The 57,671-nt window shown below is 41.8% G+C and carries 56 protein-coding genes and 2 pseudogenes (1 of these 58 cut by a window edge); 50 read left to right on the forward strand and 8 right to left on the reverse strand.

Going from position 1 to position 57,671, the window contains the following annotated elements:
- Positions 1 to 1,143 carry the 3' portion of an AraC family transcriptional regulator gene (locus tag MH117_RS03645; protein ID WP_239327273.1) on the forward strand. Its footprint begins 846 nt before the window's first position, so 1,143 of the gene's 1,989 nt are visible here — the last part of the coding sequence; the start codon falls outside the window, past its left edge; the stop codon is at positions 1,141 to 1,143.
- A 217-nt stretch (positions 1,144 to 1,360) separates the two neighbouring features.
- Here MH117_RS03645 and MH117_RS03650 read toward each other — a convergent pair whose 3' ends face one another.
- Positions 1,361 to 2,377: a PocR ligand-binding domain-containing protein gene (locus tag MH117_RS03650; RefSeq protein WP_239327274.1), complete on the reverse strand. Its 1,017-nt coding sequence runs from the start codon at positions 2,375 to 2,377 to the stop codon at positions 1,361 to 1,363.
- 196 nt (positions 2,378 to 2,573) lie between these two features.
- On the opposite strand from MH117_RS03650, the gene MH117_RS03655 reads away from it, so the two are divergent.
- Complete coding sequence (locus tag MH117_RS03655) at positions 2,574 to 3,701, forward strand: glycerol dehydrogenase (protein WP_239327275.1); 1,128 nt, start codon at positions 2,574 to 2,576, stop codon at positions 3,699 to 3,701.
- Positions 3,702 to 3,706: 5 nt separating this feature from the next.
- A complete protein-coding gene (gene dhaK / locus MH117_RS03660; protein ID WP_239327276.1) occupies positions 3,707 to 5,461 on the forward strand; it encodes a dihydroxyacetone kinase subunit DhaK in 1,755 nt (584 codons plus the stop codon).
- Between the two features lie 676 nt (positions 5,462 to 6,137).
- Here the strand turns inward: dhaK and MH117_RS03665 are convergent.
- From MH117_RS03665 to MH117_RS03680, 4 genes and pseudogenes are all read right to left on the reverse strand, one after another.
- Positions 6,138 to 6,680 carry a hypothetical protein gene (locus MH117_RS03665; protein WP_239327277.1) on the reverse strand — a complete coding sequence of 181 codons (543 nt, stop codon included), beginning with the start codon at positions 6,678 to 6,680 and terminating at the stop codon, positions 6,138 to 6,140.
- Between the two features lie 260 nt (positions 6,681 to 6,940).
- Positions 6,941 to 7,189, reverse strand: a pseudogene (locus tag MH117_RS03670) (transposase); the annotation flags it as partial.
- A 91-nt stretch (positions 7,190 to 7,280) separates the two neighbouring features.
- Positions 7,281 to 8,102 carry a GNAT family N-acetyltransferase gene (locus tag MH117_RS03675; protein ID WP_239327278.1) on the reverse strand — a complete coding sequence of 274 codons (822 nt, stop codon included), beginning with the start codon at positions 8,100 to 8,102 and terminating at the stop codon, positions 7,281 to 7,283.
- Between the two features lie 168 nt (positions 8,103 to 8,270).
- The gene (locus MH117_RS03680) at positions 8,271 to 9,152 is read right to left on the reverse strand and encodes a hypothetical protein (protein WP_239327279.1); all 882 of its coding nucleotides are present in this window, start codon (positions 9,150 to 9,152) and stop codon (positions 8,271 to 8,273) included.
- 205 nt (positions 9,153 to 9,357) lie between these two features.
- On the opposite strand from MH117_RS03680, the gene MH117_RS03685 reads away from it, so the two are divergent.
- The 4 genes from MH117_RS03685 (at position 9,358) to MH117_RS03700 (ending at position 14,082) form a co-directional block, all read left to right on the forward strand.
- Complete coding sequence (locus MH117_RS03685; RefSeq protein WP_239327280.1) at positions 9,358 to 9,669, forward strand: hypothetical protein; 312 nt, start codon at positions 9,358 to 9,360, stop codon at positions 9,667 to 9,669.
- Between the two features lie 436 nt (positions 9,670 to 10,105).
- Positions 10,106 to 11,419, forward strand: a complete 1,314-nt coding sequence (locus tag MH117_RS03690) for a hypothetical protein (RefSeq protein ID WP_239327281.1) — start codon at positions 10,106 to 10,108, stop codon at positions 11,417 to 11,419.
- Positions 11,420 to 12,087: 668 nt separating this feature from the next.
- Complete coding sequence (locus tag MH117_RS03695) at positions 12,088 to 12,831, forward strand: YggS family pyridoxal phosphate-dependent enzyme (protein WP_239327282.1); 744 nt, start codon at positions 12,088 to 12,090, stop codon at positions 12,829 to 12,831.
- Between the two features lie 21 nt (positions 12,832 to 12,852).
- Positions 12,853 to 14,082 carry a benzoate/H(+) symporter BenE family transporter gene (locus MH117_RS03700; RefSeq protein ID WP_239327283.1) on the forward strand — a complete coding sequence of 410 codons (1,230 nt, stop codon included), beginning with the start codon at positions 12,853 to 12,855 and terminating at the stop codon, positions 14,080 to 14,082.
- 108 nt (positions 14,083 to 14,190) lie between these two features.
- Here MH117_RS03700 and pdxR read toward each other — a convergent pair whose 3' ends face one another.
- The gene (gene pdxR / locus MH117_RS03705; RefSeq protein WP_239327284.1) at positions 14,191 to 15,621 is read right to left on the reverse strand and encodes a MocR-like pyridoxine biosynthesis transcription factor PdxR; all 1,431 of its coding nucleotides are present in this window, start codon (positions 15,619 to 15,621) and stop codon (positions 14,191 to 14,193) included.
- Between the two features lie 173 nt (positions 15,622 to 15,794).
- Here pdxR and MH117_RS03710 point away from each other — a divergent pair, with 173 nt between their 5' ends.
- Positions 15,795 to 17,036: a serine hydroxymethyltransferase gene (locus MH117_RS03710; protein WP_239327285.1), complete on the forward strand. Its 1,242-nt coding sequence runs from the start codon at positions 15,795 to 15,797 to the stop codon at positions 17,034 to 17,036.
- A gap of 336 nt (positions 17,037 to 17,372) precedes the next feature.
- Here the strand turns inward: MH117_RS03710 and MH117_RS03715 are convergent, their stop codons facing one another.
- Positions 17,373 to 17,924 (reverse strand): pyridoxamine 5'-phosphate oxidase family protein, encoded by a 552-nt coding sequence (locus MH117_RS03715; protein ID WP_239327286.1) that lies wholly within the window; start codon positions 17,922 to 17,924, stop codon positions 17,373 to 17,375.
- Between the two features lie 234 nt (positions 17,925 to 18,158).
- On the opposite strand from MH117_RS03715, the gene MH117_RS03720 reads away from it, so the two are divergent.
- From MH117_RS03720 to MH117_RS03920, 42 genes and pseudogenes are all read left to right on the forward strand, one after another.
- A complete protein-coding gene (locus tag MH117_RS03720) occupies positions 18,159 to 18,854 on the forward strand; it encodes a nitroreductase family protein (RefSeq protein WP_239327287.1) in 696 nt (231 codons plus the stop codon).
- Positions 18,838 to 19,287, forward strand: coding sequence for a nitroreductase family protein (locus MH117_RS03725; RefSeq protein ID WP_239327288.1), 450 nt, complete (start codon positions 18,838 to 18,840; stop codon positions 19,285 to 19,287). The genes MH117_RS03720 and MH117_RS03725 overlap by 17 nt, the downstream gene beginning before the upstream one ends.
- Before the next feature lie 517 nt (positions 19,288 to 19,804).
- Positions 19,805 to 20,317, forward strand: coding sequence for a MepB family protein (locus MH117_RS03730; RefSeq protein ID WP_239327289.1), 513 nt, complete (start codon positions 19,805 to 19,807; stop codon positions 20,315 to 20,317).
- Positions 20,318 to 20,616: 299 nt separating this feature from the next.
- Entirely contained in the window at positions 20,617 to 20,910 is a 294-nt protein-coding gene (locus tag MH117_RS03735; protein ID WP_239327290.1) for an RNA polymerase alpha subunit C-terminal domain-containing protein, read from the forward strand.
- A 495-nt stretch (positions 20,911 to 21,405) separates the two neighbouring features.
- Positions 21,406 to 21,804, forward strand: a complete 399-nt coding sequence (locus tag MH117_RS03740) for a hypothetical protein (RefSeq protein ID WP_239327291.1) — start codon at positions 21,406 to 21,408, stop codon at positions 21,802 to 21,804.
- Between the two features lie 258 nt (positions 21,805 to 22,062).
- Positions 22,063 to 22,692, forward strand: a complete 630-nt coding sequence (locus MH117_RS03745) for a hypothetical protein (RefSeq protein WP_239327292.1) — start codon at positions 22,063 to 22,065, stop codon at positions 22,690 to 22,692.
- A gap of 360 nt (positions 22,693 to 23,052) precedes the next feature.
- Positions 23,053 to 23,469, forward strand: a complete 417-nt coding sequence (locus MH117_RS03750) for a class I SAM-dependent methyltransferase (RefSeq protein ID WP_343224440.1) — start codon at positions 23,053 to 23,055, stop codon at positions 23,467 to 23,469.
- Positions 23,470 to 23,939: 470 nt separating this feature from the next.
- On the forward strand, positions 23,940 to 24,443 hold the full coding sequence (locus tag MH117_RS03755; RefSeq protein ID WP_239327293.1) for a hypothetical protein: 504 nt from the start codon (positions 23,940 to 23,942) through the stop codon (positions 24,441 to 24,443).
- 313 nt (positions 24,444 to 24,756) lie between these two features.
- Positions 24,757 to 24,939: pseudogene (locus tag MH117_RS26785) on the forward strand (DUF2716 domain-containing protein); the annotation flags it as partial.
- A gap of 74 nt (positions 24,940 to 25,013) precedes the next feature.
- On the forward strand, positions 25,014 to 25,301 hold the full coding sequence (locus MH117_RS03760; RefSeq protein WP_239327294.1) for a hypothetical protein: 288 nt from the start codon (positions 25,014 to 25,016) through the stop codon (positions 25,299 to 25,301).
- 340 nt (positions 25,302 to 25,641) lie between these two features.
- On the forward strand, positions 25,642 to 26,100 hold the full coding sequence (locus MH117_RS03765) for a hypothetical protein (RefSeq protein WP_239327295.1): 459 nt from the start codon (positions 25,642 to 25,644) through the stop codon (positions 26,098 to 26,100).
- Positions 26,101 to 26,330: 230 nt separating this feature from the next.
- Entirely contained in the window at positions 26,331 to 26,906 is a 576-nt protein-coding gene (locus tag MH117_RS03770; RefSeq protein WP_239327296.1) for a hypothetical protein, read from the forward strand.
- Positions 26,907 to 27,210: 304 nt separating this feature from the next.
- Positions 27,211 to 27,657, forward strand: a complete 447-nt coding sequence (locus MH117_RS03775) for a hypothetical protein (RefSeq protein ID WP_239327297.1) — start codon at positions 27,211 to 27,213, stop codon at positions 27,655 to 27,657.
- A 69-nt stretch (positions 27,658 to 27,726) separates the two neighbouring features.
- A complete protein-coding gene (locus tag MH117_RS03780) occupies positions 27,727 to 28,191 on the forward strand; it encodes a hypothetical protein (RefSeq protein ID WP_239327298.1) in 465 nt (154 codons plus the stop codon).
- A gap of 19 nt (positions 28,192 to 28,210) precedes the next feature.
- The gene (locus MH117_RS03785; RefSeq protein ID WP_239327299.1) at positions 28,211 to 28,684 is read left to right on the forward strand and encodes a DUF2716 domain-containing protein; all 474 of its coding nucleotides are present in this window, start codon (positions 28,211 to 28,213) and stop codon (positions 28,682 to 28,684) included.
- A gap of 563 nt (positions 28,685 to 29,247) precedes the next feature.
- Positions 29,248 to 29,922: an HAD family hydrolase gene (locus MH117_RS03790; protein WP_239327300.1), complete on the forward strand. Its 675-nt coding sequence runs from the start codon at positions 29,248 to 29,250 to the stop codon at positions 29,920 to 29,922.
- Positions 29,923 to 30,129: 207 nt separating this feature from the next.
- Positions 30,130 to 30,594 (forward strand): CDI toxin immunity protein, encoded by a 465-nt coding sequence (locus MH117_RS03795; protein WP_239327301.1) that lies wholly within the window; start codon positions 30,130 to 30,132, stop codon positions 30,592 to 30,594.
- A gap of 467 nt (positions 30,595 to 31,061) precedes the next feature.
- On the forward strand, positions 31,062 to 31,682 hold the full coding sequence (locus MH117_RS03800; protein WP_239327302.1) for a hypothetical protein: 621 nt from the start codon (positions 31,062 to 31,064) through the stop codon (positions 31,680 to 31,682).
- 50 nt (positions 31,683 to 31,732) lie between these two features.
- Positions 31,733 to 32,215 (forward strand): hypothetical protein, encoded by a 483-nt coding sequence (locus tag MH117_RS03805; RefSeq protein ID WP_239327303.1) that lies wholly within the window; start codon positions 31,733 to 31,735, stop codon positions 32,213 to 32,215.
- A 191-nt stretch (positions 32,216 to 32,406) separates the two neighbouring features.
- Complete coding sequence (locus tag MH117_RS03810; protein ID WP_239327304.1) at positions 32,407 to 33,123, forward strand: leucine-rich repeat domain-containing protein; 717 nt, start codon at positions 32,407 to 32,409, stop codon at positions 33,121 to 33,123.
- Positions 33,124 to 33,183: 60 nt separating this feature from the next.
- Positions 33,184 to 33,696 carry an SMI1/KNR4 family protein gene (locus MH117_RS03815; RefSeq protein ID WP_239327305.1) on the forward strand — a complete coding sequence of 171 codons (513 nt, stop codon included), beginning with the start codon at positions 33,184 to 33,186 and terminating at the stop codon, positions 33,694 to 33,696.
- A gap of 346 nt (positions 33,697 to 34,042) precedes the next feature.
- Complete coding sequence (locus MH117_RS03820; protein ID WP_239327306.1) at positions 34,043 to 37,378, forward strand: family 10 glycosylhydrolase; 3,336 nt, start codon at positions 34,043 to 34,045, stop codon at positions 37,376 to 37,378.
- 117 nt (positions 37,379 to 37,495) lie between these two features.
- Positions 37,496 to 38,704: an alpha amylase family protein gene (locus tag MH117_RS03825; protein WP_239327307.1), complete on the forward strand. Its 1,209-nt coding sequence runs from the start codon at positions 37,496 to 37,498 to the stop codon at positions 38,702 to 38,704.
- Positions 38,705 to 39,030: 326 nt separating this feature from the next.
- Complete coding sequence (locus tag MH117_RS03830; protein WP_239327308.1) at positions 39,031 to 40,335, forward strand: ABC transporter substrate-binding protein; 1,305 nt, start codon at positions 39,031 to 39,033, stop codon at positions 40,333 to 40,335.
- A gap of 102 nt (positions 40,336 to 40,437) precedes the next feature.
- Positions 40,438 to 41,331: a carbohydrate ABC transporter permease gene (locus MH117_RS03835; RefSeq protein WP_239327309.1), complete on the forward strand. Its 894-nt coding sequence runs from the start codon at positions 40,438 to 40,440 to the stop codon at positions 41,329 to 41,331.
- An 84-nt stretch (positions 41,332 to 41,415) separates the two neighbouring features.
- Positions 41,416 to 42,174, forward strand: a complete 759-nt coding sequence (locus tag MH117_RS03840; RefSeq protein ID WP_481857242.1) for a carbohydrate ABC transporter permease — start codon at positions 41,416 to 41,418, stop codon at positions 42,172 to 42,174.
- A gap of 15 nt (positions 42,175 to 42,189) precedes the next feature.
- Positions 42,190 to 43,728 (forward strand): DUF4127 family protein, encoded by a 1,539-nt coding sequence (locus MH117_RS03845; protein WP_239327311.1) that lies wholly within the window; start codon positions 42,190 to 42,192, stop codon positions 43,726 to 43,728.
- Positions 43,729 to 43,850: 122 nt separating this feature from the next.
- Positions 43,851 to 45,446, forward strand: coding sequence for an FAD-dependent oxidoreductase (locus MH117_RS03850; protein ID WP_239327312.1), 1,596 nt, complete (start codon positions 43,851 to 43,853; stop codon positions 45,444 to 45,446).
- A 127-nt stretch (positions 45,447 to 45,573) separates the two neighbouring features.
- A complete protein-coding gene (locus MH117_RS03855) occupies positions 45,574 to 46,278 on the forward strand; it encodes an N-acetylmannosamine-6-phosphate 2-epimerase (protein WP_239327313.1) in 705 nt (234 codons plus the stop codon).
- A gap of 48 nt (positions 46,279 to 46,326) precedes the next feature.
- Positions 46,327 to 47,268, forward strand: coding sequence for an ROK family protein (locus tag MH117_RS03860; RefSeq protein ID WP_239327314.1), 942 nt, complete (start codon positions 46,327 to 46,329; stop codon positions 47,266 to 47,268).
- Between the two features lie 131 nt (positions 47,269 to 47,399).
- Positions 47,400 to 48,260 carry a MurR/RpiR family transcriptional regulator gene (locus MH117_RS03865; RefSeq protein WP_239327315.1) on the forward strand — a complete coding sequence of 287 codons (861 nt, stop codon included), beginning with the start codon at positions 47,400 to 47,402 and terminating at the stop codon, positions 48,258 to 48,260.
- Positions 48,261 to 48,601: 341 nt separating this feature from the next.
- On the forward strand, positions 48,602 to 49,012 hold the full coding sequence (locus tag MH117_RS03870; protein WP_239327316.1) for a hypothetical protein: 411 nt from the start codon (positions 48,602 to 48,604) through the stop codon (positions 49,010 to 49,012).
- Positions 49,013 to 49,677: 665 nt separating this feature from the next.
- The gene (locus MH117_RS03875) at positions 49,678 to 50,352 is read left to right on the forward strand and encodes an HAD family hydrolase (RefSeq protein ID WP_239327317.1); all 675 of its coding nucleotides are present in this window, start codon (positions 49,678 to 49,680) and stop codon (positions 50,350 to 50,352) included.
- A 148-nt stretch (positions 50,353 to 50,500) separates the two neighbouring features.
- Positions 50,501 to 50,983 (forward strand): hypothetical protein, encoded by a 483-nt coding sequence (locus MH117_RS03880; protein ID WP_239327318.1) that lies wholly within the window; start codon positions 50,501 to 50,503, stop codon positions 50,981 to 50,983.
- 67 nt (positions 50,984 to 51,050) lie between these two features.
- Entirely contained in the window at positions 51,051 to 51,401 is a 351-nt protein-coding gene (locus MH117_RS03885) for a hypothetical protein (protein ID WP_239327319.1), read from the forward strand.
- A 436-nt stretch (positions 51,402 to 51,837) separates the two neighbouring features.
- Positions 51,838 to 52,098 (forward strand): hypothetical protein, encoded by a 261-nt coding sequence (locus MH117_RS03890; RefSeq protein WP_239327320.1) that lies wholly within the window; start codon positions 51,838 to 51,840, stop codon positions 52,096 to 52,098.
- 267 nt (positions 52,099 to 52,365) lie between these two features.
- Complete coding sequence (locus MH117_RS03895) at positions 52,366 to 53,268, forward strand: RCC1 domain-containing protein (RefSeq protein WP_239327321.1); 903 nt, start codon at positions 52,366 to 52,368, stop codon at positions 53,266 to 53,268.
- Between the two features lie 241 nt (positions 53,269 to 53,509).
- A complete protein-coding gene (locus MH117_RS03900; protein ID WP_239327322.1) occupies positions 53,510 to 54,040 on the forward strand; it encodes a hypothetical protein in 531 nt (176 codons plus the stop codon).
- A gap of 299 nt (positions 54,041 to 54,339) precedes the next feature.
- Positions 54,340 to 54,663, forward strand: a complete 324-nt coding sequence (locus MH117_RS03905) for a hypothetical protein (protein WP_239327323.1) — start codon at positions 54,340 to 54,342, stop codon at positions 54,661 to 54,663.
- A gap of 200 nt (positions 54,664 to 54,863) precedes the next feature.
- The gene (locus tag MH117_RS03910) at positions 54,864 to 55,217 is read left to right on the forward strand and encodes an acylphosphatase (protein ID WP_239327324.1); all 354 of its coding nucleotides are present in this window, start codon (positions 54,864 to 54,866) and stop codon (positions 55,215 to 55,217) included.
- A 253-nt stretch (positions 55,218 to 55,470) separates the two neighbouring features.
- On the forward strand, positions 55,471 to 56,271 hold the full coding sequence (locus MH117_RS03915; protein WP_239327325.1) for a GNAT family N-acetyltransferase: 801 nt from the start codon (positions 55,471 to 55,473) through the stop codon (positions 56,269 to 56,271).
- Positions 56,272 to 56,378: 107 nt separating this feature from the next.
- A complete protein-coding gene (locus MH117_RS03920) occupies positions 56,379 to 56,759 on the forward strand; it encodes a class I SAM-dependent methyltransferase (protein ID WP_239327326.1) in 381 nt (126 codons plus the stop codon).
- A 189-nt stretch (positions 56,760 to 56,948) separates the two neighbouring features.
- Here MH117_RS03920 and MH117_RS03925 read toward each other — a convergent pair whose 3' ends face one another.
- Positions 56,949 to 57,383 (reverse strand): pentapeptide repeat-containing protein, encoded by a 435-nt coding sequence (locus MH117_RS03925; RefSeq protein WP_239327327.1) that lies wholly within the window; start codon positions 57,381 to 57,383, stop codon positions 56,949 to 56,951.
- Positions 57,384 to 57,671 lie beyond the last annotated feature (288 nt).

The raw sequence follows: 57,671 nt of genomic DNA on the forward strand, positions 1-57,671 counted from the left end.
CTTCATATGACATCGGGTATGTCGCGATATGGTATTGTTGAAAAAAGAGTCTCCCCTTATATTGATGTTAATAATCATTCTCAATTAAAAGGAGAGACAAACGTACTTATGTATTCAAGCGGCAAATCATCTATAGCTATTATGTTGTTGTTGTGCTTGACGTTGTTGCTAAGTGCCTGTTCTACAGGAACAACAGGCGGGGCTGCAAACGGCGGTACACAGAATCAAACCAATCAAGCTCCTTCGACAGCCAGCACGGGCCAAGAAGGAAGCAGCAGTACAAGCAGCAAGCAAGCGGTGGGGACGCAGGCAAAGACCAAGATCGTATCTACTGTCAAAGGTGATGTGGAAATACCCGTCAATCCCAAACGAGTTGTAGTCCTGTATTTGCTTGGTGATGTGCTGGCCTTAGGTATAGAACCTGTAGGGATTTCGGATGTCTATGAAGGGGCTGCGTTCGAAAGCAAATTAGCAGGTATTCAGAAGTTGGGCGAATGGTTTAAACCGAGCCCAGAAGCAGTACTTGCACTTGATCCAGATCTAATTATTGTGCCTTCGGAAGAGACCTATGCAACGTTGAATCAGATTGCACCGACCGTCTATATTCCATACGAAGAGATGAAGCTTGATGACCGTCTGAAGCAGCTTGGCGAGGTACTGGGCAAAGGGGAAGAGTTTCAGGAGCTGCTGAATAATTTCTATGCCAAGGTAGAACAAAGCAAAGAGAAATTAAAGCAAGCTGGCATCTATGATAAGACCGTGTCCATTATGGAAGGCGGCAAGGGTAATATGGGTGTGATCTCGGCAAAGAATTATGGACGTGGTTCGCAAGTGATCTATGAATATTTGGGAATGAAAGCGCCGAGTGTGCTGCAGTCCAAGATAGAATCAGAGCGAAAAGAAGGAACATTAGAAACCGTTTCGTTTGAAGTATTACATAAATACGCTGGTGATTATATATTCCGTTCCGCATACGATGGCATGGTGGATCTATCCGAGAATAAGATCTGGAATAGCATCCCTGCCGTTAAAGAAGGGCGATTAATCGACATTAGCTTTGGCTTGTCCTACTACAATGATATTTATTCGCTGGATAAACAGCTTGATTTTATCGTGGATAGTTTATTAGCTACAGTAAAGTAAAATGTATATTAGGAGAGGCATCTGACCATTAGTCGGGTGCCTCTCCTTTCTGTTCCCCGAGATGCTGGCAGCGAAATAGCCATCTAGGGCGTATCTTGCTGGACCACGCTGCATCGATACGTAAACCAGTACAAGCCGTCTCTCAGGTCCATGGGCCTGAGAGGCGGCTTGTCTTCGAATGTGCTCTTAACCTAACGATCTGTACATGCAGACATTGCTAACGCTTATAAACTTGACGATACCGCGAAGGGGTTATGCGCTCGAACCTTTTAAAAGTTTTAATAAAATAGCTAGGTTCGCTGAATCCCAATTCATTGCTAATTTGAGAAATGGGCAAATCTGTCGACTCCAATATATGTTTGGCCCACTCCATCTTTAACCTCGGCATAAACACCGAAAAATTTTCGCCGGTCTCTTTCGTAAACATGCGGCTGAAATAACTAGCGCTGACATGGCAAAGTGCTGCCATATCTGTCAACTTTACGTTCTCATTTTTGTGCGTATACATATAATCAAACGCCGGCTGCAGCATCACGTTGGTGGACTTCTTCTTATTTAGTGACATTTGGCCAATCTGACTATCAATCAAGGTGTGCTCCAACTCATTTTTGATCGTTACCATACTGCGGTACGAATGTCCAGCAAGTGCATCGGCTGCAGGCGAGTCGTTTACTAACGTATGACGGTACATCTCAATGGTTGAATTTTTCAGAACAGCTTCTTCTACAATGTAATTGCAAAGATGGTACAGCATCTCCGAAATTGTGTTCACTTCTTCATAGGTCAGTACGGGAAGCGAGCTGTATTCTTGTTCCAGACTGAGGAATTTGTGATGAGAATCGGCATTGGATGGTCTGGTTACGATTTGTTCTAATTCTGTAGGATTGTTCTGCAATTTTACTTGCCCTGCCATAATGGCACCCATGTATTGATTGTTGACAATAATCGGGATCGCGATATCAACGATACTAAAATGACAAAGGTAAATATAAGGCTTATTTAAGCGTACAGCCTCTAAGCCGCCTCTGGCATCACACTTTTGGCAGTACTGTGATAGCGTCTCATCTTTACGGACCGCTTGACAGAAGCTTTGACAATGACTATGCCCTGTGACAGGCACACCTTTATAATCGGTTGTAATGATCGCCATTTTGGTAACCAACGACAGCGAATCTTGCAGCTTTTGCCACTTTTCCATATCTATGATATTATCCAGATGAAAATGAGAACTCATGGTGGTTTGCTCCTTTGTTACGCGTTGTGCCATTATAACATAATAATCGGATCAGAGGACAAGATAGTACCATTTTGGCAGAAGAGGATAAAATAATACGATGGAATAACGCTTTATTTTGCAGGAATAGTCCAATGATCTTCTCATGTATCGTCTCTATAATGGAGATACAAGAATACAGAGGAGGATGACGCATATGAGAAAAGCGTTTATAAGTCCAGCCAAATATGTACAAGGTGAAAATGAACTATTTAACCTAGGGTATTTTATTAAGACGTTTGGTGATTCAGCCTTGCTAATTGCGCATGCTGACGATGTACAACGTGTAAAGCAGAAGCTTGAACATACAATGAAGACCTATAATGTTACTATAGTTGAGAGCGGTTTCAATGGGGAGTGCTCACGTCAAGAAGTTAAGCGTTTGCAGCAGCTTGCAATTGAGCATAACTGTTCCTGTACGATTGGTTTAGGTGGAGGGAAAGCGATTGATACGGCAAAATGTGTGGCTGCAGGCGAGGCGTTGATTATCGTACCTACGATTGCGGCGACAGATGCACCGACAAGTCACTCTGCCGTTCTGTACTCTCCAGAAGGTGAATTTGACGACTACGCTTATTTCAAACAAAGTCCAAGCGTCGTTATGATCGACACGACTGTCATCGCAAATGCGCCAACACGCTTTTTGGTTGCGGGTATGGGGGATGCGTTGTCCACGTACTTTGAGGCTCGAGCAACGGCTAATTCTTATTCGAACGTAAATGCCGGGCTGCCGTGTGGTTCGAGCACAGGAGTAGGTCCTGCGAAGGGGACAAAGGCGGCTTTTGCCCTTGCTAAGCTGTGTTATGAGACGCTGCTGGAAGATGGTGCTAAGGCGAAAATAGCCTGTGATGCCAACCTAGTTACGCCGGCGCTTGAAAATATTATCGAGACCAATATTCTCTTGTCTGGTCTAGGATTTGAGAGCGGCGGTCTGGCTGCTGCGCATGCGATTCACAATGGTTTAACATCGCTTGAAGGCACCCATTCTTATTATCATGGAGAGAAAGTGGCCTTTACGACATTGGTGCAATTGGTGCTCGAAAATGCGAGTTCAGCCGAGATCAATCAAGTGCTGCAGTTCTGTCTCAGCGTTGGTTTGCCGATCTGTCTGGCAGATATCGGCGTAACGAGTGTGACGGACGATGAACTGCGGGATGTAGCCCGCAAAGCTTGCATACCGGAAGAATCGATTCATTCCATGCCATTCCCGGTTAATGAAGAGCAAGTAGTGGCTGCGATTCGGGTAGCGGATCAGTTGGGACAGCAATTTAAACAAAAAGGGTGAGTACTTTGAAAAAGATCATCAATCAGCCGGAAACACTTGTGCGGGAAATGTGTAGTGGACTTGTGCTTGCACACCCTGAACTGGAGTTTAATAGTAAATATAAAATTGTTCAGAAAAAAGAAATCAATCGTAATAAAGTAACGCTAATTAGCGGTGGAGGCAGTGGGCACGAGCCAGCGCACGCCGGATTTGTTGGAGCGGGGATGCTGGATGTAGCAGTTTGCGGCGATGTATTTGCTTCTCCATCCCAGATTCAGGTGTATCAAGCGATCAAAGCATCTGCCAGCAAACAAGGCACCTTGCTGATCATCAAAAATTACAGTGGCGACATTATGAACTTCAAAAATGCGGCCCATCTTGCAGGTGAAGATGGAATCGTTGTGGATTATGTCAAAGTAGATGATGACATCGCAGTCGAAGACAGCTTGTATACAGTGGGTCGTAGAGGTGTCGCAGGAACCGTACTCGTGCATAAAATTGCCGGTGCGGCAGCTGAAGAGGGTAAATCTTTGGCTGATGTGAAGCAGATTGCCCAGAAGGCTATTGATCATACACGCAGTATCGGATTTGCACTGACTTCGTGTACCGTTCCTGCTAAAGGGACGCCAACATTTGAACTAAACGACAATGAGATCGAATACGGTGTTGGAATTCATGGCGAGCCAGGCATTCGCAGAGAACAAAATGTATCCGCGGATGAATTGGCAAAGAAGATGGTGACCGATCTGTTCCGTGATATGAACATTGGCGACAGCTCTGAGATCGCGGTGCTGGTTAACGGTTTTGGCGGATCACCGCTGCAAGAATTGTATTTGCTGGCTAACGCGGTTGTTAGAGAGATAAACAATCACCAAGTAAGCATTGTAAAAGTGTTTGTTGGTAACTACATGACGAGTATCGATATGGCGGGCGCATCAGTGTCGATTATTCGGCTGGATGAACAGCTGAAACACTATTTGGGAGCTAGCTGTAATACGCCAGCGATTCAAATAGCGGGGCCGTTCAGCCCGCCTCGTGTAGAAGAAGTATATACGGTCACAGTAGAGAAGGAAAACGTATCTTATCGTTGTGAAACGGATCAGAAGTATGCCAAGACGGAGCAGGATACGTTCACGCTGCACAATCTTATCTACCTGACAGACAAGATGAGTGAGATTATTATCGAAAATGAAGTTCCATTCTGTGAATTGGATTCGCACGCAGGCGACGGCGACTTCGGCATGAGTGTCGCTAAAGGATTTAAGCAGCTGAAGCGAGAATGGCATGAGCTGACAGAACATCACGTAGGAAGCATCGGCGACTTCCTGAATGCTTGCTCGCTGATTATTATGGAGCATTGCGGGGGAGCATCAGGCCCGATTTGGGGCTCTGCATTCCGAGCTGCAAGTAAATATGCTGGCAACAAGAACGTCTTGTCCGTTGCTGAATTTGCACACATGATGGCTGCCGTGGTGAAGGGAATTCAAGATACAGGGGAACGTTCATTTGGACGTGGAGCTGTAGTGGGAGATAAGACGTTGATAGATGCTTTGGCTCCATTTGCAGAGGCATGGGAGCGCAGCGCAGTTGACGGCGACAATCTCAAGACTGCAGCGGTAAAAGCTGCAGAAGCAGCCGTACAAGGCGCAAAACATACAGAGTCGATCGTAGCCCGGATGGGCAGAGCGGGAACAGTGGGTGAACGTAGTCTGGGATATCCAGATGCGGGAGCATATGCCTTGGGTGTAATCTTCACGAAGCTTGCGCAAGTGATCGAATAGGTCATTGAGGAAGCCAGCAAAGTGATAAATACATTTGTTTGGATCCAATTGATATAAATGATGAAACCGGAGCGTAAGCCTTACAATGGTCATACCACTGTCAAGTAGACAGAATTAAAAAGTCGGCGTCAAGCAGCAACCGTTTCCCGGTATTCAACCGGCGAACGGTTGCTTCATTTTTTTCTGAAGTCGTCTTTGTTATAGGATGAAATATAAGATTGTACCTGCCGCTTTTAAGTCCATCTCAACAGATGTCCTTTTTACATTGTCTCCATAAGAGGGTAATGCCAATGAGCTGACTTTTCGAGGGTCCAAACTGCCCATAATTTTTATGTAACTCACTTGGATCAAACCGAGTAGATTTTCCATCCTTAAAGCTTATGTAATTCGACCGAATGAAATCGGTTACGATCCCGTTTCAGCCGTTCAACGATACCGCTGTTTCCCCGGTTAGGAGAGGTCTACAACAAATAAGACCTCATCCTCAGCCTCGGGAATCGATGATGCATGATCAGCCGCTTCCTCGCTGCACAAATGGTATTATTGGAGCCATCTGCAGCAACCAACCAGTATATGCTGGGACCATGTAATTTTTTTCGGTTGGCCTAATCTTGGAGTGTTCCAATCGACGCTCGCTCATGGCATGCGGTAATTTGCTACAATAAGCGTTGGTATATTATTTTTTTCGATTATTTCGATTTACGCTACGAGATCCACTGCCTTGACCATGTTGAGGCCACCACTGCCCATCCTGACCGCCGCCTTGACCATGTTGAGGCCACCACTGCCCCCCCTGACCACTGCCTTGACCATGTTGAGGCCACCACTGCCCCCCCTGACCGCTGCCTTGACCATGTTGAGGCCACCACTGCCCCCCCTGACCGCTACCTTGACCATGTTGAGGCCAATGCGATCCACCGCCATGACCACCGCCATGACCACCGCCATGACTACCGCTTTGTCCTGTACTAGAAGGCATGCTCGGATAAGGTCCTTGAGCCTGGCTAATTTGAGTAACATCAATAAAAGACTGTGTCCCATTAGGATACAGCACTATCATTGATTTATTAGCGGGATCTACGCTTTTGACGAAAGCAACGATCTGTTGACCATTAATAGTAAATATCCCCCATAAATTAACAAAATTACTAACTTCATTAGTGGTCGCGAAATGTGGTTGTAACGGTCTCATCGAACGATGAGAAGGATGTTTGGACAAGTAAGATCTCTCCTTAAGATTGAGTTTTTTTACATCATATGTGCATACGTACTCGTTGGAATGGGCATTGTTCCTCTAAGATATTTTTCCAATGGTCATACCCCATCGCTATCAAGCTAAGTTTATACAAAGTAAATTTTACGCGAGATAGTTTCTTTTATCTAAAGGGCGAGTGTAGGAGATTGAACATGCACAGTAACACCTTCGATAGCTCTTGGGTGTTTATTGAATAGTTTGGAATAGAAGAGGAGAATACTTCATTGAAGGGAGTTCATTAACGTCTCCATATCTATCTGCATATACTCTGTACCATTTTTAATTCTTCCATTTTGAATATAATCAGGGTTAGGATTATTTTGATAAACACATGTATTTGACTTGATACGAGAGAGATAGTAGGCTTCTTTATCTTGTATATATTGAAGGATTTATATATGAAAATAACCTAAATCTAGGATACATATATTATTCGCTGTCACAGTTGGTGCAGACAGAGAGCCGTAAGTGCGGAGCTCTTATCAGCAATGGGGGCGAATGGGGATAATACCAATATCGCTTCGGTTTTTTAGTATAGGACGAGTATTCGAGATCAAATAAGGTTTACAGTGGATGCGTATAGTAATCCTGTGTATGTACCGCTTGGAAGCCAACGGATTGATATAATCCTAAAGCGTGGTCGTTTTGCGTTTGGACTTCCAAGTGAATCGAATAACCAGCTGCAGCTTGCTCCTTTATAACTCGGCGTAGCACTTTTCTACCAATACCTTTGCCTTGGTGCTCAGGTAATATGGAAAAGCCATAAATCCAAGCTTGTCCATCTTCTTGACTGATGCGTATTTTTCCTACTGTCTTTTTATCTACAACAATCATAAATATTTCACTATCTAAACAGCTATTAACATGACTCTCCATCGTCAAGGCATCTACTTCATCCAGTCCAAAAGCCGTAACCGACAAGTGCACACGCAAATCAAAGTCACTCGGCAGTGCTGGCCGCAGCATAATCCCTTCTACTTCTTCCACACGTCTTATCTGCCATACCATTTGATGTTCTGATAATGCATATTCAGCTCCACTTTTTTGTAAAAATGCTTTGGCAGAATCCGAGCCAGCAGGTGCGTTTAAGAGCATTTTGTTATAACCTAGGTGCCTGGAAGCGGCTACTCCTTGCATGAGCAAATGACGGAAATATCCCTTGCGTCGTTCATCTGGCTTAACCATGCCGCATACTTCAACGGTGGAGCCAAAAGGATATAAAGCTAAAAAGGCTACAAGCTTGTTATTCTCATAGTGAAGAAAATCCATTTGATTATTTCCACGGTCTCTGAGCATCTCCCAATTTAGTTTCAGCTCCACCTGATCAAAAGCTTCGCACTCTTTTTGCAGTAGTTTAATATCTTGTAATTGTTGGGTCGTTAGCATCGTATTCTCCTTTATGATTAAAATATTAATAAATGGAAATGAGTTCATTTTATAAATAAGAGAATTCGATAAAATCTAGTTATTCTCCTCTCCTTGTCAACATAAATAGACACAGCTTTGAACAAGATGTTCGCAGCTGTGCCTTTATGTTGACGTTATTTATTATATTTAATAGCGATGAAGTATCATTTGTGTCTTAAGTTCGTCAATGGGAAGGAACCAGCCTTGTTGTATCAGTTCTTGTTGGAGTTGGCTTCTTAATGTCGAGGCTTCAGCATGCGTGTCTGTCTTGAAGGAAGCTTCCACCACGTAGTCATATCCGACGCCGCTTTCTTTGATTATTTTCCACACTTCAATGTACAGCTTGATTCCGTTCCATTTTCCTGTCCATCGCTTGGCATCTACAGGTCCAAATTTGTCTGCGGCAGCAAGATGGTTTGTACCCCAGTTGCTTGATGTCCAGTTTTTGAACTTGCCAGGTGCATTACTAATAGTCAATGTGCGTGAATCCGCCTTGCTTGGCAGTTCCATGCCGTTGTATCCACTCTTACTCACTTTTTTATCGTTGCTGAAGCTGAGTGTCTGTTTGGAGTATCCCCAATCTACTTGTGCTTCATAGCTATCTTCGTTTGCATCAAAGCCATCTAGAGCAGCTTGGGCGAGTGCACCTTGAATATTACCATTGGTAATCGGATAACGTTTTTTGTAAGTGAGTTCGAACTCCTTATCCTTAGATCCTTCTTTTTTACGAAGCCTTACGTTCCAACCCTGCTCATCAAGCTGAAGCTGATCTGTGTCCATGTATTGCACACTCATTTTTGTCTTGCTGCTGGGCATTGCGAATTTGTTAAGTACGGTGCTGTTCAGGTTGTAATCTGCATTAAGCACGAGACTCGGATCGAGGAACAGCTTCACTTCATAGTTAGGCGTGGCAGGAAGCGGTGAAGCGGTAGTTGCAGAAGTGCCCATGGGGCTAAGGCTCAGGACAAAAAGAGATACGGCAAGAGCAAGCATAAGCAGTGCGGGGCGCTTACGTACTACTTGATTCATTGGGTCATTCCCCTTTCCATAAGGTGGTGTATTGGTGAGGTGTACAGGATGTTGCATGAAGTGGGTGGTCAGCTCCGAGTATGGGGAGACAGAGGAGGTACGACACTATTCTGTCTTGAGAAGCGGTCGGTGCTGAGAGGTATCTCTTTACGTCTAACGTTACCGTATGTATATCAACGGAAGGTCAACGTCATGCAAAGATTTTGTGAATCACTATATTATTAGTTGTGGGGGCGTGTTGATACTTATACTGCCGGCAAGTGAAAGTCCAGATATCCAAGTCGCGGTCACGGATAGTTCGTTCCGTAATGCGGGTCTATTTTTGCATGAGGGACTGCCTTACTTCTCTGGATTTCCCTCGTTCCCATTCGGATATGCCGCGATAATGGCAGGAGATTGGGTCTTTCATGTAGAGCTGAATTCAGCATCGCCTATGGATGTAATAAAGAAAATGCCAACAAAATCTGTTATGCTGATTCTTGGTACCCGCCTAATACGGAGTATATTGATGCGATAAATCATTATCCGACGGAATATTTCCAACGAGTGGCTCGTTTTATGGAGAAGTACATAGGGAATCAATAGAGTTAGCTAAAGCAAGCCATTTATGGGAGATCAAATCTGTTATCTACGAATGACGACGTCAGCTTACCTATTTCACATACGCGAAAGGAGAAGTCCAAATGCGAACTCTAAAATGGATAGGGAAATGGCTATTAACTATTTTTCTGACATTATACGGGTTACTGTTAATTCTAGGGATCTTATTTACATTTGGGATATGGTACTTTGAAAACTACTTCAACTGATCGAGTGAATAGGATAGGAAAACTGTGGACTTCTGTAGCGTTATTATATAAGCCAGGAACGTCATTGCATGCGCTGCAAGAAATCGTCCAGCGGGTGTTATGTTAAGTTAAATATGTAAAGTTAGGATTCGGAAGGATGAGTTGATGTTTTCATATAATGCGCTGCCCGAACCTATTCGGAAACGTATTGCGGATAAGACCGCAGAACTGGTGGATGACTGCTTTTTTCAAACCTATCATTTACATGAGGACCCTTATCTTGTGCTGCAATGGTGTGTGGCCTCCTATATGGACTCAAATAAAGGTTACAAAGTCAGTCTGGGTCCTTACTATGTGGGGGTAATCGGTAATGAGGATAAGGAAGCAAGCCTAAGAAGGGTTCTAACAAGACTGTATTATATAACGGAAATGGTGACGAAAGCAGATGAACTGCAGCGATTGGTGCTGCTGGCCAGAATTCACAGTGTTACTGTGGTAGCTGATACTCAGGTTGAGAGCCCATATATTGCTGCCATTCGTACTGCTCCGAGATATGATTTTTATAACACGAGAATTGTGGTGAAAGTGGCACGGCATGATACGGAGCGTTTGCGTGAGCTAGTGGCAGGAAACTACAGGGGCGAGCTCTTACATGGGGTGTTGTACGCTCTATTGGGCTATAAGGGAAATGAGGAGTACAGATTTACTCGCTGGCTTAGCGGACTTGGTCTCTATACAGGCCCTGAGGCCGTATATGTGATTAATGGCTGGAAGCAGTTCTTTATGGAGGAAACGGTCAACGGTACCCGTTATTTGTTTGGCATTCCACACTCCAGCGTGCCTGCTAATAACAAGTTGTTTACACGCAGAGCGCTTAACCTGAAAAGTGGACAGTTGGTCCGCGAGGGGAGCATGGAGGATATTCGTATTTTTGTTCAAATGCTGAACTTGTACTTGGGAGAAGCTGTGACCACTTGGGCCCTCTCTAATGGGAGAGTAGTGAAGGAAAGGGATAGCTCAGCGATGTATACGTCAGCAGATGTAAATGGACAGCGGCTGCGAATTGTGTTGCCAGCAGACGTTCATTCGACATGGGTTGTACGGCACAAAGGTGAGACTCGCAGTCTTGAGCTTCCGCACACATTTCCGCAGTTAGGCACAATTCTATTCCTGATCGTGCTGTATGGAAGTGGATTGCTGGATACGACCAAAGGGCTAGGCGAGCAGTTCATCCAAATGAAATGGAAGGTACACCCGGAGAACCTGATGAAGGGCGTAGGCCTGTTTGTAGATAACAACGGAACAAGGCTAGTACAGGCGAGCATCGAGGGCATAACTTATCTGGGGATGGATCGATACAAGTCTACACAATGGTACATTTTGAATCTGTCGGACCGGAAGTTTGTTCCTATAGAGGATGAGCGACACAATCGCATTGTGGGGGTCTTGCAGAATCTCACAGTGAATCGCAGCAACTAATAATGTAATAAAAGAGTGAGTGCGAGGAATTAGGCCTACGATGCTGCACTAATCGTCGAAGTGGAATTAACCGGGACAACTCATGTTATTACTTATTCGGGTGACGGTCTCAAAGTCACTGAAGCTCAGGTGAAGAAGCAGATAATAGGAAATCCATAATTCAATTCCTGCACATTTGGAACGTGTACAAAGAGTTTGCTATGAGAGGTTGACCAGAATAGAGAAGACACTGCTGCAAAAGTGTCTTCTCTTTTTTGTTATTTAAGAGATGATCCATCTTTTTATCGGCCGGACTAAGCATAAATACTGATGTTTGAACTACTGTCATGCAGCGCTTTGGTAAGTTATTAATGTGGCTTCCCATTTTGGACTGCTTAAAAATGATATTTATGGATATATATAACCAATCCAACTGTTGCTATACTAGCAGGGTACTCCGACAAGTCTAACAAGTAGAGTTGGTTTTTCAATTTACGTTTCACGTTCAACTCCTATTTTGTGTCCGTAGAAAAAGGAGGATGACGAATATATAAGCTTTGATATTAGACTTTAACTTTGACTAGCCTTCAAATAGGATGTTATCCGGTCAAAGATAATCGAGTAGTCACTCTAATACGACGGTGTGCAGAAAAACAAATAAAAATGAGAAATGAGAAGGGAGAAAGGATATGGAGAATTTAATCGAAAAAAATCTCGAAACGGTCAGACGACAGATGGAACTGGCTTGCCAAGTATCAGAACGCAAAATAGAAGAAGTAAAATTGCTGCTGGCGACCAAAACGGTACCGATAGAAAAACTGGGAATGGCCATGCAGGCGGGTGAAACTTTGTTCGGAGAAAATAAAGCTCAGGAGCTGCGGAGCAAGTTTCCGCTTATGCAGCAATACGAACAGGTGGAATGGCATTTTATTGGCCACTTGCAAACGAATAAGGTTAAGGATGTTGTCAAATATGTAACGCTCATCCATTCAGTAGACCGCTTGAAACTGGGCCAGGCATTGCATCAGCAGCTACTGAAAGAAAACAGAGCTATGGATATTTTAATACAAATCAACACGTCATACGAGGAAAGCAAATTTGGAGCAGCGCCGGAAGCTGCATTGGAACTGGTAGAACAATTGTCTCAATTTGAAACACTGAACATCAAAGGTTTGATGACGATCGGAAAGCTGGGCGCGAACAGTGACGAGACACGGCATTGCTTCCGACTATTAAAGCAAATTCAAATGCAAATACAGGAGAGGCAGATTCCGCGAGTAGACATGGGTATTCTCTCCATGGGGATGTCCGGAGATTTTAGGGTGGCAATTGAAGAAGGGGCGACTATCATTCGTGTGGGGACAAACGTATTTGGACAGCGTTATTTGCCGGACGGGTATTACTGGAATGAACATGTACATGAGGATGATTAGAGGAGAGAAAGGAGAAAACTTATGAACACAACGTCCCCTTCGCTGCGCGGCCGCGATTTTATATCGCCAACAATCGCGGCTTTGATATCAGTCATCGTAAACTATGGCGGTACATTTATTCTTGTGTTTCAGGCGGCAAAAGCTGCGGGATTGAGCCCTGAAATGACTGCTTCATGGATATGGTCGATATCGATTGGGGTAGGAATAACCGGAATATGGCTAAGCTACCGTTACCGAGCGCCGATTATTACAGCATGGTCAACGCCAGGGGTAGCGTTTCTCGTCTCGGCGCTAGCGGTAACTCCATATGCAGAAGCAATTGGCGCTTATATGATCTCCGCGCTGGGCTTTATCGTGTTGGGATTATCCGGAATGTTTGAACGTTTCGTGCGGATGATTCCACCTGGGATTGCTTCCGGATTGCTAGCAGGTATTTTGCTCCAATTTGGAATCTCTGCTTTTAGCGGTGCACAAGTTGACCCTGTGCTGGTCGTGGTATTGTTTGCTGCATATGTGGTGCTGCGGCGTTTTACCTCACGGTATGCGATCGTAGGTATTTTGACAATCGGTCTGGTTTATTTGGTTAGTACAGGGAAAGCCGATTTCAGCAATATCAAGCTGGCCGCTGCTGCACCGATATTTGTTGTTCCAGAATTCTCATTGCATGCGTTATTAGGTGTGGCACTGCCTCTGTTTATCATTACATTGACGGGACAGTATATGCCAGGAATGCTGGTGCTCCGCAACGACGGGTTTCAGACAAGCGCTAATCCCATTTTGGCTATAACGGGCTTGGGATCGCTCCTTGCAGCCCCATTCGGCTCGCATGCTTTTAATGTAGCGGCCATTACAGCAGCGATTTGTACAGGGAAAGACACGCATGAAGATTCGAAAAAGCGCTACCTTGCAGGAATTGCCTGCGGCCTCTTTTATATACTAGTCGGGGTATTTGGGGTTACGCTGGCTTCGCTTTTCCTCATCCTTCCCGCCACATTTATAGCGACATTGGCAGGGTTGGCGCTGCTTGGCACAATAGGCGGCAGCTTGGCCAATGCTTTGGCGGAGCCAAAAGGCCGCGAGACTGCACTCATTACTTTTTTGGCGACAGCCGCCAATGTCACCCTGCTTGGAGTTGGCGGCGCATTTTGGGGATTGGTTGCAGGCTTGACAGCCCACATATTCATACATGGACAATTCCGAAGAGAGCGGTATGCTGCGGACGGTTCTTATCAAGCTGGCCAGAAATCATAAACGGGAACAAGTATGGCATGTGTCCAATCTGTTTCATATTCCGAGCCAGAAGCAACTTGCCTAATAAGCTTGTTGGCATCGGGTTCCTATGAATAGGAGGTGTATGCTTTACAAAAGCATCTCTGAGAGGCGATAAATGCCTTCTTTAATGGTGGCCTCATCCACTTTGGCAAAGCCCAGCACCCATCCCTTACGATTGCTTTCTAGGCAGTACATACTAAGTGGATACACTTTAACCCCGTGTTTGAGCGCTTGATTTGCCACAGCTTCTTCGTCAAATGACGCCTCGGCTTCAAGCAGCATGTGCAGTCCCGTTTCTACGCCGCTTAGCGTAAAGCGTTGGCCCAGACCGGTTGCGCTGATTGCTTTCGTCATCGCTTCATGCCGGCGGCGATATACGTTTCGGACTCTGCGCATATGGCGTATAAAGTAGCCGTGCTCAATAAAATGGGCAAGTGTTACTTGCTCCATAATTGGAAGGTGGCGATACACGAGTTCCTGTACTTGGGCAATTTGGCGAATGGCCGCTTTGGGGCCGACAATCGCCGATATTCGGATGCCAGGAGCAACCATCTTAGAAAAACTCATCATATACAACGTGTTTTGCGGCAACTGGCTGAATAAGGTCGGAAGCGGATCGCCACGGTAGCGGTATTCGCTGTCATAATCATCCTCAACAATCCAAGATGGACGTTGAGCGGCCAGATGCAGCAATTGCTGCCTGCGTTGTTCCGATAAAATGACGCCTGTCGCGCATTGATGCGAAGGGGTAACAAAGACAAGCTTGGACTTGGGATCAATGCAATTTACTTGCAGGCCGTGCTCATCGACAGGTACGGGATCTACCTTCATGTGCCGATATTTCATTGCCATCCAGGAGGCTGGAAAGCCGGGATCTTCCACCGAAACGGTATCTCCTTGTTGCAAGAGCGCTTGGGCAATCAGATCAAGACTGTGCTGGGCACCAGAAGTTAAGACAATTTGGTCGATCTGTACATGGACGCCCCGCGTAAGCGACAAGTAGCGTTGAATTTGTTCGCGCAGCGGCTCAAAGCCATAGGCGCTGCCATAAGCCCATTGAGTCAAGTCAGACTTTGCTGAGGCTTGTACAAACGATTGGCGCCAGAGCTTATGGAAATGGTCATCCAAATAAGGCTCGTGAGGGCTGAAATCAATGTCTGCAAAGCTATTTTCTTTGCCATGGAGCCAATTCTGCAGATGTCTGACAGTTGCATCCAAGGCGGGCAATTCGGGGTGAAGCGGTCCTTGAGGAGAAACGGACGCGGAGGAAGGTGGACGATATGTCCAATCACTCACTCTTGTTCCCCCTCGACGAGAAGTGTTGGTGTATCCGCGGCTGTACAACTCCTCATATACGATCTGGATCGTCGAACGCGACACTCCTACCAGTTGGGCAAGCTCGCGAGTAGGGAGCAGCAGCTCGCCTGGCGGCCATTTTCCAGTCGTAATGTTATGGATCGCTTGATCCAGCAATTGCTGCCAAATGGGACGGTTATCGTCTCGGTTGATTTTTAGCATTGGGCTGACCTCCAATGTATAACATGTCAATTATGGACTGTTTAAATGATAAATATATGAACATATTTAACAATCCAATAGTTGGCATTTTATCATACAAAGACCCTCATCTGCAATCTGAAACTAGATACAAAATAGGTAGGCCAAAATAAACAGCAGAAAGGACCATTCCTATGAAAGCGTTGAAGCAACAAGACAAGGTAGTGGCAAATGCCATTTCGCAAGAACTCGCACGTCAGCAGAATAAAATCGAATTGATTGCATCTGAAAATTTTGTGAGTCCAGCTGTGATGGAAGCTGCAGGTACGGTATTGACAAACAAGTATGCGGAGGGCTATCCAGGCAGGAGATATTATGGGGGGTGTGAATATGTTGATGTGGTTGAGGAACTAGCCATTCAGCGTGCCAAAGAACTTTTTGGTGCTGAACACGTCAACGTCCAGCCTCATTCGGGCGCTCAGGCGAATATGTCGGTCTATTTTGCTTCCGTAAAGCCCGGTGACACCATCTTGGGTATGAATTTATCCCATGGCGGTCATTTGACCCATGGAAGCCCGGTGAATTTTTCAGGTAAGCAGTATCAGTTTGTGCCTTATGGCGTGAGTGAACAAACCGGACGTATTGACTTGGACCAAGTGCGCAAACTTGCCCATAGGCACCGTCCGCGCATGATTGTAGCTGGCGCAAGCGCTTATCCCCGGACAATTGAGTTTGATAAGTTTGCTGAAATCGCGGACGAAATTGGTTCCTTGTTTTTTGTGGATATGGCGCATATTGCAGGGCTAGTTGCAGCGGGGCTGCATCCGAACCCACTGCAGCATGCCCATTTCGTTACAACCACTACACATAAGACGCTGCGTGGACCAAGAGGCGGTATGATTATGTGCCGCCAACCGTGGGCGCAGGCTATTGATAAAGCGGTGTTTCCAGGATCGCAAGGCGGGCCGTTTATGCATATTATTGCTGCAAAAGCTGTAGCATTGGGGGAGGCTCTGCAATCGGATTTCAGAACCTATATGAAGAACGTGCTGGTAAACGCCCATGTATTGGCAGAAGCTCTACAAAGTGAAGGGCTGACTGTCGTTTCCGGTGGGACGGACAACCATCTTGTATTGCTTGATTTGCGAAATTGGGGGCTCACTGGGAAAGAGGCGGAAACGATACTCAATGACGTGGGGATTACGGCCAATAAAAATGCCATTCCGCATGATACGGCAAGCCCGCTTATCACCAGCGGCATTCGCTTTGGAACACCAGCCATGACAACACGTGGATTAGGGCCAAAAGAAATGAAAGAGATCGCTCGCCTAATTGGATTTGCCTTCAAAAATCCCAAGAGTGAGACGGTCAAAGCACAGATTGCAGGCAGCGTTCGCGAGCTGACATCTCAATTCCCGCTGTACTCAAGGCTCTAGGGGCGGTGGGCAGGCACTTTCCCTCACAGCTTTGTTTTGGGGCATAGTGTGCTTGCTGCAATAAAAGCAGTTAGGCGGGGTAGAGACGACATATTTTGAATATAGGCATCGTGATGCTTCGGCAAGATATTGTGACTGACGGGTATATTAGAGATAGCAGCGTTTAGCATGCTTCGTAAACAGATTTGGCTGCTAAATTGCGTCTGGAGTATGCTTTGTCCAAATAGAGCAGCGTGACAGGGAAAAGAAAGATTCAATTTACTTGCATGGCTATAAAGGTTGCTAGCAGCCTTAATAGCCATGTTTGTTGTGCGGCACTCCAACACCGAAACCGCGTCAGCTGCTGGAATTGGAAACTGATTTTCCCGGGTAAAACAGGTTTTGCTCGTGTACAGGATTTTCTTTCGCTGTTATTGTGTGTGGTTGCAAGCGATATACAGATACTGTTTGATTATCAAGAGACGAACGGTATTTATCAACATGAACTTTCGATAATGGACGGTCGTAAAAACCGGGTACATACTTGTTCAGGAATTGCTGAAGAACACCTGTCGAATCGTCAAGTTGATGCACCTTTTCCACGCTTCCAAACAACATTACGCTCATGTAGGCTGTATCTGTTTTAGCTGGGACTGGATCAGTCACGGTACCAAACTCTTGGAATACCGTAAAACAAGCAGTATTATTTTGCTCGATTATGGAAACTTTCCTGCCGCTGCTCAGGCCGTGGAAGTAGATGCATGAATTCCACCAAACAAAATTTAATGGGATGACATACGGTTGAAGTTCATCGGCCAAGCCTAATAAGCCTGTTCGGGTATTAATCAAAAAATCGTTAATCTTTTCCTGATCCTCGCAGTTTCTTTGTGCATGAATTATAGGTCTCATATTTAGTAGCTTCCTTTCTCTTCTCCATTAACACCTAAATTTTATTTTGCTATGATTCTATCCTAGCTCTTTTTTGATGGTTTACTACATCCAAAAAAATCAGATTGAAGCAGTCCATATTCGGTGCTTTCGTAGAAAAAACGGAAATTGTTTATATATTAATTGATAATGATTATCAATATCGATATAATGGAGACAACAATTCTGAATATGAGCAGGGAGGATTAAAAGGATATGGATCAGTATAAGTCTGTAGTCTCAAATGTAATCCGGGAAAGACGGACGATTCGGAGCTATAAGTCGGAACCGTTGTCTTCTGATCGTATAGAAGCCTTATTGGCTGCTGCTGCGGTATCCTGTGAAAAAGAATTTGGCGAACTGCCCTGTCGATTCTTGCTGGCTACGAGCGAAGAGGGCAAGCGCAAGGTAGGTGAAGCCGTCATGAGCATTTATACGGAGCAGAAACTGTATAAGTGGGTACCGAATAAAGTAAGTCAATTTATGATTAGCCGAATTGTGAAAATTCCAGCTCTGCTTGCGGTTATTACACGACGAGACATGGATATACAACGGAGGGAGCGAAATGATGCAGCAGTGAGCTCCTTACTGCATACCTTTTCGCTGTTGGCTTGGGAACAGCGTATAGGGATGGTATGGGGTACGGATGAAATGTTACAGCATCCTTCCTTAAAGAAAGGCCTAGGGCTTCAGGAGGAGGAGCAGCTCCATTGCTTGTGTTATGTAGGAGCGTACGACAAAGTTCCAAAGGCAAAACCGCGGATAGCTGCGAACCAAAAATTTACGCTGTTGACTGAAAGGGATGAACTTACTAATGACAACGATCCGGTCTATGATACTCGACTGGCAACCGATTCAAGATTATACGGCGCAGCCTGTTCCGCAAGAGCTGATTATGGAGATTTTAGATGATGCAGTCTGGGCGCCGAACCATCGTAACCGAGAACCGTGGAGCTTTCGTTATACAACGGATGCCGCACAAAAGCGACTTGCCAAAGCTATAGCCAAGGAGCGCAGCTCGGAACTTGGAGCCATCATGGAGCGAGCAGCAGGAATACTTATCGTTGCAGCCCGCCAGGAAAAAAACGCCCACATTGCGAGTGAGGACTATGCGGCGGCCTGCTGTCTAGTGCGCAACGTGCAGCTGTTGGGATGGTCACGTGGCCTGGGCATGTATTGGGAAGCGGGTGATTTCTCCCCTTGCAAAGAGATATTGTCACTGACGGACATTGGGAGCCATGAGCGTGTAGTAGGGCTTATTGCGATCGGATATCGTGATGGGGAGAACGCTGTGCAGGATAAGGTGGGTTCACATTCATCAACGATTAAGATTGAGCATTGGTAGGTGCGGGATATATGTTCAGTGTACGGATAGCCTTTGTCCAATGGGACAGGGGCTATTTTTATGAGGAGTTGAGCTGCTTGCTGGGTATAAAAGTGACGTAGGGAGCGGGAGTGAAGGTGAGGATTAGGCCTGACGCTCAGACAAGATAGTTCTTTAATTCGGGGTGTAAGTAGGTCACTTGGTGGCTAAGCCAAGGAAAATTGAAATGACGTAACAAATTCGTGAAATCTTCGGATAGATCATAATGACAAGAAAGAATATAGGTAGACTTTTCTCACACCCTGCACACTTTTCTGGTTGGATAGCTGATAACTAAGGAATTAATCGGTGAACTTATGGATTAATACTAACTACAAGTGATATGTTAGAGATTGTATTACTGTATGTACCGGATGGGATATGGAACGACAAGATAGTAGTTACATATTCAGCGAGAAGCACTGTAAGACGGATTCTGTCGTTCCGGGTGCTAATGTTATGTATTGTATTTTGTAGTATAAAAAGGAGTAGTATGGCGATGAATAATTTCTATAAGGCGCTAACATTTGTAAATGAAACGCTGTACAAACCTAATGGTTTAACGGTAAGTTCTGTTCGAGAAGAAGCTCAAAATTCGGAATATGGAGCCGGGGTATTTGAGCTAAATTCTAAATCGGTTAGATTTAGAGTTGCAAAAATAACACCTGCTAAGACAGGACAGTTTGTTGCCTTTTGGGAAAAAGATATAGATCATAAAAATCAAGCGTTTTCATACGAGAATACTCCTGATTTAATAGTTATTAATACCTTTACCACTAATAATCAATATTTTGGACAATTCGTTTTCCCAAAAGAAGTCCTTGTACAACAAAATATTTTTAAATCAGCTACTGCAAAAGGGAAAATGGCAATTAGAGTTTACCCAAGTTGGGATACCCCAAATAGTACACAAGCTATTGCAACACAAAAGTGGCAATTACCATATTTTATTGTTATCAACGATAAAAATAGCTTACAAATGGAAAAATTATTAAAACTATACTTTAACTAAAAACGTCATTTATTTTAACAAGTAATTAGTAAGAGCATACTTATTTAACGAAGCGGTTTTAAAAAAATAACGTAGCACCATTTTGCTGCTGTGTACCTCGTGGAGAAGTAGTAGCGCATGGGAAGCTTACTCCTGATATTTATTTGAAAATGGCAGAAGTGCTTGAATCAAAAGTAGAAGCGTGTCTTGTATAGTATGCGAAACTCAAAGAACGGAGTATGTGCAGCGAAGACTGACGGAATGAAGTATATGTATAAAGCAAGTGAGTGGATACTCACAAAGAAGGGTGACAGATAAACATGGCGACAACAAACAAAACGTTAAGGACTTGTAAAAAAGGGCATCAATACTATAAAAGTAGCGATTGTCCAACCTGCCCGATCTGTGAGCAAGAACGTAAACCGGTAAACGGATTTCTTGCTCTTCTCTCGGCACCAGCGCGGCGAGCATTGGAACACAATGGAATAACCTCACTAGAACAGCTTTCGACATATACGGAAAAAGAAATCTTGCAATTTCACGGTATGGGGCCGGCATCTTTGCCTAAACTTAGGGCTGCTCTGCAGAATGAAGGATTAGCTTTTAAAAACTAACGCTTGATATTTAAATACAGAATGTGAAAATGAATAAGCGGGATCGAGCTCGATCATGAAGATGAATATTCCAATTCTAAAGTTAATATAAACATCACATGCCGCGTAAATCGCGGTTTTTTTGTAGGATTAACTGATGTGCGATTTGGTATTTACGAAGTCTATCGAATCTCATAATATGGAATAGGTAATTTAAATGACAGTCACTGAGAGATTTATGTGGAGGGAATAATAAAGTGATAAATGCAAAGAGGGTTCTATATGCGGTTGCAGTTTTTATGGTCTTGTTGATCATCATTCAAGTATTTGTTAATGCGTTTGTTTCAACTATGATTTCCGATTATCACTTAAAGAGCTTGATTGCTTTATTGTTGTCAGTTGGACTTTCATTTTATTTTACTAGATCGTTTCTGAACAAGAGCAATCGCAGGAAGTTGTAAATTCAACAGAGGGTGATCTTAAAAAATGTAGAACAACATAAAGGAGGCTGAACTAATGGGAGTGGCTTATCAATTGAGCTGCGGGCATTGCGCATACAGCCAAAATATATACATAGGATTCGGGTTCAACTATTGTAGTTTGAGTTCCATACTAGAATGGTACAAGGATGACGTCGGTCGACAACGAATCAGAGAGTTCATTCAAACGGACAAGGAAGCGTCGTTTGAATGTTTTGACGGCCTATATGTTTGTCAGTCGTGTCGTTATCTGCTAAATGAGGTGTATTTGCACATCAATTCAGATAGCGATGCTTACACCAATCGTTATACTTGTCCACGCTGCTCGGCTTTAATGCCGCCAAAGCCTATTGACTACATAGTGGATATCCAACTGGACTGTCCTGATTGCGGAAATGAAAAGCTAAAAGTTCAATCGTATATGGATTGGGATTAGGATAGGAAGCATTTCATATTAACTGTATATAAATACGTTCGATGGCAAAGCAAGCATGTTCTCTTGATGACACAATAGGAAAGTCACTGATGTTATATAGGCCTTGCAAACCGCTTAAATCGCGGTTTTTTTAATATATACTCCTTGCCGATATAGGAGGTATTTACGAAGTTCATTTATTTTCATAATATGGAATTGTTGAAGAAGTTCGGACAAATAGTTTGGTGAAATACACGCAACAATGAAATGAGGGATACGATGCCGGAATATTCTCAAATTCAAACTTATATAAAGTGCGATCAAACCAATATAAAAGAGATCATGCATGACTTTATAAACGTATTACATGACTGTGGGATTAAAGACGCTGAAATAGTATCTACTTTTCGTGGACTAGAGTGGGAAATGGATGAGGACGGCTCTATGTATGTGAGTGAAGGTGAAGATACAAAAGAACTTATGATGGATGGACATCTTTTACACATTCGTCCTTTTGTTATGGGTTGGACCTCAAAAAGCATCAAAGAATTGCAGCAATCTTGGCTTGAAGTTAGCCTTCTTTTTTGGACAGAGGAGATTGTACAAAGTTCTTACGACTACGTCTTAAGAGAAGAGCTTAGATCAGTGATTTGGAAGGTATTGACTGCATTCTCACATCTCCCTAATCATTCTGGTGTGTATTTTACTAATGAAGCAGCGGATGGTCGTCCTTGGGAAGCGTTAATGCAGAATGACTTGGATGATATATGGATGTTTGATGCTGCCATAATAAATAAAGGCAATATGAATTATGATCAAGTTATCGATGAGGCAATATTTTTCTCGAAGCTTCAGGAGAATGAATTATTTATAGCTCGAAGAGAAACATGGATTAAAGAACCTTGGTGATTGTATTTCAGAATGACGTTTACCACACATATAACAGTCGCATCGGGTCATTTCGATTAGGCAGGAGGATTTCGGAGAAGTGTAAGCAGCCGGACATATTGATCCTTCTAAGGGAAGAGCAATTTAAGGGAAAGAGACGTCGCGAATACAACAACATTATACGACATGAGCATATTAATACTACTAAAAGAGAAGAGGTCGGTATACTCATGATGATAGTTAGCACTCTCGAGTATTACCAACGGCTGATTAATGGAGGATATGATCCTATGATCCATTAGAAGACCCTCCAATATTACAAGCTTATATGAATAGATGGGATAATCCCATTCTTTTGATGCTGTAAAAGCAGATAGCAAAATCGTATTAGATGTTGGAGTTGGAATAGGTAGGATAGCAAAATCGATTGTAAATGAAGGTTATCAGTATTTTATTGGTATTGATATCTCAACAAAGATTCTGGATATAGTAGGGTCAAATTTATGTACATGTTCAAACATTGAGCTAGTAATGGCTGATATTAATGATTTTATTCCCACGGATACTTTTGATCTAACGTGTAGTGTATTGACATCTTTGCACATAGAAGAAAAAGAGAAAGCGCTCCGTATTATTTTCCATTCACTTGAGGATAATAGATTATTTGTTTTATCAGTAAGTAAAGATGATGATTGGTTTGATTATGGAAGCAGGAAGGTAAAGCTTCATCCAATTGAATTGGAAGAATATGTTTGTATTTTTCTATCAACTGGTTTTCAAATTCAGTCACTTCAGTAAACTGAAAGTAAATATGCAACAATTATTGTCGGCAATAAGTAAGGTAAGTATCGCGAAGAAGATGCCAGATCGTGAAATACCGTATTTACGCTGTGTTATATTCTCTCCTTGGTCTATCCGTAGATTTTGGAGAAGATGAATCAGGAAACCCTACAATACCAAGTTGCGAATACATCCGGCACATTCGCGCCTTATGCCTCTCAGAACTGTAGAGACAAGAAAGTTAGATGAAATCTTGGTTAAAGATAGTTTTTTTTAATATTTATAGAAATATTTTGATATCATTGAAATAAGATATTTATTTTGTTACCAACAAAAATAGACAGTTCATTAGGTAGAGTGATGCTGTATAGGAATGCATTCTATCGGTATTTCTGCAATGATTTTATGTTACATGATGTTGTTGAGACAAAGATAATTTATAATTTTCTGAGGTGCATATGCGAAAAATATTAGCGTTAATTATGATCATGGCAATAATAATCGTCAGTTTAAACGGTTGTGGAAAACCACTGCCTCCAACCATAAAGCATGGTGAATTCCCGTTTCATTTAAAATACGAATTGAACGGAAAAGTGTATGACATAAATGACATTGTAGTTTGTGATTTTCGAGAAATCTCTTCAAATAGTGGATTGGGTTATATACGAAAATGGGATGACTTTTTAAAAAGCGGAACGAACAGAATTTCGATTTTAAGTGATGAAAATGTACACTCTGTGCTCAAACCTAATAGAGTCAATTCTAGAGTTGAAGTGTTCTATAACTATGGTCTTGCAAGATATTTTATGGGTGATCCAGATGGTTCGTTTTCCGAAAAGCCTCAAATAAAATACATCGAAGAATATAGTATTAAGCCAAATGAAACTCATTTCGATTCTACGCCACTCACAGAAGAACAATTAGAGAAATATTTTGGGATAAAAATAATTGAATGGAACTATAGCAAACCAATTAAAAATACATTTAAGTGATCCAATTCGTACGGAAACAGTTATTAATTTTGTGGTTATACGAGAATAATCAGTTCTATGCGTAATAGAAGTTAATTGAAGAATTTGTTTGAAATATATTTTAATAACTGGTTAGTGTTTATGTGTAGGTTATACATCGATGCTGAGTTTAGTTTGGAAATTGGTATAATTTCGTATTTTATTGTTTAGAACCGGAAGCATATATCTATGCCCTTGAATGGCAACATTAATCGTATTGTTATTCTCCATATTTACAAGACACGCCACTGAGAATTTCATTTTATTCTGATGGAGATTATTACTTTTTCTTAAAAATGATTTTAGCTGTGGCCTTTTAGGTCATCCTTGGGAACACGGTATAATAATATTTGGTAAACAATTGATAGAACAATTTATTAAGCATAAACCAAAGATTTTGGAGGGGATAATAGTAGGCGTGGATGAACTTCACCTAACATCGTATCTATGCTGCGTCGTGGCGGGATTAAGGCGTTGAGGATTCGGAGGCACAAGCACGTTATATGAAGTATCGGCTGCAAATTATAAATAAGATTGAAGGGTGTTAGTCCAATGGCATTTTGTATCCTATTTAAATTACTAAAAATGGATGATAATAAAGCAATATATGTGTACGGGGATTGTTCTGAAAACTTTGAAGGGATGTTTCAATTAGACTTAGAAAAATTAATATCTGGTGAGTTACCAAGTGATACGAATATGACGGAAGTAGTGAAAGTAATTAGGCCATGCTTAAGTGATGGAAAATATCAACATAAGGCAAACAGAGCATTCAGTAAGATCTATAAACATTATAAAGAGACAACAACTTATCTGTTAGAAGGAGGTTATTATGCCTAGATTTAACTGGATAACAAAAATTCATATAAATACAATGATCATGAAAGTTATCCAAGAAGATCGATCATATAGCATCATCTCTATGCTGCGGGCTTTGCCATTTGAGGGTCCTTAGTGAACTCAAAGGTAGATATCAGATTGTAATTGTAACGAGAAAATTCTGTTGAAGCCATCAAATGAATAGCTCTCTGTAGGCGATTCATGGATAGATGGGAAGGCATAGAGATACGTAGGGATAAAGCTCATAGCTTACCGATCCGATATAACGCTTATTGTTGATTTTGCCTTGTTAAGTTAATGGGTTAGGTAAGCGCAACTTCAGTATTATTTGGCGAATGACATGGGGGCATTACGAGTGGTAAATAAAATTTGGATATTTCCACCTTATGAAAAAGACAAAGTATCGATTATTTCTGTAGTAGAACGTGTTGAACAACGGGCTAGATACATTAGACAGTCTGGGCCGCCAGGACGTTTCGCCATCATTGATTTCGTAATTGAGCCTTATGAAGGAGGCATCGTCTTTGAAAATGAGGCACGACTTCAAGATGATTTGAGAGGTGATATTGAATGGGAATTAGCATTCCCTATGGTTATATGTTCCATCTATGATGGTTTGAAAATGTTTATTCAATATAAATACAATGATAGTGATCTGGCAATAGGTAATTTCAAATTCAAACTCAAGAGCCTTGAGATCCACAAATATGATAGTAAATTAACGGATTTTGCAATAGCTACTACTATCGGTTTGAATGAAATCTTTATTAGTCAGAAACTGTCCAACCAGAATGATTAATGACAATCATCGTCTAACCAAAATGCAAATTGAGTAAGAACATCGATGAAGCCAAGGCCCCTATAACATTATATTCACGCTGCGGTTCGTCCGGGGATATTGGCTGAGATGTGGAGTCAGGTGGATACATCGATCTCCCTAAGATAAGAGATCTCTAAGGGCAATGGACGTTGCGAATAATAAATCGTTATATGATAGTGCAAGGAATTTAATAGTAGGAGGTATATGCTATGAAATTATATGAAGAACTTAAAACAAGAAAAGAAGCAGGTGAAAAATTAAATCTAGAAGAACTCACCCCAGAACTACTTAAGAACCTGTTTATTGAAGAAGAACTGTCAGATTACCTTATCTCACAATTATTTGAAGTTAAAGAATCTAAAATCACATACAGAAGAAGGAAATTCGGGATCACAATAAGGAATTCTATACTTGATGAATTACTTCTAGCGAAGACTGACGAAGCAAAGGAAGTTAATGAAAAATATAAAGATACTCTAATGGTTAGTGATAATTTAACAGTGATTTCAAAAGCAATTACGCATTTTGCTTTTAGAAATGGTCCTATTGAAGAAATGCATGCGGGTCCGAAGAACCAACTTTCTCAGGAAGATATGAAAACGCTTAATAAGTTTATGGTTAATAAAATCGCATATGTTTTTGAGTTGATTATTGAGAATCGATGGATTGAACTCGACTTTCTTATCAGACACACTGACATGATGTATGGTCAAGATTGGGATAATGCTGAACCAGATGCAGGCGATAATAGGGAACTCATTCAAATGATGATAAAGAGGCAATGATCTGGGTATTTTCAAAATACCATCGTATAACACTAACACTGTATCTACTGCTGTCTTCGCTGTGGGCTTTGCCCTAAGAGATAAGCAGTGCGGTGAAATCAGCGAACAACCCTTTTCCTAACTGCATCGTGGCCAGTCGCTATGCTACTAAGCCTTTCGGGTTCGTGATGGAAAGAAACGTTATATGAAATTCGAGAGGAATTAAAGAGATGGATAAAATCAAAGCTATAATAATCGAATTGGGCGGAATTGCTGATACATATTCATGGTGTTGAATATAGAAAAATGGAGGGGGTTACAACAAATGAAATTACGAAAAGAATTAGAACCGATAAATAGAACTGATGAATTTAAAAACCTATTAAAATCAAAAATCGAACAAATTGAGTTGTTACTAGAAAGTGGAAAAACAGCTTTTGCTGAAATTGAAGAATTCAATAAATTGACGGGAAGAGAATATGACGAGTATTACTTTTCAAATTACTGGCGTTCCATTTCGATAGATGATTTTGTAAACGAAGCTAGTAACCCTTATCCGGTGAAAATGAATGAAATTACGAAAGATGAATTAATTGAATTGGTTAGAAGAATCCTAGATATAGAGACATATGGAAATGACACTAGTTTTTATTTGGAAGTATTAACAGCGAATATGATGATGCCTGATATATCTGATTTAATATACTATCAAGATCTATCTCCGGAAGAGATCATAGAAGAAGGATTAAAATATAAACCAATCATATTGTGAGGGATATTCAAAGAAAATTCGACTAACACTGATCTGGATTATTCATCTTAAGAAAGAAAGGAAATAAAAATGGAGAGTTATACTGAAATATCCTTTTATTTGCCGTTTTTTGATTTGATAGATGAAGCAGATGAGGCATCTAGCTTTGAGGAATTAATAAGATTATTTCATATCAATATCGATCTAGCAGAATTGTATCATAAATATCTATCATATGGCGAAGGACCTTACAGTGTAGGTCAAGGGGATGTTTATGTATTTTTTGATAAAGATGATAGGGAAAGTTTTATATTAATCGATTTGTTTCATGATTTTACTGATCAATACAATATGGTGAAACTAGGAGTACGCAGTTCAATTCATAATTTTAGAGAAGTAAAGAATGTACTATATCGTATTTACTCAAGGGCAGAGGTTAAAAGCAAAATAAATGAGAGTAATGATTTATTGAAACAGGAGATATCTGATTATCCAAAGGTGATTCGTTATGGAGATCAGACGTACATAAAAAACATCTTTTACAACACAATCTAGGTAGAACGAGGTGAAGCTAATGAATAATTGGATTTCATTAGAGGATGATGAATATAGAAGAGTATGGGATAGATTCTATATAGATTTTTCATTCAAGCCAACTGTATATCCTAAGGACTGGCCTACATTTACTGTAAATAGTCCATTTGTAACTTTTGAAATAAAGAAGATCTATCATGATGAAGATATCGATGAATTTGAAGAATTTTGTGCAAGTTCTTTAAGAACTTGTTTAGAACCAGAAGAATACATATATGCTCTTGATTGGCAGCATGAATCGTTTTATTACTCTCCATATCTACAAGACACGTACCAAAGAATTTCATTTTATCCTGATGGAGATTATTCCTTATTCTTATCCAATGATTTTAGCTTTGGCCTTTTAGGTCATCCTTGGGAACGCAGTATTACAATATTTGGTGAGCAATTAATAGAACAATTTATTAAGCATAAACCAAAGCTTTTGGAGGGGATAATTAGAAGATGTGGATGAACTCATCTAAAATTGTATTTACGCCGCGTTGCGGCTGGACGATGTAGATCCCTTAAGACATTGTAGGTTCGGAGACACAAGAACGTTATATGACATCAAGGCAAGTTAAAATTAATAATTGAAGTATAACTAGGAGGAATTGATATAAATAAAAGAATAAGAAAGAAAAAACATAAAGAGCATCTCGTAGATGTTGTGTATGCAGTAATTGTATCTTCCGTATGGAGAGAGCGACTATTCGGCATGGATAATAAGGGTCAATTGAAGGGAATTGAAGAGTTTACAACCAGGCTTATTAAAAGATTTGATTTAAGATATTATGTATCGAATGTTCCACATTCTAAAGCTGAAGGTTGGGATGATTGGTCTGAAGATAATGTATATTTTAAAATTGAATCACAAGAATTTCCATCAATACGATCCTATTCTGCGAATAACAAGGATGTAATATAGAAAAGAATTATCTAGTTGATCTAAGATGGCCTAGACCGTATATCCGCTCCGGCTACAACTTTGGTTCGTATGAATAGGTAAGCAGAGAAGTGGAGTCAGCTCACAATCCTATGAAGCATCCATTAAAAGGCATTGTATTTGATATGGATAATACTATTTTAAGATCAAGAATTGACTTCCAAGCCATGAAGAATGCAACCTATCAATTTCTCGTATCGAAAGAGATTCTAAGCGATGGATATGATCTTAGTTACCATACAACATCAACTATTGTTGAAGAAGCAATACAAACGAATCGAATGAGTGAAGAGTTACGAAATGATATGTGGGATATTGCTAAGAAGCATGAAGTGTGTGGAATGAAGGGGGCAGACTTGGAGCCTGGTGCTGTGGAGGTCCTTAGTAAACTCAAAGGTAGATATCAACTTGCAATTGTAACGAATAATTCTGTTGAAGCTGCAGGAATCGCATTAAGAGATAATGATATTTCTGAATACTTTGATTTCATTATTGGTAGGGAGTTAATCAAAGCATTGAAGCCTTCACCTGATGGCTATTTGCGAGTGTTGGATGAGTTTAAGCATTCAGCGAATGAATGGCTCTCTGTAGGTGATTCATGGATAGATGGGAAGGCATCGATAAGCGCAGGGATAAGGTTCATAGCTTATCGATCAGATAAAGAAAAGTTGAAGCAGATGAAAGTATGCCCGACTGGAGAAGTGTCCAATCTCTTGGAATTGATGAGTTTGATTGAGCAATTCGAAGAAGGTCCAGCCATCAGATAGCACCAAGTTCATGCAACGGGGGACTGGCCTCCCCTTGGTCTGCAAGAGGTGATTCGGGGAAGTGAATTCAGCAGGCAGCCTTGCGAGGCTAAGCCCGTCGGACTCGGTCGCGTTGCTCCCTTAAGCTTCTCGGGTTCGTAGATACAAGAACGTTAGCTGAAATTGCCTAGCTACTATAACAAAGAAGATTATCAAGGATGATGGTAAATGGAAGATAAGAACGCCCGTAAGATTAGAATTGAACAACTTAAGAAAAAAATAAAAAAAGATGTTTCATATGGAAATTTATTTAACGAGTGTATTGAGGTCCTTGATGTAAATTCTCGTATATGTAGTCATGAAAAATCACAAGAACTAGTTAAGCAGATGGTTGACGAATTTATTTTTACTAAGTGGGGCAGGGTTGATTGGAACTTGACCCCCCATAAATTCACTATTAAAGAGCCTTCAGAGTTAAATATTTATTCTATTGATATAACCGAAAAATACTTTATTATCTGGAATGAGAACAACTTGCCGGTAATAGAAACGACTATAGAAGATATTATAAAAAATTTTGAAGATATAGTTGCTGTAGGATTTGATACATGGATTATAAATTTTGATGAAGGAATTATCATTGAGAATTACCATGAAGGAGAAATAACAATAGGAAAAAAAGGCAATATGTAAGCTGATTTAATGAAGAGACAACATCAGCTAACTGGACTGTCAACACCAAACTAGACAACTTTTTAAGGGCCAATTTCTGAAATCAACTGGGCTCATATAGCCTAGTGTTCCGTAAATTCGGTGTCCAATTTCAGATGCTGAAGGCATTACTAAGAGTGCAGCGTCTTTCGGCCCCACATTGAAATCAATAATTTCTCGATTAAAAAGATCGACCAACATACAGATGTAGTGCCATCTGTTTTTGACTTTGACATAGGTTAGGTCGCTGACTACAATGCGTTTAGCCTCATATTGCTGGAATTGCCGATTCAGTGCAATTGTTCCTGCCTGTCTTTGTGCAGGTTTTTGACGTTTTAAGCATAGCCATTCCCCTTTCTGGTAGGATTTAACTCGATTGGTGTCGAAGTATGGTGAGAAGATGAACAGGACGATATCACATGAAATGTAAATAGAGAAAGGGGATTACAATGAGAGATTTAAAAAGCCTTAAAGAACGAAAAGAGTGTATGCTTTTTCAAACGAGTGAAAAGGATAGCCGTAATGGATGGATCGGAGGGAATGCACCGGCTTATTTTGATGAACTAGAAGGCATGGTTAATAAGGATATGCAGAGGTATTTTTATTGTTCTATCGTTAACCCTTTTGATGAAACTGAGATGATCTCCATTTTTGCTCCTAAAGATTTTGAAGATCGTATTTCGAAAAATAGATATCCCAATTGTTCATTATTAACAATGAAACATCCTAAAACAGAAGAGAGTAAACTTGGTACTTTTGCCGATCCTGATTTAGTAAAGCACTATATTTCAGAAGCCAACATACTAAGTGATAAAGCGTCATTTGAGGAACGTTTTCTTATTAAATTTGGGGGAACTCCAAGGCATATTCAGGGAGAAAAGTATTATTATACGGAGTTGCATGATGACGGTTTTGATTTTATATTTCAGGTCGATGAGGATGGGTATCCAGATACACTCATAAAACCAAGAAAAAGTTATCCCTTTGCGTTCGGTGCTATCTATTTATATGCACAAATGTTAGAAGATTCGATTGAGAACCCCATAAAAAGCTATTGGCAATATTCTTAAAAGTATATATGAAATGCCCGCCCTAAAAAGTGTAGAGAGGTTGATTTTGAATGAACGAGGATATTACAAAAATGATTGATTGCCTAAAAGAAGGTTTAAAAGAAGATCCTTCAACGATTGTTTTTGGAAAATTAAATGATGGGTTCACGGGGATTCATGAAGAAGCTGATTCGTTAAAGCTAGGGAAATACTACGACTTATTAAAAGTAACAAATGGAGCACGGTGCGGTGACATTGATTTGTGGAGTTACAGTGAATTAGAGGGTCATCAATATGTGCTCTCAGATATTCAAGATGACAAAGAATCATGGTTAGCAATAGGCCAGATTCTTTATGAACCATTGCTCATGAACAGAATGGATGGGAATGTTTATAAATTGGATGAAGACGGAACTGCGATGAATGGGTTTGGAGAATTAGATTTCTTTATGCAAAATGTTGTGTTTGGATCTGGATATTGCAGGGTGATCCCGGATTCTGAACAGGATGATTGGCTTTTGTTCCTGAAAAAGAAAGGAATCATTTCTGATTAGGAGGAGCGCTGCATGGATAAATGACATTAAAATGTGGGCACGCGAAATTCCTTTGAAAATGGATCATGGTTCAACAATAAAGCTTATTCTTTACGATTTGCTTGAATACGAACATACTGACAGACTGTGTTCATGCAGCACGGTCGTCTTTTAGAAGGATGTGAGCGAACAAGATGAACTGGGAGCGATATTTGCTGGATGAGAAATCTCCTGTTTCCTATTATGCTCATTTGGGTGTTATGGAGGGGACTAGGAGAGCAGAGAACTTTGATCTTGCTACATTGGAAGAAGATACTCGGATTGTTGATTTATTTACGCCTCTGAAAAAATTTAAGAAGGAATATGTGAATTATGAGTCGCTGGTCGGTAATCAAATGGTAGAGGGAATCTACCTCACTGATCTAGATGAAGAACGATTACGAATATTTTCTACATTGCCGAATCTAAAGTACTTACATATTTCCTCTGGAAAAATGGGGGATCTCCCCAATTTGTCATGTTTACATAGCTTAGAAGTGTTGATTCTAGCGAATTTGCCCCAAGTAAAAGATTTGAACTTTCTGATAGGGTTACAGAACCTGCAAACCTTATATATCTATGGCATGAATCACTTGTACGATTTAACGGCGCTTGCATCATTATCGAATGTAAAGGAATTAAGTCTTAATCATGGACGAATGAGCGGGACGGGAAAGCCAGTTAAAAGCTTTGGGCCTGTTGGAGAATTAATGCGATTGGAGTATTTATCTTTGATGCTGGCATTAGAGAATAAGAGCCTAGATATTACGCCTATTCTAAAATTGAAAAATATAAGGAAACTTCATCTATTGCCGCGACACACCAAGGGAATGAAGGAAACAATTACAGCCAGTTTTCCAAATTTGCTGAACAAACAAGACTTTGAATAGGATCAGAATTGAAGTGATGATGTACATTGAGCGATATTTATACTACGTGCAAGTAAATTTGTGATTGAAGGAGTAATTATGAAGATAATAGAGGTTATTAAAAAAATTGAACAGGATAGTAATTGCAGACTTGTGAAGAGGACAACAGACTTCACAAATGAATCAGCTCCTCCAGAAGATTTGAATTATTTCTTTAGCCATTATGACTCCTTACAAATGTTTTCAGATAAGCCTTATGGGATAAAAATAGTTTCTTCAAATGAGTTTATTCCAACTAGTAAGAGGCTTTACCTAGAGGATGATGTTATTTGGGAGGAACTAGAAGGAGATATTAGTAACGAGTGGTATCTAATTGCTGAATCTGAACAAATAAACCAGTACATTAGCATCGACTTAAGCGCTTCTCATTTAGGTTATTGCTATGATAGTTTTTTGGAAACCCATGCAACACCAGGGGATAGTCAGATTATTGCTAAAAGCTTTTTAGAGCATTTATACGCTAGTAAAGGTGAAAATTGGTTTTGGTTGGCTGACAATTTCGAGTCGTATGGGGATGCTTATGAGGGCAGGTAACTGTAAAAACATCAACAATAAAGTCCGCAAAAAAACGAGCCTTTAGAATCGCTTCTAAGGCTCGTTTCGCATTTCTGATTCCATTTTATGGGAGAAATGGATGCCGTTCATATAGAGTAAAGATAAAAATGGAGAAAAAATTTAATTTTATTTATAAAATAAGCGGAAATATTCTTCCTTGAATGTGAGTTGTCTGTTATGATCAAGAGGAATACGCCATAATTATTGATGGAGGTGATGCTTGTAAAAAACTCGGCAAAAGTAGATCTGTAGATGAGATCAGTTGTACATAAGATGGAGTGCTTGGGAAGCTGTTTTTTCATGAACAACATGGGGAGGTTTGAAAATGAGATTAAAGAATACACTGTCTTTTATCTTATGTTTTGCTCTCATTTTTTCAGGGACGTCGTTGACTGTGTTGGCCGATGAAGCCATCACGGCGAAAGCTGCAAATGGCAACACCATCAGCATTTCAGCAGTGAATCGAGCCATCGGAGCTTCAGATGAAATGATTCTGTTTACCCGAGAAAATAGTAGTAAGCTCACAGATTCGAACCCTTATGCGGCTGCTGCAGTCGTGGTCTATCACGAAGGTAGTTACAGCGTTACGGACGTCACTTATCGTGAAGGTGCAGTACAAATACCGATGAATGGCTTTGTACTGTTTGGTCACGGATCGAGTGAACAGTGGATTAAAGACAATATGAGGCCGGGAGATCCGGTTGAGATTGTTGGCTACACGTTACCTGCACCGGTGGTCGGAGGTCCACAGCTCATCACAGAGCAGGGAACGATACCGATCGACGTTGTAGATCAGGATCAACCGACGAACACCATTGCGGTCTATACACGACATTTTGGTGAGATGACAAAACCATTCTCTCAAGATACCGTTCAATATATCATCACCAATGATGTATCGGTCGTGAAAAGCACATATGATGTTCATGGTCAGAGAGGAACCTACATTCCCGCGAACGGTTATGTCATTTCGGCTTCTGGCAACGCTGCGTCATCCTTGAATTTGGAGGTGGGGCAGTCCGTACAAGCGATTAACGTAGATATTCCCATTCTGCCTAGCAAATATTTGAAAGTGAATGGTATTGCAGTAGGCATTGATAAAATAAATGGACCGCGTGGATCGGGAGAAGTGGTGTTGTACCAGCCTACTTATGGCGCAACCACCAATCAGAATGCTTGGGGAATGGAGCTTACAGTTGTTGGCAATAAGGTGATCAACGCCGTGGCGATTGCATACGATGCCAACACAGGGGCTTATCTTGATAACAACTCCTCTATTCCATCGGATGGATATGTACTGTCGATTCAATCGGCAAGTCCATTCTATAACCAACTAGCGGGTCAAGTGCGCATTGGTGCAGAGGTTGAGCTCGTGACGGATAGTTTAATTTACCAAGCCGCTATAACCTCGTTTGATGCATTTAATCCGAAAGTAAAAGAAGATAATCCCGAAGGCTGGGACAATGTTGGCAATGTGCCTTATCCAGGATTTCGTGGGTCGAATCAGTTGATCGTCTATAATCGTAATTATGGCGAGGAGACTGGCACGAACCCATGGGGCAATGAAGTGATTGTTAACGCTGATGGATATGTAACGAACAATGGCGGGAACAACAGTAAAATTCCTGAAGGCGGCTATGTATTATCCGGTCATGGGGTTAAAAACGCATGGTTAAAGAACAACGCACTGGTCGGAGCTAAATTGAGTCTGGATTTTGCTAGAAAAGAAGTGTTGGTTATTTTTACGCCGGAATCTTACTTAGATAAAGCCTCGATAAGTATCGATAGCGTAGAGAAGGGGCTCCAGTTATCCAAGAATCAATTTATGGATGTGCCTTATGCCGATATTGAACAGAAGATCGTAGAGGCAAAGGGCGTTTATGAATTAGCCAAACAGCGATTAAATGAAAGCGGTACCAACGGGTTAATGGATTTACTAAATGATTTAGATCAGAAAGTTACGGATGCAAGTTACATGAATTTTGAGTCTCCGAAAGTACAAACTCGAGGTCTCTGGATGAGGCCGAAGGAAAAGAACTTGGAGCAGGTTCGAGATCATGTGAAGAAAATTAAAGAGACCGGTATCAATGCCATCTATCTAGAAACATGGTGGAATGGATATACCACTTGGCCAACATCGTTGCCAGATACCGAATTAAATCCTTTGTATGAAGGCTTTGATGTACTTGGGGCATTCATTGAGGAAGGCAAGAAACAGGGGATTGAAATTCATGCTTGGGTAGAGAACTTCTTTGTAGGCGGACCGGTTGTGGTGAATCATCCCGATTGGCTTATGAAAAGCAGACAAGGTATTGATTATGAAAAAGGCAGTCACAATGCCAAGTGGTATTGGCTTAATCCAGCGCTTCCGCAAGCTAGAGATTTCGTTGCTTCTGTATACGATGAACTCGTTACGAAATATGACATTGCTTCACTGCATTTGGATTATGCCAGATATCCAGGGTCTGGAGATTACACGAATGATTTCGGTTACGACACGTATACTCGCGACTTATTCAGCGAGAAGTATGGCGTTGATCCACTGAACCTTCATCCAGGAGATCAGTACTGGGATGAATGGCTGCAATTCCGTGCGGACATGATCAATACCTGGGTCGTTCGGGTAATTAACGAGGCGCATCAAATCAAACCAAAGCTACAAATTACAACTGCGGTATGGCCGAACTATGATGAAGCACCGAAATCGCACGCACAAGAAGCGAAATACTGGTTAGATCATAATTTAATCGATCACTTGTTCCATATGTCTTATGCGCCAGGCTCGGAATTAACGGTAACTGACTTGAGAAACTCCATGGCATTAGCAGGGGACAATGCGTTTGTCTCATCGGGTCTAGACACGTTCCAAGGCAATCCTACATCGACTGTTGTGGATCAAATTAACGAAGCGACAAAGAATGATGGAGCTGGATCCGGATTATTCGAGTTCGAAGGACTATTTAATTATAAGTATGACAAGGTGCTGAAGATTGGAGTGTATCGTAATAAGGCAATTTTGCCTCAATATGATACGACCAAGCCGCTAGCAACCGTGATGGAAGAAATGATCCGTAAAATCAATGAAATTTACGTTCCTTTCCAAGGGATGAGCGGTAAGGACGGCAAGAAATTAATACAGAAACTTGAATCCGCTGTAAAAGATCTACATGTGAATCCTGATATGACGGATGAGACTGCAAGTGACGTGAAACTGAAGATCGACAGCATAAGCAAACTTCTTGCAAGCAACTCGATTAATAATGAAGTGAAGAATCGAATGAAGCATGATTTGGACTACGGCCGTAAAATGATAGACATTTATTTCTCCAAAACAGCGAAAACGCATTTAAGTAAATTGACGGTGAGCTCGGGGAAGAAGGTAATGAAGTTAACGCCTTCCTTCACACCATCAACGTATGATTACAAGGTAAAGGTCGGGCACTCGGTTACGCAGCTAGATATTATGGCGACTACAAGTAATCAGAATTCAGTTATTTCCGTGGATGGCAAGCATGTTAAAAATGATTCGGTCATTCCCGTACGACTTAAAGTGGGATCGAATCTGGTTACGTTACAAGTGATATCCGAAGATGGACGAATGAAAAACTACACGCTGACGATTCAGCGCGCTGGTAATGATAAAGGGAACCACGAAGAATGACGATAGAGGTAAAGCTGCAATATTTAGGATTTATCAATTCCTAAAGAATTCACGGGGTGCCGCAGATCAATTTGGCACTCCAAATTTTAAAAATTATAGAGTTGAGGTGATCCCAATATGAGTATATCTATGGAAAAAGGTGCAAATGTGTTGTGGGTTGATTTTATCGCGAATGGGGTTCGACTAGCGGATCGTGCAGAGAGGCAGCGCCTTGTGAACAGTGCGAAACAAGCTGGAGTAAGCCATTTGGTGGTGGATGCCAAAATTCCCTATGGACATACGACATTCCCAAGTTCTTATGCTTATCATGTAAGTTGCTGGTCGGACGGACGTTATCAAGTATGGGAAGGAAGAGATTTTCTTGCAGAAATGATAGAGGAGGCGAGTGGTGTCGGGCTTCAAGTCATTGCCAACATGGATGTATTCGCTGAAGGTACGACGCATTCAAGAGACGGTATTGCTTATGACAAGAAGGATTGGCAGGTCATGCTGTATAATCCGAGTCTTTCTTCGGAAGCGGTTGCAGCTGAAAATGCGGATGATGATACGATTTTTGTGAATCCGATTCATGAAGAAGTTCAACTGCACGAACTTGGCATTCTGAAGGAGATTGCCTCGAACTATAAAATTAGTGGTATTGTGCTTGACCGCTGCCGCTATCCGAATGTCTATGGTGATTTTAGCGAATTAAGCAGGAGAGCATTCGAACAATATATGGGGAAGCCGGTAGCACAATGGCCACAGGACATTTTTACCTTACTAGAAGGTACGAAACAAATTGAGTATGGTCCTTGGTTCGCGAAATGGACGGAATGGCGTGCGCTGAACATTAAACATTTCGTGCAATCGGCTAAGCAAGTTGTTAAATCCACAAATCCAAGTCTATCCTTCAGCATTTATGTTGGATCGTGGTATCCGTTATATTTCAACGAAGGTGTCAATTGGGCTAGTGAAACCTATCGTTCGAACTTGCCATGGGCTTCTGAAGAATATCATATTTCCGCCTATGCCGATGAATTGGATTTCATTATGACCGGTTGTTATTATCCCGAAGTGCGAATTGAAGAAGCCGCACATAATGGCAGGCCTGCGGAATGGTACAGCGTAGAAGGCGCGATCCAAATGAGCCTAGAGGCAATTAACGGGCAGATTCCAGTCATCGCGAGCTTATATTTGAAGGATTATGAAGGAAACATTGATCAATTTGAAAAAGCTGTTCGGATGTGCCGAGAACGCACGCACGGTGTCATGCTGTTCGATGAGAGCCATTTGGATGATTATAGCTGGTGGGAGCAGCTGGATTCAGTATTATCTGAGATGTCTTGAAGGGAGAGACGAATGAAGTCGGTCAGTTGCCATATTTCGACCCATTCAAAGGCAACATGAATAGGAGTCAATGCATTAGAAGAAAATAATCTCCTTTTGTTAAAAATATAGTGGAGAATTTATTCTATTCGTGTTACAATGAACATGCAAGAAGGGAGAAGGTTGCAGGAACGACTCTTTTTCCGAAATCATTTATGGATTGGAGCAATTACAGATATAGCTTAGAATAACAAGGTTTTTTTGTAAGCGCTACCGTTTCCGGACTTATAGTCATTTCTTCTCCTAGCTTTAAGAGATCGTTTATAAAGAAGAGAGGGTGTTGTGGTATGAGTTTCAAAGGCAGAAGGTTGATTTCATTAGTATTGGCATCAATGATGATGGTGGGGTTATTGGCGGCGTGTGGTTCGGATTCATCGGGCAACAAAGGGGCTGCTTCAAGTGAGAACAACGATAGCAAAAAGCCCGCGGAACAAGTCACAGTAGAGTTCTGGACCATCTCATTGCAGCCGACCTTCAATGATTACTTCCACAAATTGATTGCGGATTATGAAGCGAAGAATCCAAATGTCAAGATTGATTGGAAGGATTACCCTTACGATGCTGTGCTTAACAAGCTCATGACGAATATTGCTGGCGATGATGCGCCAGACGTGGTGAACCTTAATACGGAGCTGGCCAATCAGATGGGAACCAAGGATGCCTTGGTTGACTTCAACCAAGAGCTGACAGCGGACCAGAAGGCAGCTTATTTCCCGGGAATTTACTCCTCAACAGAAATGAACGGCAAAGGGTTCGCACTCCCTTGGTACACCGGACTGCCCGTCCTATTCATGAATAAGGATCTGGTGGTGAAAGCGGGACTGAATCCGGACAATCCGCCGAAGACGAAACAGGAATTAAACGAATGGGGTCGCCAGATCAAAGAGAAAACCGGCACCTACGGCTACATCTTCACGATGGAGGCGCGCACTCTGCTAGAAGAGAACTTGCCGTTCCTGACCGAGGATTATAAGAAGGCAGCTTTTAATACACCAGAAGTGGAAGAGTATGTTAATGAGAATTTACAGCTATTAAAAGAAGGCGTCATTCCAAAAGACATTATCAACTACGATAAACAAGTGCAATACTTTGCGAGTGAGCAAGTGGCCATGTCCTTATCCAGCTCGCCATTCATTAACAAGATCAAGACAGCCGCGCCGGATGTATATAACAAAATGCTTGCCGTTCCAAGTCCGGTTGGCAAAGCGGGCATTCGCTATTCCAACACGATGAACATCGTCGTGCCTTCGGCAACATCTCATAAGAAAGAAGCGGTTGACTTCGCTGTATTCGTAACAAATGCGGCCAATCAACTGGAATTCTCCAAGCTCGCTAATACATTGCCTTCCACAGTAGAGAGCGCCAAAGATCCGTTCTTCTCGCAAAATGACGGAACTCTGGAAGGGGTAGCTAAGACCGTATCTGCAGTCAGCCTTGATAAAGCCGAGGATTTCTACATCGGCGTTGAGAGTGCCAAAGATGTCAATCAGGCTGTCACCAAAGCATTGCAGGAAATTTATTTAAACGGTGCTGATGCGAAGAAGACATTGAATGAGGTCGAGAGCGAGGTTAACAAAATCTTAGGCAACTAAATACGTCTGGTTGGGCAGGCTTGTCCTGCCCGCTTTCTATAATGAATGTTCAAAAGTGGACTTTTTGAACTACCTAATTAATGGTGGTGGAGGATTACTATCATGAAAAAATTCTTTACTAGATTCGGCAAGTCGGAAGCGTCGGTGGCTTGGCTCTTCATGACGCCGGGTTTGATTCTACTGGCCCTATTTGTCTTCTGGCCGATTATTTATAGCGTACCGCTGGCGCTGACGAATTACTCCGTCATAGGCAAGACCGAATTTGTTGGCTTGGATAACTTCGTTAAGGCGTTGCAGGATAAGAGCTTCATCACGTCACTGCTCAACTCGTTGCTATACGTCATTGTTGTGCCATTTATTCAGATTATATCTATTCTTATGGCGATTCTAGTCAACAGCAATGTCAAAGGCATTAAGTTATTTCGTACGGCTTATTACATCCCCGTAGTTACTTCTATGGTCGCGGTAGCGCTTATTTGGGGCTGGCTGCTCAACCAGAATGGGGTCATAAACTATGTGCTGACCAATGTAGGGTTAATGAAAGAGCCAATTACCTGGCTGTCCAACAAAGATACAGCACTGTGGACACTGATGTTCATTACGATGTGGAAGGGCCTTGGCTACTATATGATGATTTATTTAGCCGGATTGCAATCCGTTCCGAAGGACCTGACAGAGGCTGCGATGATTGATGGCGCGAACCGGGTGCAGACGATTCGTAAAATTACAATTCCGCTGTTGAAGCCGTATGTCTTTTTCTGCACGCTTATTTCTCTAATGGCAGCAATCCGTGTGTTCGATGAAGTGTTTATCCTGACGATGGGTGGACCGGGGGATGCTACCTTAACATCGAGCTTGTATATTTATCAGCAGGGTTTCCAACAGTTTAATTTCGGCTACTCTTCGGCACTTGGCTTAATTGTCAGCGTCATGATTGGTGCGCTTAGTATCGTCATCTTCAGATTCAACCGGAAGGGTGGTGTCAATCCATATTAATGGATGCATGATATGAGAAAAAAACCACTTCGATTATTGAAATTATTATTGTTGTATGGAGCTTTGATTCTGTTTGCCATTTTTATGATGGGACCATTCCTATGGATATTAAGTGTGTCGCTCATGCCCGGCAAGAATGTGTTCAGCTCTCCACCGGCGATCTTGCCGACATTTATCGACTTTGATAACTTCATTCAAGTATGGAATTATATGGACTTTCCAAGATACTTAATGAATACCGTTATCATTGCGCTGATGGGTGTTGTAATGAACATCTTCTTTTCTTGTCTTACAGCCTATCCGCTTGCCGTATTCCGTTTCAAAGGCCGGGATCTAATCTTTACACTACTGGTAGCGACGATGATTATTCCCGCTGCAGCCGGCATGGTAGTTAATTATTTGACGGTAAAAGCACTAGGCTTGATGGGCGGGTTTCTTGCAGTCGTGCTTCCTTCAGCAGTTACCGTGTTCAACGTATTCCTAATGAGACAGGCGTTTATGGGCATGCCACATGAGCTGCGCGATTCCGGCAAAGTGGACGGTGCCAGCGAATTTCGTATTTGGCTGCAGTTGGCGCTGCCGATTGTGAAGCCGGCGATCGCCGTTATCGGACTATTGGAGTTCATGGCGATGTGGAATAGCTTCCTCTGGCCGATGATTGTGCTTAATGATACGAAGCAGTATCCCATCGCGTCCGCGCTCAGCTTTTTAAATGGCCAATTTTCCTATAATTTTGGCTGGATTGCCGCCGGAACCGTTATTTCGGTTATACCGATTATCATCGTGTTCCTATGCACCCAGAAATATTACATGGAAGGTGTATCCGGGGCAGTTAAAGGATAGGAGGACCCTACTCACATGAAAAAAATTATATATATTCCGCTGGATGAACGTCCGTGCAATTACGAATTTCCGGCACTTCTTGCCGCGGGAACGGATTATCATGTTGTCCGTCCGGATATGAGCATGATGGGGCTGAAGAAGCGCCCTGGAGACATCGAACAGCTATGGGCCTGGCTATTCGAGCAAGCGCGTGATGCAGACGGAGCGATTGTGTCCTTGGACACATTGCTATACGGAGGAATAATCCCCTCGCGGCTGCATGAGATGACAGCGGAACAATGTGCGGAGCAATTGGAAAAGCTCCGTCAATTGAAGCGGATCAACCCGGCTTTGCATGTATTTGCTTATCAGCTCATTATGCGTTGCCCGCGCTATTCCAGCAGTGATGAAGAACCGGATTATTACGAGAATTGGGGCAGGGAGATTTTCCGGCGCGGCTATGTCCGCCATCGGTTGGAGCTGGGCATCGTGACGGAAGAAGAGCAAAATGAATTGCAGCAGATTGAGGATGTTTTGCCTGAATCCATTTGGCAGGACTACACGGAGCGCCGTGCTGTTAATTTAACAGCGAATAAGAGAGCAATCGAACTGGTGCAGGACGGGGCCGTCGATTTCATGATCATCCCACAGGATGACTCGGCTCCTTATGGTCTGACTGCGGTGGATCAGCAGCACGTTCGCGAGCATGTCAAGAAGTGTCAGCAGCAGCTGTCCGTCTATATGTATCCCGGGGCAGACGAAGTGGGATGTACGCTACTCGCCCGCATGATCAATCATTTTGAGCGTCGTAAGCCACGGGTGCATGTTCATTTTGCCAGTGTGCAAGGGCCGTTAGTGATACCTCTATATGAAGACCGTGTACTATATGAATCGGTTAAATATCAGATTATGGCGGCCGGAGGACTAATGTCGCCTTCCCTGGCAGAGGCCGATATGGCCCTATGCGTTAATACACCTGGCGAGAGCATGATGGAGTCGAATGATCAAGGACAGCATTATTTAGGGTATCAGGTATACCGGAATTTAGTTGAATTGATTGAGGTGGCTGATGATATTGTTCACCGTCTCGACAAGCCTTGTGTTATCGCCGATATTGCCTACGCCAACGGTGCAGATCTTGAACTGCTGCAGCTGCTTCGCGATAAGAAGCTATTGTTCGAATTGGCCGGTTATGCAGGCTGGAATACAAGTGGCAACACGCTCGGAACTTGCATTGCTCAAGGCATGGTCTATGCCGTGTATGGCAATACGCCGCAGCATCGCGATTTCCTGTCACTACGCTACGTCGAGGATGGGGGCTATTGTGCCCATGTGCGTAGGGATGTAAGTGATCGGGTGCTGCCTGGTACGGGATACAATTATTTCTCAATCGACGGACAGCGGGGACAAATCGCCGAGCGGGTCAAAGCTGAATTGACTCGGTTCATCGAGCAGCATTTGCATCATCCAGAGAATAATTATGAGATCGTGATCGACGATTGCTATATGCCTTGGAGTCGGATGTTTGAGGTCGGATTGAAGACCCATGTCCGTGATACGAAGCAAGGACAATAAAGTACGACGAAGGTTCGAGCTTCGCTAACGCTGCGAGGGTCTACAAATGTTGCAAATAACAGAAAAGGTGCATGAACAGCTCAGGTGGATGCTGGAAGCACCGGAGAAGGAGCCAGCGAGAGATGCATAACGAGCGAATGACAGATGTCGCCGTCCTAGGCGGCGGGTTGGGCGGATGCATGGCCGCATTGGCTGCAGCCAAAATGGGCGTGCGTGTGATCATGACAGAGGAGACGGATTGGCTCGGCGGTCAGCTGACAAGTCAGGCGGTTCCGCCGGATGAACATCAGTGGATAGAGGAATTCGGCTGCACAGAGACGTATCGCGAGTTTCGAGACCGGGTGCGTGCTTATTATCGAGAGAACTATCCGATGTCAGAGGAAGCGAAGAATAATGAACTGCTTAATCCCGGAAATGGTTGGGTAAGCCGCTTATGCCATGAGCCGAAGGTAGCGCTGCGCGTCATCGAGGATATGTTGGCCCCGTATGTGAACAGCGGCCGTATCACGGTATTGTATCATTTCAGACCAACTGCAGCCTCAGTGAACGAGGATCAGATAGAGAGTGTAACCGTTACACATATAAGCTCAGGTGAAGAAGTTGTACTAAGGGGAGCATACTTCCTCGATGCTACGGAATGTGGAGACGTACTGCCGTTAGCGGGGGTTGAATATGTAATAGGCGCGGAGTCCAGGCATGAGACAGGGGAGCCGCATGCGCTGGAAGAGGCAAATCCTCTCGATATGCAGTCGATCACCCATGTGTTTGCCCTCGATTATATAGATGGTGGCAATTTCACGATTGAGAAGCCTGAGCAATATGATTTCTGGCGTAAGTTCGTTCCGAAGCATACGAATATTCCGCTGTTAAGCTGGTATGCGAACGATACGGATGACGCGGAGAAAATGAAGGAGTTCGCCCTATTTCCAGGTGAAGGCAAGGACGCTTCTGGGCGGGAACTTCTGTCGCTGTGGACGTATCGTCGTGTCATCGACCCGGCTTTATTCGAGCCTGGTCTATATGAAAGCGACATCACCTTGATCAATTGGCCGCAGAACGATTATTTTCTGGGTTCCATTATTGACGTTCCTGTAGCAGAACGGGAGGAGCATCTGGCGAATGCTAGACAGTTAAGCCTCTCCCTGATCTACTGGCTCCAGACCGAGACGCCTCGTCCGGACGGAGGGCGAGGGTATCCTGGCATCCGGCTGCGTACGGATGTACTGGGTACAGAGGACGGCCTGGCGAAGTACCCGTATATTCGTGAGTCGCGCCGGATTCAAGCGATGTATACCATAGCGGAGCAGGATGTTAGTAAGGAAATCCGCGGGGAACAAGGGATTCGCCGTTATGACGATAGTGTAGGTGTCGGCAGCTATCATCTAGATGTTCACCTGACGACCGTCACGAACCGAACTTTCTATATTCCGAACTATCCGTACGAGATTCCGCTTGGTGCATTACTGCCGATCCGGGTCAAGAATTTGCTTCCCGCTTGTAAAAATATCGGCACCACTCAAATCACGAACGGATGCTACCGCCTCCACCCGACAGAATGGAATATTGGGGAATCGGTCGGTTATTTAGCGGCCTATGCGCTACAGAATCAAGTGACGCCGCATGAGATACACGCCAATTCGGAGCATCTTCAGGCCTATCAAGCGCTGATTCAAAGGCAAGGGGTCCAAATCCACTGGCCGGACGATCTGGTTCTTTAATCGATAGAGTAGTATAAATCAGCAGACAGCCACTCTATTGATCATAAGGGATGGCTGTTTACTGATTTTAAGGAAATGGCAAATGAGCTACATATTACTCAATGAACAGTTTACGGAGGTTTGCACTATGTTAGATTCAATTATTGAAACTTTAAAAGGCGGACTTATTGTTTCCTGTCAAGCTCTTGGGGAAGAACCATTCTACGGAAGTGATTATATGGCCCGCTTTGCTCTAGCGGCTGAAATGGGCAAGGCGGTAGGGATCAGGGCGAATACGCCTCAAGATATTAGAGCGATAAAAAAGGTGACGAATTTGCCGGTTATCGGCTTATGGAAGAAGGAGTATACCGGTTCTGACGTTTATATAACTCCTACCTTAACAGAGGTTGAAGGAATAATCGCTGCTGGAGCCGATATTGTCGCTACGGATGCTACATTACGCAATAGGCCGGGCAATGTTTGTCTTGGGGATTTGGTTAAAGAAATAAGGGAGGAGCACCAAGTCCTATTAATGGCAGATGTATCTTCTGTAGCAGAAGGAGTAGAGGCGGAGAGATTGGGTTTTGATCTTATTTCTACTACGCTATCTGGTTATACAGCCTACAGCCCGCAGAGTGAGGAACCAGATATTCAATTAGTTGCTGATTTAAGTCAAATGGTTAGCATTCCCGTATTAGCTGAAGGGAGAATTCATAGTCCTGAACAGACTGTTGAGTGTCTTCGGGCTGGAGCTTATGCAGTTGTAATTGGGGGAGCCATTACCAGGCCGCAATTGATTACTAAGAAATATACGGATGCTATACTTCAATATCATAACATTCCTGAAATTTAGTCTTTATTAATTTATTTGCAGCAGCCTTTAATCGAGGAGGTTCTATGGATGGAATATACTGGGGAAGTAGCTATAGGTCTGGATATCGGTGGAACTAACATGAAGTCGGGGATTGTAAATGCGGAGGGAGTGGTCATTCACCATTTGAATTGTCCGACGAAGGCAAATGAAGGTGGAGAAGCACTGTTAAATCGAATTACCGAAATGACGAAGGAATTAGAAAGGTATTCAAGCAGTCAAGGATGGAAGGTAAAAGGTGTCGGCATAGGGACTGCTGGTCAAGTTAATAGTCGGACAGGCGTTGTAATGGGGGCCACAGCTAATTTGCCGGGATGGGCCGGAATGGAGCTTGAAAATCGGCTGCACTCCATGACAGGTTTGCCTGTATTGATCGATAACGATGCGAATGCCATGGCATTTGGCGAAGCGTGGGTAGGATCTGGCAGACAATGGAACGATTTCGTCTGTGTTACCTTGGGAACGGGAGTAGGCGGTTGCCTGATCCTTAATCATAGGCCGTATCAAGGACGGGATGGGTTTGCGGGAGAAATAGGCCATCATGTTATTGAGTACAGTGGTTATCCATGCAATTGCGGCAGAACAGGCTGTTGGGAACAGTATGCTTCTGTTACAGGATTGATGAGAATGGCAGAAGAAGCTGGGGCAGAGCTAGAAGGGATTAGGACCGCGGAAAGTATATTCGCATCTGCGGAGGAAGGAAACGAAGCATCTATTCACGTGCTGAGAAGATACACTCAGTATATTGCTGCTGGTCTGGCTAATCTGGTTCATACCTTTAATCCAGAGGGGATTGTCATTGGAGGGGCTATTACTCGACAAGGCGAATTTTTACTTCATCCGGTTCGTGAAAGTCTGTCGCACCAGCTGCTGCCTGTTTTTAGAGAGAGGGTTAGGGAAATTGAGGTTGTTTCGGCTTCTTTAGGAGATAATGGAGGTGTAGTTGGGGCTGTAGCAGGTTATTTTATTTGAAATTAAATTTGCATTATAATGTAACTTGTTATAGCATACTAGTTTGCCTTTTAAAGGAATTTGTGTGTATCCTAAATATAGGTTAGTCTACAGGTTCATTATTTGTTAGGCAACCTGAAAGGAGAATGGATTTGTCTAACGAGCAGGGAATGGGAAAGACGTTGTTATCCATAAGAAGTCATTTTAATGGATTAACCAAAACAGAACAAAAAGTTGCAAATTTTATTCTGGAAAACGCTCAAGATATTATTTATCATTCGGTGACCGAACTTGCAGAAAGAGCGGATGTCGGTGAGACGACGGTGATTCGCCTCTGCCGAAAACTGAAATTCCAGGGTTTTCAGGATTTTAAATTATCCCTGGCACAAGATTTGGTTAAGCCTTCCGATCGCTTATATAATGAAGTTACTGAAGAGGATGATGCAGCGACTTTAAACCGTAAGGTGATATCTATGCATATGGAGACACTGGAACAAACTTCGGAACTTATTAGCTCAGATCAGTTGGAGAAGACCATTGATTTATTGACTGCAGCTACTCATATTCACTTTTTTGGAGTAGGATCTTCAGGATTGACGGCGTTACAGGCCGCGCATAGTTTCACCAGGATAGGCAAGCAAAGCTTCGCTAAGACAGATACGCACTTTCAGGCCATGACAGCTGCATTAATGCATCCAGGAGATGTAGCTGTTGGGATATCCATTTCGGGAAGCACCAAAGATACGCTGGAGAACTTAAGCCTAGCCAAGAAAGCGGGCGCCAAAATAGTCGTTATTACCAGTAATGCGCGTTCCCCTATAACCAAACTGGCTGATATCGAACTGTTAATGGTTGCTAGAGAAAATCCATTACAAGGCAGCTCACTTGCTGCAAAGATATCCCAGCTAGCAGTTATTGATATTTTGAATGTCGGGGTTTCTTTGAAAATAAAGGATGAGGCTCTGAAATACCGCGAGATAACGGCAAAATCAATCTCTGAGAAACTGTATTAATGATTAAATCATTAATTTCAATTATATTAGTCGATCAAATGAGAAGCTCTCCATCGTATGGTGAGCTTTTTGTCATTCTGTGGCCAAATATTAGGTATGAAGCCGCATTGGTGCATCCGGTTCTTGGTGGTACGGTTGCGGTACAGCTCTGGAAGTCTAAAAAATTGAAGCAATACTAGTAAAATCATTACAACATAAACCTAAAGAGTATACAATTTACTTATTAGAACGTCTTTGAAATGAGGAACGTAATCGCAAAAGAAAAGAATATTATACCTTATTAGAATCATTAAAAAATGGAGTGCCATAAGTCTGCGTTATATATGCTGGAGGTAAGTGTCGTGGAAAATAGTAATAGGCTTCATTATTTTGATAATTACTTGGATGATGAAGATGTGTATTCTGCTTTAGAAAAATATTGGATTGATATGTTTTTTATGTTGTTGCATAAAGAAAATGTGGACGGAAGGGATTGGATATCCCCTTATTATAACACTACCTTCAGTAATGGGGAAAAAATGATGGATGGAAGTCCTATATTTTCAGCGAAATCAACAAAAAAGAATAAAATAATTAAAATTATCCAAGAAAGCTCTAAGAATGCGGATTTATTATCTTATTGGATGAATAGTACTATGGACAATAGGAGCCAGAATGAATTGGTGATCGTTTGTACATTAAATAATAATACCTTGGAAAAGATAAAAGACTTAATTATAAGTTGGATTAAAGGAAATTTGAAAGATACATAATAAAAAGTCTAAGAAAAAATATAAGGATGAGAAGCCGCTTGACCTAAATAACTATAAACCTTTCGGCGTATGTATGGTTTTAAAGGGGGGTTCAAATAGTGCCCCGTAGGGAAAGTGAAAAATGTACAACCTAACTTGAATATCCCTATACCAGAGATTTTGAGTAGTAGTGACAGGGGACAGTGGGGGGAATCGGTCCGAATTTTCACGCTACGGGGCTGACGTCCATTGGTTATTAAATGTATAATCGTGGAAGAATGTCAGACAACCAACGACCCAATCTCAAATAAGAACTATCTAGGGCTGGGATGTTTCGCAAATACCAAAATATTATATGAAATCCCATTGAAAGATTTTTATTATTTTTTTGGAACACCAACGATTGGTGACTTTAAAACCTATATTTACATCAATGAATTTAATCTTTGATGTTTATGGGGCAGGAATATTACTTTCAAGAATGAAATTGCCTGTGGATACAACTGTTTAGCTAGATGAAGCATCATTAAATTTTACAAAGAAAACAATAGATATCTTAAAAATAATACTGCACTTGCTAAGTCCGTCGGACCCTGTAGCATGCGCTCCCTTAAGCCTCTTCGGTTCGTAGGTACAAGATCGTTATGTGAAAGCTGGGCAAATCAATGTTTTAAGCGAGGTATCCTATGAAGCGTCAATTAAAAGGTATTGTATTTGATATGGATAATACTATTTTAAGATCAAGAATTGACTTCCAAGCCATGAAGAATGAAACCTATCAATTTCTCGTATCGAAAGAGATTCTAACCGATGGATATGATCTTAATTACCATACAACATCAACTATTGTTGAAGAAGCAATACAAACGAATCGAATGAGTGAAGAGTTACGAAATGATATGTGGGATATTGCTAAGAAGCATGAAGTGTGTGGAATGAAGGGGGCAGACTTGGAGCCTGGTGCTGTGGAGGTCCTTAGTAAACTCAAAGGTAGATATCAGCTTGCAATTGTAACGAATAATTCTGTTGAAGCTGCAGGAATCGCATTAAGAGATAATGATATTTCTGCATACTTTGATTTCATTATTGGCAGGGAGTTAATGAAAGCATTGAAGCCTTCACCTGATGGCTATTTGCGAGTATTGGATGAGTTTAAGCACTCAGCGAATGAATGGCTCTCTGTAGGTGATTCATGGATAGATGGGAAGGCATCGATAAACGCAGGAATAAGGTTCATAGCTTATCGATCAGATATAGAAAAATTGAAGCAGATGAACGTATACCCGACTGCAGAAGTGTCCAATCTCTTGGAATTGATGAGTCTGATTGAGCAATTCGAAGAAGGCTCAGCCATCAGATAGCACCATGTCCACGCATCGGGGACAGGCCCCTCCCTCGGTCTTGCAGAAAGATTTCAAAGAAGCAAAGCAGCCGGACATACCTGGCATTGACCTGATCGTGAATGGTGGAGCGTTATAGGAAATAGGCATTAAGGAAAGCGAGGAAAAAATGAGCAAATATTCTTTTATAGTTTCAAATCGTTCATTACCAGAGGTAGATTTAACGGGTGTTGTGAGAATGAAGTATGGAGAATATAAAAAATTGGATATTCCATCTTCTGGAGAATCCCTTTTAGATCAATTAGATGAAAAGGACGATAATTTAGAAATACTAATATTGGATTCGACGAAAATGAATCATCTTAAGATAACTCTTTGTACCAATCGACCATATGATTTGGAAGCATACATACAACAAGAATTTATTTATTGGTTGGAAGGGAGTTCAGATGATGCAGCTTGGAAAGAACAACTTTATGAATATTTGAAAGGGCTAAAAAATATGAAAGACGGACTGGAAATATGGTCTATATGGTTCGGAGATGGCCCTCAAGAGATTGAAAAAATGAAATTTAAATTATCAGACTTACAATTAATTGATTTGGAAGCATTAAAAAGTATGAGCATGAATTACTGTATAAAATTTGAGTAGTGATTGAGTTGATTGGTCAATTCAAAGCAGATGCCTGCATCCTATAACGACATGTGAGACCATTTAGTTGAGAAAGCGATGGATTATCAAAGAGAGGTTGGTTGCTAGTTTGCGTAGATGGTTTTTATCAGGATTGTTACTCGTTTTTATATCATTAGTAATAGCTTGGATGACACGAATGCCTGAGATTTTAGTTTTTTTTAATTTAATAGTAGGGATGATAAGTCTAACAATAGCCCTTTATATTCATATTGGATTGCGGTGGTTTTATATTTACAACGAGCTTAGAACTAATCATGAAGGAGCTGAGTACCATAAGAAGAATCGTCTAAAATATAAAATGATTATTTTTGGCTTGCCAAATGTAGGGTTCGGAGGAATTGTTAATGAGATTTTTGAAATTTGGCCTTGGACTTAGCCGAGACTATTCCAAACCATCTGTATGACTAACAGATAACGATAGTTGACCTATGTATTTTAATGATGGCGCTGACATCCTATAACACAGGATTCATGCATCGGCTATACGGCTCTCGGTCCGCAGAAGCATTTTCCATGAAGCATGAGCAGTGGACAACCCTGCACTGGCTAAGTCCGTCGGATCCGGCGAATTCGCCCCTTTAAGCCTCCCGGGTTCGTAGATTCAAAGCGTTTAATGAAATTGCTGAAAACAGTTAGTAAAAAGTAAACGGGTGATCAATGAAATATTCGAAATACTACTTGGACCCATTTTTCGATTCGATAAATGAATTTCATTCAAAAGTCGAATTATTAATCTTAGCCAATTCATTTAATCAAAAGACCAAAAAATAAGATGGGTTATTGCGTTAAACGAATTAATGAATTGGCAATCGATGTCAGAAAGATCTGGGGTTTGGACGTACTATGAAGTATTAGATATAAACTTGGCAAATGTGTTGATAAGTTTTCTTCAAGAATCCAATGAAAGAATGATTTTGGAGAATTATTGTAAAGGCATAGATCATGATCTTAATGAAGAATTAATGAACGAAGTTGATAGTTGGGTTGGATGTCATGAAGAGGAAATCAATAGATTTATTGAAAATATATTTCTAAAACATAGAGATTGGTTTTATAACTATTCGATTGTATAGCAAAGAAGTCATCAACTTCACCTAACACCGTATTCACGCGACGGGGCTGACGCCCCTTAGTTGTAAGGGGTATAATAATGGAATAAGGTCAGACAACAAACGACCCAGCCTAAGATAAGAGCTATCTAAGGCTGGGTCGTTTCGCTAATACCAAAACGTTATAGAAAATCAGTCCTATTAGAATAAAAATTGAATCAAAAAAAGGCAGTATAAGACAGAAGCATCATGTTTCTCAAAATAAGTCTTGGTTTAAAGGAGGTAAAAGACATGAATTGTACTTCACCGATTGAAGCGTCGTTAAAGATAAAATCGTGGCCGAAAGTTACATTATCGGCGGGGTGTCGTCATACCGTTGGTCTTAAATCGGATGGAACTGTGGCGGCTGTGGGAGATAATAAATATGGCCAATGTAATGTAAGCGACTGGCGCGACATGGTGTCGGTTGCGGCTGGTAATGTTCATATGGCGACGAATACGGGAAATGCTCATACAATAGGTCTTAAATCTGACGGCACTGCGGTGGCTGTGGGTTGGAATAAACATGACCAATGTGAGGTGAAAGACTGGCACGATATTGTAGCGATCACGGCAGGTTGGCGTCGTACCATCGGGCTTAAATCGGATGGTAAGGTCGTTGCTGTGGGTCGAAATAATGAAGGCCAATGTAATGTAAGCGCCTGGCGTGATATTGTAGCGATAGCGGCAGGTGACTGGCATACCGTCGGGCTTAAATCAAATGGCATAGTGACGATTGCGGGTAATAATCAGTATGGTCAATGCGATGTAAGCGGCTGGCGCGACATAGTGGGGGCAGCGGCGGGTTACCTTCATACCGTCGGGCTTTCATCTGACGGAACTGCGGCGGCAGTGGGTTGGAATAAGCATGACCAATGTGATGTACACGGCTGGCACGATATTGTGGCAATCGCGGCAGGTAGTTATCACACCATCGGCCTTAAATCGGATGGAACGGTGGTTGCTGTGGGTAATCATAAATATGGCCAATGTGATGTAAGTGGCTGGCGTGATATTGTGGCGGTAGCGGCGGGTAGCGCTCATTCTCTCGGTCTTAAATCGGACGGGACGGTGGTTGCTGTGGGTGATAATAAATATGGTCAATGCAATGTAAGCAGCTGGCGCGGCGTCCAACTGCCCGGCAATTCGTTTTAAATCAATTTGAAATGAGAGCTACATATGTAGCTACTTTATATGATTGTTCTTTAGGTATCCTATTCCAACAGTGCATTCATGCATCGCAGCTTTACGGCCGCTCAGTCGTTAGATGCATTTCGAAGAGTGATTCAGGAGAGAAATTTATCAACCTAACCGCGTCGCGGCCAAACATCAGATTTAGAATATTATAGCGATGATTACTTAGCGGACAGGATAGTCCAAAAACATGGAGGAGTCAATGAAGACAAAAATTGTTGTCATCCTTACAATAATTACTGTTGTTATGGGCATATTCTTCATTTGGTACTTTACACCCAAGAAATATTCAGAGACAGTAGATGGCGTGTATTATCAATTAGGGAAGGAAGGCATAATCGAGCATGTAAAAGTACACATTGATGGTAAGTTGGAGAATCATATAAATGGCAATAAAACCTTTCGTGGATTTATTGACTTTAAGGGCGATAAAATACCTCAAATTCCAAAAGAGAGAGCTGAATTAGAGTTACATTACGATGGTCAAAAATTCACTACGATATTTTCCCCTTTCCAAAAGATAAACGGAGATCTTAAAGGCAGAATCAGAACTGATATTTATCAATACGGTTGGATGTACACAAATGACAAATTCACGGATTTTACAATAAAATTAACGATGAATGGTTCCATATCTTTATCAGAGGGGTACATGATAACGTTTCCTGCGAAAGACAGAGCGGAAGCAATGAACAAGTCCCAGAGGCTTATTAAGGAGTTTGAACAACAATAGGAATCAAATCCCCCTAAATTAAGTCAGTTAGACAACCCGTGTCTTACCGCGTAGCAGCCGGTCGCTGTCGCTACTTTATGGTAGTGAGGGCTCGTAAATACTAAGCCGTTCGATAAGATTAATACTGAGATAACACTTAAAAACATCCTCTCGAGTGTGCTCCGCTTATCATAGAATGAGTGGTATTATTGAATGATTATAGAGATTGATGGGTACTATGATCCAGCGTATCAGTAGAAAAGAAAGACTTTAAAGAACTTTATCTAAAAAATAGGGATAAAAATTGAAGGCGGTAATTTATGAATACGTTAACAAATGAAACGATGGATGAATTATTGGCAGCAATGGACACTTATAAAGTAATTGCACAAGAACTCATTGACAAATTAATATTGGAAACTAACCAGTCTGAAAAGTCGGAGATCATAAAAGGAAGTTACTACTTACTCTCAAATGCGGAATTACTAAACGGTGAAGAGCATTTAACTAGTAATTGGTACTATGATGTTCATGGAGAGCATTGCATGTTTGAGAATGTAGAAACGGGGCAAAAGTTGGAGGTTTCGCTTGGGCGTATAGACGATATCGGAAACATGGATCCCTATTTTTTTATGATTTCTTGAAATCAACTGAAAAATTTAAACACCTGATTGAATATTTCGAAAATCCATTTGGTGAAATGTTGAACTTTTTTGAAGTATTAGAAAAGCGTAAAATGCTTATACATATTCATGGTGTTGAATACAGAAAGATTCCTCAAATTGAGAAATAAGTTTGCTGATCTAAAAGGTGAAAATAGAAATAAAAAGGAGTCTGCGGAAAAATGAGTGTTTTTAAGAAATTAAGAAATGAATATGTGATTTGGCATGCAAATCGTGTTAAGTTCCCCAAATTCACACCAAGCAGTATAGTCAGAAAAAACGTAGCTTTTTCTGGAAAGGTGCAAAAGGTAGGATTCCGCTTGGAAATATATTGTCTAGCTCGAAGGATGAAATTAACCGGATGGGTGAGAAATTTAAAAGATGGAAGTGTGGAAGCTGAATTACAAGGGGAAGAGTCGCATATTGATTTTTTAGTCAATTGTATGCAGTCCTTGAAACGGGCGTCTGTAAAGAAAATGACTATAATTGATCTGCCTTTTAGAGAGGGTGAAGAAAGCTTTACAGTATTGGAATAAAGTACATGATCATTCCTTATTTCAATTTCGAACACTTGATTCAAACTAACTGCGGGACTTAGGCCAATGGTTGTCGAGATATACGATCATGAAAGTAGTTCAGACAACCAACAGCCCAGCTTAAGATAAGAGCTATCTAAAGCTGGGTTTATATCGTGAATAAAAGTACGTTAGGTGAAATTATTGAAAAATCTAATTGATAGAATGATTCTGATAAATTTTGCGATGAAGGAATTTTCAAGGGGGATATAAAATGCATGAGTTAGCGCAAAGTGAATTTCGAAGGATTAAACCATTACTTGCAGGAGGACATTTACACCCTGAGATTATTTCAATAGTCGAGCATAATAATCCCGGCTGGATATTTGTTGATCAAGTTGATAGACCAAATAGTGCTTTGGTTTGGAGTAAAGGAATACAAGGGTTCTACCTTATTGGGGATCATACAAACGAGGTATTTAAGAGTAATTTGGATCACTTCATAAGGAGAATGATCGAACCGAGGATGAGAGAAGTTTCATTGAACCATTTTGAAGTATCGGGTCATCATGATCAATGGAGCATGGAAACGATATTTTCAACAAGGAAGCTGTACAAGTTTGAACAAGTGGTCTTGAATTTAGTGAATTCCCATCGTTTACTAAAAAGTGATGAGCTAGAAACCATCAATCTTAAGACAGAAGACTGGGAGAATATGGAACTTAAGAATACAGAATTCATTGATGAGCATCTTAGCTTGTTTTGGTCGTCACCGGATGACTTCAAGAAAAAAGGATTTGGATTTGCAGCTGTAAAGGGAAGGGAAATTATAGGTGTTTGTTATTCTAGTTTTGTGACACAAGATACGCATGCAATAGGAATTGAAACGGTACCTCATTTTCAAAACTTAGGCGTGGGTTCGCATCTAGCTAGCCTTATAGTAGAGGAAATGGTACATCATGGACTTAAACCATACTGGGATTGTTCTCATGACAATAAATCCTCAAAAAAGCTAGCAGAAAGATTAGGTTTTACTGTGACTCACCGCTATACATGCAGCAGTTTTAATATTTAGCGGACCCAGTCGCTTTGCTTCCTTAAGTCTCTCGGGTTCGTAGATACAAATACGTTATTCGTTATGGGCATAAAGACAAAAAATCGATAAGGGTGGATGCATATTTAATGAAGCTTGTAAGTACGCTTGAGCATTATGAATTGCTCATAGATGAGGGAAATGATCCAGTACAAGACCCACCACAATTACAAGCATATATGGAAAGATGGGATGGTACCTCTTTTTTTAACAGTGTATTGACATTTTTACACATTGAGGATAAGGAAAAAGCATTAAGTAACATTTACTTATTACTAAAGAATAATGGCTCATTTGTTTTATCCGTTAGTAAAGATAATGAGTGGTTTGAGTGTGGTGATCGGAAGATAAAGCTTTACCCTATTGGATTAGAAGAATATATTCGTCTTTTCAAATCAGTTGGTTTTCAAATTGAATCCATTCAGGAAACAGAAAGCAAGTTTGCAACAATTATTAAAGGGAAGAAGTAGAACTGAATTCAGCTGTTAAAAAGAAAATAATTCATTAGACTGAAAATTATCAAGACCTAAAGTTAAGGAAATAAAATAAAGGGTTCTATATATTATGCATGACTAATATGTGGGACCCTTTATTTTTAACTACTGTTCCCAGTTAGTTGAGAAAACGGCAGTCCAAATAATGGCTGCCATATCTTCTTATTATTGATTAAGGGCCATCTTGTGCTGCCTCAACAATGTCGCAATATCAACGCCGTCAATCGTCAATCCTTCGATATTGCAACCTTCGATACTGACTCCTCGTAAATTAGTTTCACGCACGACGGCGTCCTCTAAGTTGCATGAAATGATTCGTACCGGAAGTTTCGCTGTGGTATGCCCGTCCTCAGACCGATTCTTGTCACCGTAACCGATATGTTTAAATTGCGCGCCACCCCATTGCGCTCCGTCGATAAAGATTCCTGTCAGATTGGCGTCGGATATCGCCATACCAGTAAAGTTGATGTCGTTGAACGTAGCGCCAGCCAAGTTACAGCATTGGAAGCTTACCCCCTCCGCCCCAACATTCTTGATGCTAGAACCACTAATGTCCGCATTCACGATGGTGAGGGTTTCTCTGACATTTTCGATACGCATAGATATTCCTCCTTTTAACAATTATTACCTACTTTATCAATATAACAAAAGCGCTTATTTTTGTAATTAATAAATATATTATCATTTCACTAAACTGCCCGTTAGCACAACACGGCTGCCGATCCATCCCGGCAGCCGCATTTTAGTTATTTTATTAAGCTATCGTTCCCAGTTAGTTGAATGATGTCAGCATAAACACAGTGGACACCTCAGTCTGAAAGAATATCCTACGTAATGTGCCACGGTGAACAACGAATATTGCAAAGGCGGGAGGTGAGTATGGAGATT

Origin of the sequence: Paenibacillus sp. ACRRX, from assembly GCF_022346885.1 — a bacterium.
GTDB lineage: Bacteria > Bacillota > Bacilli > Paenibacillales > Paenibacillaceae > Paenibacillus_B.

Coding starts and splice junctions, on each gene's coding strand:
- MH117_RS03825 (WP_239327307.1), top strand. CDS start 37,496: ATGAGTATATCTATGGAAAAAGGTGCAAATGTGTTGTGGGTTGATTTT.
- MH117_RS03680 (WP_239327279.1), bottom strand. CDS start 9,152: ATGAATCAAGTAGTACGTAAGCGCCCCGCACTGCTTATGCTTGCTCTT.
- MH117_RS03860 (WP_239327314.1), top strand. CDS start 46,327: ATGGAATATACTGGGGAAGTAGCTATAGGTCTGGATATCGGTGGAACT.
- MH117_RS03895 (WP_239327321.1), top strand. CDS start 52,366: ATGAATTGTACTTCACCGATTGAAGCGTCGTTAAAGATAAAATCGTGG.
- MH117_RS03820 (WP_239327306.1), top strand. CDS start 34,043: ATGAGATTAAAGAATACACTGTCTTTTATCTTATGTTTTGCTCTCATT.
- MH117_RS03710 (WP_239327285.1), top strand. CDS start 15,795: ATGAAAGCGTTGAAGCAACAAGACAAGGTAGTGGCAAATGCCATTTCG.
- MH117_RS03925 (WP_239327327.1), bottom strand. CDS start 57,383: ATGCGTATCGAAAATGTCAGAGAAACCCTCACCATCGTGAATGCGGAC.
- MH117_RS03850 (WP_239327312.1), top strand. CDS start 43,851: ATGCATAACGAGCGAATGACAGATGTCGCCGTCCTAGGCGGCGGGTTG.
- MH117_RS03900 (WP_239327322.1), top strand. CDS start 53,510: ATGAAGACAAAAATTGTTGTCATCCTTACAATAATTACTGTTGTTATG.
- MH117_RS03700 (WP_239327283.1), top strand. CDS start 12,853: ATGAACACAACGTCCCCTTCGCTGCGCGGCCGCGATTTTATATCGCCA.
- MH117_RS03650 (WP_239327274.1), bottom strand. CDS start 2,377: ATGAGTTCTCATTTTCATCTGGATAATATCATAGATATGGAAAAGTGG.
- MH117_RS03655 (WP_239327275.1), top strand. CDS start 2,574: ATGAGAAAAGCGTTTATAAGTCCAGCCAAATATGTACAAGGTGAAAAT.
- MH117_RS03840 (WP_481857242.1), top strand. CDS start 41,416: ATGATGGGACCATTCCTATGGATATTAAGTGTGTCGCTCATGCCCGGC.
- MH117_RS03720 (WP_239327287.1), top strand. CDS start 18,159: ATGGATCAGTATAAGTCTGTAGTCTCAAATGTAATCCGGGAAAGACGG.
- MH117_RS03760 (WP_239327294.1), top strand. CDS start 25,014: ATGGCATTTTGTATCCTATTTAAATTACTAAAAATGGATGATAATAAA.
- MH117_RS03790 (WP_239327300.1), top strand. CDS start 29,248: ATGAAGCATCCATTAAAAGGCATTGTATTTGATATGGATAATACTATT.
- MH117_RS03805 (WP_239327303.1), top strand. CDS start 31,733: ATGAACGAGGATATTACAAAAATGATTGATTGCCTAAAAGAAGGTTTA.
- MH117_RS03905 (WP_239327323.1), top strand. CDS start 54,340: ATGAATACGTTAACAAATGAAACGATGGATGAATTATTGGCAGCAATG.
- MH117_RS03785 (WP_239327299.1), top strand. CDS start 28,211: ATGAATAATTGGATTTCATTAGAGGATGATGAATATAGAAGAGTATGG.
- MH117_RS03780 (WP_239327298.1), top strand. CDS start 27,727: ATGGAGAGTTATACTGAAATATCCTTTTATTTGCCGTTTTTTGATTTG.
- MH117_RS03740 (WP_239327291.1), top strand. CDS start 21,406: ATGGGAGTGGCTTATCAATTGAGCTGCGGGCATTGCGCATACAGCCAA.
- MH117_RS03725 (WP_239327288.1), top strand. CDS start 18,838: ATGGAGATTTTAGATGATGCAGTCTGGGCGCCGAACCATCGTAACCGA.
- MH117_RS03675 (WP_239327278.1), bottom strand. CDS start 8,102: ATGCTAACGACCCAACAATTACAAGATATTAAACTACTGCAAAAAGAG.
- MH117_RS03735 (WP_239327290.1), top strand. CDS start 20,617: ATGGCGACAACAAACAAAACGTTAAGGACTTGTAAAAAAGGGCATCAA.
- MH117_RS03770 (WP_239327296.1), top strand. CDS start 26,331: ATGAAATTATATGAAGAACTTAAAACAAGAAAAGAAGCAGGTGAAAAA.
- MH117_RS03875 (WP_239327317.1), top strand. CDS start 49,678: ATGAAGCGTCAATTAAAAGGTATTGTATTTGATATGGATAATACTATT.
- MH117_RS03920 (WP_239327326.1), top strand. CDS start 56,379: ATGAAGCTTGTAAGTACGCTTGAGCATTATGAATTGCTCATAGATGAG.
- MH117_RS03910 (WP_239327324.1), top strand. CDS start 54,864: ATGAGTGTTTTTAAGAAATTAAGAAATGAATATGTGATTTGGCATGCA.
- MH117_RS03835 (WP_239327309.1), top strand. CDS start 40,438: ATGAAAAAATTCTTTACTAGATTCGGCAAGTCGGAAGCGTCGGTGGCT.
- MH117_RS03730 (WP_239327289.1), top strand. CDS start 19,805: ATGAATAATTTCTATAAGGCGCTAACATTTGTAAATGAAACGCTGTAC.
- MH117_RS03755 (WP_239327293.1), top strand. CDS start 23,940: ATGGCAATAATAATCGTCAGTTTAAACGGTTGTGGAAAACCACTGCCT.
- MH117_RS03745 (WP_239327292.1), top strand. CDS start 22,063: ATGCCGGAATATTCTCAAATTCAAACTTATATAAAGTGCGATCAAACC.
- pdxR (WP_239327284.1), bottom strand. CDS start 15,621: ATGCTAAAAATCAACCGAGACGATAACCGTCCCATTTGGCAGCAATTG.
- MH117_RS03830 (WP_239327308.1), top strand. CDS start 39,031: ATGAGTTTCAAAGGCAGAAGGTTGATTTCATTAGTATTGGCATCAATG.
- MH117_RS03795 (WP_239327301.1), top strand. CDS start 30,130: ATGGAAGATAAGAACGCCCGTAAGATTAGAATTGAACAACTTAAGAAA.
- MH117_RS03765 (WP_239327295.1), top strand. CDS start 25,642: ATGGGGGCATTACGAGTGGTAAATAAAATTTGGATATTTCCACCTTAT.
- MH117_RS03855 (WP_239327313.1), top strand. CDS start 45,574: ATGTTAGATTCAATTATTGAAACTTTAAAAGGCGGACTTATTGTTTCC.
- MH117_RS03880 (WP_239327318.1), top strand. CDS start 50,501: ATGAGCAAATATTCTTTTATAGTTTCAAATCGTTCATTACCAGAGGTA.
- MH117_RS03695 (WP_239327282.1), top strand. CDS start 12,088: ATGGAGAATTTAATCGAAAAAAATCTCGAAACGGTCAGACGACAGATG.
- MH117_RS03775 (WP_239327297.1), top strand. CDS start 27,211: ATGAAATTACGAAAAGAATTAGAACCGATAAATAGAACTGATGAATTT.
- MH117_RS03915 (WP_239327325.1), top strand. CDS start 55,471: ATGCATGAGTTAGCGCAAAGTGAATTTCGAAGGATTAAACCATTACTT.
- MH117_RS03715 (WP_239327286.1), bottom strand. CDS start 17,924: ATGAGACCTATAATTCATGCACAAAGAAACTGCGAGGATCAGGAAAAG.
- MH117_RS03800 (WP_239327302.1), top strand. CDS start 31,062: ATGAGAGATTTAAAAAGCCTTAAAGAACGAAAAGAGTGTATGCTTTTT.
- MH117_RS03845 (WP_239327311.1), top strand. CDS start 42,190: ATGAAAAAAATTATATATATTCCGCTGGATGAACGTCCGTGCAATTAC.
- MH117_RS03690 (WP_239327281.1), top strand. CDS start 10,106: ATGTTTTCATATAATGCGCTGCCCGAACCTATTCGGAAACGTATTGCG.
- MH117_RS03890 (WP_239327320.1), top strand. CDS start 51,838: ATGTCAGAAAGATCTGGGGTTTGGACGTACTATGAAGTATTAGATATA.